General features: G+C 55.2%; 51 protein-coding genes and 3 pseudogenes (2 of these 54 running past the window's edge). 35 read left to right on the top strand and 19 right to left on the bottom strand.

Annotated features, from left to right (window positions below):
- Nucleotides 1–1,532 carry the 3' portion of an efflux RND transporter permease subunit gene (locus tag ACR0EN_RS05905; RefSeq protein WP_480585642.1) on the top strand. 1,612 nt of this gene lie to the left of the window's left edge, so only the last 1,532 of its 3,144 coding nucleotides appear in the window; its start codon lies beyond the left edge, outside the window; it ends in the stop codon at nt 1,530–1,532.
- A 697-nt stretch (nt 1,533–2,229) separates the two neighbouring features.
- On the opposite strand, the gene ACR0EN_RS05900 is transcribed toward ACR0EN_RS05905, so the two are convergent.
- From ACR0EN_RS05900 to ACR0EN_RS05875, 6 genes are all read right to left on the bottom strand, one after another.
- Entirely contained in the window at nt 2,230–3,225 is a 996-nt protein-coding gene (locus tag ACR0EN_RS05900; RefSeq protein WP_170512638.1) for a nuclear transport factor 2 family protein, read from the bottom strand.
- 25 nt (nt 3,226–3,250) lie between these two features.
- Nucleotides 3,251–4,249 carry an ester cyclase gene (locus tag ACR0EN_RS05895; RefSeq protein ID WP_010442721.1) on the bottom strand — a complete coding sequence of 333 codons (999 nt, stop codon included), beginning with the start codon at nt 4,247–4,249 and terminating at the stop codon, nt 3,251–3,253.
- A gap of 76 nt (nt 4,250–4,325) precedes the next feature.
- Nucleotides 4,326–5,207, bottom strand: a complete 882-nt coding sequence (locus ACR0EN_RS05890) for a carbohydrate ABC transporter permease (RefSeq protein ID WP_010442720.1) — start codon at nt 5,205–5,207, stop codon at nt 4,326–4,328.
- A 10-nt stretch (nt 5,208–5,217) separates the two neighbouring features.
- Nucleotides 5,218–6,249, bottom strand: coding sequence for a carbohydrate ABC transporter permease (locus tag ACR0EN_RS05885; RefSeq protein ID WP_010442719.1), 1,032 nt, complete (start codon nt 6,247–6,249; stop codon nt 5,218–5,220).
- Nucleotides 6,250–6,325: 76 nt separating this feature from the next.
- Nucleotides 6,326–7,570 (bottom strand): ABC transporter substrate-binding protein, encoded by a 1,245-nt coding sequence (locus tag ACR0EN_RS05880; protein ID WP_480585639.1) that lies wholly within the window; start codon nt 7,568–7,570, stop codon nt 6,326–6,328.
- Between the two features lie 78 nt (nt 7,571–7,648).
- Nucleotides 7,649–8,698, bottom strand: a complete 1,050-nt coding sequence (locus tag ACR0EN_RS05875; protein WP_170567760.1) for an ABC transporter ATP-binding protein — start codon at nt 8,696–8,698, stop codon at nt 7,649–7,651.
- Nucleotides 8,699–8,778: 80 nt separating this feature from the next.
- Here ACR0EN_RS05875 and ACR0EN_RS05870 point away from each other — a divergent pair, with 80 nt between their 5' ends.
- Nucleotides 8,779–9,708 (top strand): LysR family transcriptional regulator, encoded by a 930-nt coding sequence (locus tag ACR0EN_RS05870; RefSeq protein ID WP_010442716.1) that lies wholly within the window; start codon nt 8,779–8,781, stop codon nt 9,706–9,708.
- A 144-nt stretch (nt 9,709–9,852) separates the two neighbouring features.
- Here the strand turns inward: ACR0EN_RS05870 and ACR0EN_RS05865 are convergent, their stop codons facing one another.
- The gene (locus ACR0EN_RS05865) at nt 9,853–10,641 is read right to left on the bottom strand and encodes a hypothetical protein (protein WP_480585636.1); all 789 of its coding nucleotides are present in this window, start codon (nt 10,639–10,641) and stop codon (nt 9,853–9,855) included.
- A complete protein-coding gene (gene thrC / locus ACR0EN_RS05860) occupies nt 10,638–12,035 on the bottom strand; it encodes a threonine synthase (protein WP_480585703.1) in 1,398 nt (465 codons plus the stop codon). The genes ACR0EN_RS05865 and thrC overlap by 4 nt, the downstream gene beginning before the upstream one ends.
- A gap of 85 nt (nt 12,036–12,120) precedes the next feature.
- On the opposite strand from thrC, the gene ACR0EN_RS05855 reads away from it, so the two are divergent.
- From ACR0EN_RS05855 to ACR0EN_RS05820, 8 genes are all read left to right on the top strand, one after another.
- Complete coding sequence (locus ACR0EN_RS05855; RefSeq protein ID WP_083829029.1) at nt 12,121–12,714, top strand: helix-turn-helix domain-containing protein; 594 nt, start codon at nt 12,121–12,123, stop codon at nt 12,712–12,714.
- Nucleotides 12,715–12,977: 263 nt separating this feature from the next.
- Complete coding sequence (locus tag ACR0EN_RS05850; protein WP_480585634.1) at nt 12,978–14,537, top strand: trimethylamine methyltransferase family protein; 1,560 nt, start codon at nt 12,978–12,980, stop codon at nt 14,535–14,537.
- A 172-nt stretch (nt 14,538–14,709) separates the two neighbouring features.
- Nucleotides 14,710–17,160, top strand: coding sequence for a GcvT family protein (locus tag ACR0EN_RS05845; protein WP_480585631.1), 2,451 nt, complete (start codon nt 14,710–14,712; stop codon nt 17,158–17,160).
- A gap of 14 nt (nt 17,161–17,174) precedes the next feature.
- The gene (locus ACR0EN_RS05840; RefSeq protein ID WP_480585628.1) at nt 17,175–18,173 is read left to right on the top strand and encodes a GlxA family transcriptional regulator; all 999 of its coding nucleotides are present in this window, start codon (nt 17,175–17,177) and stop codon (nt 18,171–18,173) included.
- 259 nt (nt 18,174–18,432) lie between these two features.
- Nucleotides 18,433–19,779, top strand: a complete 1,347-nt coding sequence (dddP, locus tag ACR0EN_RS05835) for a dimethylsulfonioproprionate lyase DddP (protein WP_480585625.1) — start codon at nt 18,433–18,435, stop codon at nt 19,777–19,779.
- 86 nt (nt 19,780–19,865) lie between these two features.
- A complete protein-coding gene (locus tag ACR0EN_RS05830) occupies nt 19,866–21,527 on the top strand; it encodes a BCCT family transporter (RefSeq protein ID WP_480585622.1) in 1,662 nt (553 codons plus the stop codon).
- Nucleotides 21,528–21,555: 28 nt separating this feature from the next.
- Nucleotides 21,556–22,512: an ABC transporter substrate-binding protein gene (locus tag ACR0EN_RS05825; protein WP_120981185.1), complete on the top strand. Its 957-nt coding sequence runs from the start codon at nt 21,556–21,558 to the stop codon at nt 22,510–22,512.
- Nucleotides 22,513–22,813: 301 nt separating this feature from the next.
- Nucleotides 22,814–23,167, top strand: a complete 354-nt coding sequence (locus ACR0EN_RS05820) for a GFA family protein (protein ID WP_120981186.1) — start codon at nt 22,814–22,816, stop codon at nt 23,165–23,167.
- Nucleotides 23,168–23,263: 96 nt separating this feature from the next.
- Here the strand turns inward: ACR0EN_RS05820 and ACR0EN_RS05815 are convergent, their stop codons facing one another.
- Nucleotides 23,264–23,548 (bottom strand): winged helix-turn-helix transcriptional regulator, encoded by a 285-nt coding sequence (locus ACR0EN_RS05815; protein ID WP_259462647.1) that lies wholly within the window; start codon nt 23,546–23,548, stop codon nt 23,264–23,266.
- Between the two features lie 213 nt (nt 23,549–23,761).
- On the opposite strand from ACR0EN_RS05815, the gene ACR0EN_RS05810 reads away from it, so the two are divergent.
- From ACR0EN_RS05810 to ACR0EN_RS05695, 24 genes and pseudogenes are all read left to right on the top strand, one after another.
- Entirely contained in the window at nt 23,762–24,370 is a 609-nt protein-coding gene (locus ACR0EN_RS05810) for an NAD(P)H-dependent oxidoreductase (protein WP_170510850.1), read from the top strand.
- The gene (locus ACR0EN_RS05805; RefSeq protein ID WP_170567742.1) at nt 24,357–25,076 is read left to right on the top strand and encodes a glutathione S-transferase family protein; all 720 of its coding nucleotides are present in this window, start codon (nt 24,357–24,359) and stop codon (nt 25,074–25,076) included. Before ACR0EN_RS05810 ends, ACR0EN_RS05805 begins: the two co-directional genes overlap by 14 nt.
- 3 nt (nt 25,077–25,079) lie before the next feature.
- Nucleotides 25,080–25,733 carry a DsbA family oxidoreductase gene (locus ACR0EN_RS05800; RefSeq protein ID WP_480585619.1) on the top strand — a complete coding sequence of 218 codons (654 nt, stop codon included), beginning with the start codon at nt 25,080–25,082 and terminating at the stop codon, nt 25,731–25,733.
- Between the two features lie 200 nt (nt 25,734–25,933).
- A complete protein-coding gene (locus ACR0EN_RS05795) occupies nt 25,934–27,124 on the top strand; it encodes a low temperature requirement protein A (protein ID WP_120981189.1) in 1,191 nt (396 codons plus the stop codon).
- On the top strand, nt 27,117–28,079 hold the full coding sequence (locus ACR0EN_RS05790) for an ion transporter (protein WP_170567740.1): 963 nt from the start codon (nt 27,117–27,119) through the stop codon (nt 28,077–28,079). The genes ACR0EN_RS05795 and ACR0EN_RS05790 overlap by 8 nt, the downstream gene beginning before the upstream one ends.
- Before the next feature lie 257 nt (nt 28,080–28,336).
- Nucleotides 28,337–29,044, top strand: coding sequence for an IS6 family transposase (locus tag ACR0EN_RS05785; protein WP_029622131.1), 708 nt, complete (start codon nt 28,337–28,339; stop codon nt 29,042–29,044).
- A gap of 55 nt (nt 29,045–29,099) precedes the next feature.
- On the top strand, nt 29,100–29,393 hold the full coding sequence (gene gloA2 / locus ACR0EN_RS05780; protein ID WP_480585616.1) for an SMU1112c/YaeR family gloxylase I-like metalloprotein: 294 nt from the start codon (nt 29,100–29,102) through the stop codon (nt 29,391–29,393).
- A 70-nt stretch (nt 29,394–29,463) separates the two neighbouring features.
- The gene (locus ACR0EN_RS05775) at nt 29,464–30,288 is read left to right on the top strand and encodes a TauD/TfdA dioxygenase family protein (protein WP_480585613.1); all 825 of its coding nucleotides are present in this window, start codon (nt 29,464–29,466) and stop codon (nt 30,286–30,288) included.
- 214 nt (nt 30,289–30,502) lie between these two features.
- Nucleotides 30,503–31,504 (top strand): Gfo/Idh/MocA family protein, encoded by a 1,002-nt coding sequence (locus tag ACR0EN_RS05770; protein ID WP_170612601.1) that lies wholly within the window; start codon nt 30,503–30,505, stop codon nt 31,502–31,504.
- Nucleotides 31,504–33,075, top strand: coding sequence for a CoA-transferase (locus ACR0EN_RS05765; RefSeq protein WP_170424036.1), 1,572 nt, complete (start codon nt 31,504–31,506; stop codon nt 33,073–33,075). The genes ACR0EN_RS05770 and ACR0EN_RS05765 overlap by 1 nt, the downstream gene beginning before the upstream one ends.
- Nucleotides 33,072–33,839 (top strand): enoyl-CoA hydratase/isomerase family protein, encoded by a 768-nt coding sequence (locus ACR0EN_RS05760; RefSeq protein WP_170612599.1) that lies wholly within the window; start codon nt 33,072–33,074, stop codon nt 33,837–33,839. Before ACR0EN_RS05765 ends, ACR0EN_RS05760 begins: the two co-directional genes overlap by 4 nt.
- A 4-nt stretch (nt 33,840–33,843) precedes the next feature.
- Nucleotides 33,844–35,367 (top strand): aldehyde dehydrogenase family protein, encoded by a 1,524-nt coding sequence (locus tag ACR0EN_RS05755; protein ID WP_170612597.1) that lies wholly within the window; start codon nt 33,844–33,846, stop codon nt 35,365–35,367.
- A gap of 56 nt (nt 35,368–35,423) precedes the next feature.
- Nucleotides 35,424–36,674, top strand: a complete 1,251-nt coding sequence (locus ACR0EN_RS05750) for an ABC transporter substrate-binding protein (protein WP_170470399.1) — start codon at nt 35,424–35,426, stop codon at nt 36,672–36,674.
- Between the two features lie 112 nt (nt 36,675–36,786).
- On the top strand, nt 36,787–37,680 hold the full coding sequence (locus ACR0EN_RS05745; RefSeq protein ID WP_170376146.1) for a carbohydrate ABC transporter permease: 894 nt from the start codon (nt 36,787–36,789) through the stop codon (nt 37,678–37,680).
- Nucleotides 37,680–38,561: a carbohydrate ABC transporter permease gene (locus ACR0EN_RS05740; protein WP_068340098.1), complete on the top strand. Its 882-nt coding sequence runs from the start codon at nt 37,680–37,682 to the stop codon at nt 38,559–38,561. Before ACR0EN_RS05745 ends, ACR0EN_RS05740 begins: the two co-directional genes overlap by 1 nt.
- 6 nt (nt 38,562–38,567) lie before the next feature.
- The gene (locus ACR0EN_RS05735) at nt 38,568–39,680 is read left to right on the top strand and encodes a sn-glycerol-3-phosphate ABC transporter ATP-binding protein UgpC (protein ID WP_170818007.1); all 1,113 of its coding nucleotides are present in this window, start codon (nt 38,568–38,570) and stop codon (nt 39,678–39,680) included.
- Nucleotides 39,677–41,167, top strand: a complete 1,491-nt coding sequence (locus ACR0EN_RS05730) for a GMC family oxidoreductase (protein WP_170635340.1) — start codon at nt 39,677–39,679, stop codon at nt 41,165–41,167. Before ACR0EN_RS05735 ends, ACR0EN_RS05730 begins: the two co-directional genes overlap by 4 nt.
- A complete protein-coding gene (locus ACR0EN_RS05725) occupies nt 41,164–41,922 on the top strand; it encodes a 3-ketoacyl-ACP reductase (protein ID WP_170626377.1) in 759 nt (252 codons plus the stop codon). The genes ACR0EN_RS05730 and ACR0EN_RS05725 overlap by 4 nt, the downstream gene beginning before the upstream one ends.
- 16 nt (nt 41,923–41,938) lie before the next feature.
- Complete coding sequence (locus ACR0EN_RS05720; protein WP_170626376.1) at nt 41,939–43,525, top strand: GMC family oxidoreductase N-terminal domain-containing protein; 1,587 nt, start codon at nt 41,939–41,941, stop codon at nt 43,523–43,525.
- 2 nt (nt 43,526–43,527) lie between these two features.
- A complete protein-coding gene (locus ACR0EN_RS05715) occupies nt 43,528–43,836 on the top strand; it encodes a Dabb family protein (protein WP_170424020.1) in 309 nt (102 codons plus the stop codon).
- 4 nt (nt 43,837–43,840) lie between these two features.
- Nucleotides 43,841–45,010, top strand: a complete 1,170-nt coding sequence (locus ACR0EN_RS05710; protein WP_170626375.1) for a dihydrodipicolinate synthase family protein — start codon at nt 43,841–43,843, stop codon at nt 45,008–45,010.
- A 5-nt stretch (nt 45,011–45,015) separates the two neighbouring features.
- Nucleotides 45,016–46,023: a LacI family DNA-binding transcriptional regulator gene (locus tag ACR0EN_RS05705; protein ID WP_170612585.1), complete on the top strand. Its 1,008-nt coding sequence runs from the start codon at nt 45,016–45,018 to the stop codon at nt 46,021–46,023.
- A gap of 83 nt (nt 46,024–46,106) precedes the next feature.
- A pseudogene (locus ACR0EN_RS05700) lies at nt 46,107–46,307 on the top strand (IS6 family transposase); the annotation flags it as partial.
- Between the two features lie 56 nt (nt 46,308–46,363).
- Nucleotides 46,364–47,070: pseudogene (locus tag ACR0EN_RS05695) on the top strand (IS6 family transposase).
- Nucleotides 47,071–47,503: 433 nt separating this feature from the next.
- Here the strand turns inward: ACR0EN_RS05695 and ACR0EN_RS05690 are convergent.
- Nucleotides 47,504–47,695 (bottom strand): hypothetical protein, encoded by a 192-nt coding sequence (locus ACR0EN_RS05690; protein ID WP_480585607.1) that lies wholly within the window; start codon nt 47,693–47,695, stop codon nt 47,504–47,506.
- Between the two features lie 135 nt (nt 47,696–47,830).
- Here ACR0EN_RS05690 and ACR0EN_RS05685 point away from each other — a divergent pair.
- Nucleotides 47,831–48,537: pseudogene (locus tag ACR0EN_RS05685) on the top strand (IS6 family transposase).
- Between the two features lie 88 nt (nt 48,538–48,625).
- On the opposite strand, the gene ACR0EN_RS05680 reads toward ACR0EN_RS05685, so the two are convergent.
- The 9 genes in view from ACR0EN_RS05680 to ACR0EN_RS05640 are tightly spaced (at most 37 nt apart) and all read right to left on the bottom strand, a layout consistent with a single transcriptional unit that may run on beyond the window.
- Nucleotides 48,626–49,780, bottom strand: a complete 1,155-nt coding sequence (locus tag ACR0EN_RS05680) for a Gfo/Idh/MocA family protein (RefSeq protein ID WP_170598749.1) — start codon at nt 49,778–49,780, stop codon at nt 48,626–48,628.
- Nucleotides 49,780–50,835 (bottom strand): sugar phosphate isomerase/epimerase family protein, encoded by a 1,056-nt coding sequence (locus tag ACR0EN_RS05675; protein WP_170819498.1) that lies wholly within the window; start codon nt 50,833–50,835, stop codon nt 49,780–49,782. The genes ACR0EN_RS05680 and ACR0EN_RS05675 overlap by 1 nt, the downstream gene beginning before the upstream one ends.
- Before the next feature lie 27 nt (nt 50,836–50,862).
- Entirely contained in the window at nt 50,863–51,891 is a 1,029-nt protein-coding gene (locus ACR0EN_RS05670; RefSeq protein ID WP_480437991.1) for a LacI family DNA-binding transcriptional regulator, read from the bottom strand.
- Between the two features lie 37 nt (nt 51,892–51,928).
- Nucleotides 51,929–53,551 (bottom strand): dihydroxyacetone kinase subunit DhaK, encoded by a 1,623-nt coding sequence (locus tag ACR0EN_RS05665; protein ID WP_170626548.1) that lies wholly within the window; start codon nt 53,549–53,551, stop codon nt 51,929–51,931.
- A gap of 11 nt (nt 53,552–53,562) precedes the next feature.
- Nucleotides 53,563–54,555, bottom strand: coding sequence for an ABC transporter ATP-binding protein (locus ACR0EN_RS05660; RefSeq protein ID WP_170819497.1), 993 nt, complete (start codon nt 54,553–54,555; stop codon nt 53,563–53,565).
- Complete coding sequence (locus ACR0EN_RS05655; RefSeq protein ID WP_170403464.1) at nt 54,548–55,645, bottom strand: ABC transporter ATP-binding protein; 1,098 nt, start codon at nt 55,643–55,645, stop codon at nt 54,548–54,550. The genes ACR0EN_RS05660 and ACR0EN_RS05655 overlap by 8 nt, the downstream gene beginning before the upstream one ends.
- Nucleotides 55,646–55,647: 2 nt before the next feature.
- Nucleotides 55,648–55,836 (bottom strand): hypothetical protein, encoded by a 189-nt coding sequence (locus ACR0EN_RS05650; RefSeq protein WP_170399676.1) that lies wholly within the window; start codon nt 55,834–55,836, stop codon nt 55,648–55,650.
- A complete protein-coding gene (locus ACR0EN_RS05645; protein WP_170819496.1) occupies nt 55,833–56,771 on the bottom strand; it encodes a carbohydrate ABC transporter permease in 939 nt (312 codons plus the stop codon). The genes ACR0EN_RS05650 and ACR0EN_RS05645 overlap by 4 nt, the downstream gene beginning before the upstream one ends.
- Nucleotides 56,768–57,671, bottom strand: partial view of a carbohydrate ABC transporter permease gene (locus tag ACR0EN_RS05640; RefSeq protein WP_170819495.1) — the 3' portion only. The gene runs 44 nt beyond the window's last position; the window shows 904 of its 948 coding nt (coding positions 45–948); its start codon lies beyond the right edge, outside the window; its stop codon occupies nt 56,768–56,770. The genes ACR0EN_RS05645 and ACR0EN_RS05640 overlap by 4 nt, the downstream gene beginning before the upstream one ends.

Genomic DNA, 57,671 nt, shown 5'->3' with positions numbered 1-57,671 from the left:
TTGCGGCCTTTCCAACGCTGACCGCGCAATTCTTCCCGGGCGTCGATCGCAACCAATTCTATATCGAAGTCGACATGCCGGGTGGAACGTCAATTGCCACCACCGAAGCAACCGCCCGCCAAATCGATGAAATGCTGCTGGCTGACGACGGCGTCAAAAGTGTCTACTGGACCGTCGGAGAGTCCGGCCCGGCATTCTACTACAACATCGTTGGAAACCGCTCACGAGAGCCCGGGTTTGCACAAGCTATGATCACGACCGGCACGGCAGACGACGCCGCCCGCCTTGTTGGAACGTTGCAGAGTCGTCTGGATACCGACTTTCCTGATGCGCAGATCATCGTTCGCAGTCTTGTTCAGGGCCCTCCGGTCGCCGCACCGGTTGAAGTCAAAATTCAGGGGCAGGACATCACGGTTTTGCGTGATCTGGGCGACGAGGTGCGTTCAGTCATGGCCAATCTCGATCTGGTAACCCAGGCGCGCGCCAGCGTGAACGGCGGCAACCCTCAAATCCGGTTCGAGATTGATGAGGTCAAGGCGCGTCTGCTGGGACTGGATGTGGCGGATATAGCTGGTCAGCTAGACACGGCGCTTGTTGGCATTACCGGTGGATCACTGATCGAAGGGACCGAACAGTTGCCGGTGCGTGTTCGACTGGGTGACGAGGTGCGATCAGACCTAAGCGCCATTGTCAGTATGCCCATCCTGCTGCCCAATGCTGCCGCCGTATCCGCCACAAGTGTTTTCCCTGCTGTGCCGTTGTCGGAACTAGCCAGGCCGGTGATCGAACCAGCGGAAAGCGTCATAACCCGAACGGATGGCGTGCGCGAAAACACTATCCAAGCGTTTATCGTCCCCGGTGTTTTACCCGAAGAGGCGTTGCAAGACGTACTAGAAGCGCTTAATGCGTCCGGGTTTGTGTTACCGCAAGGCTATTCGATGTCCTTAGGTGGCGACAGTGATGCCCGATCCAACACCGTGGGCAATCTGCTTGCCTCTGTTGGATTGATTGTCACACTCTCCATTGCGACCATCGTTCTCACCTTTAACTCGTTCCGGCTGACGCTCGTGACATTGATCGTGTGCGTGTTGTCTGCAGGCCTTTCAATACTGTCGCTGGCCGTTATGCAATTCCCGTTCGGAATAACAGCGATTATCGGTGTCATCGGCTCGATCGGGGTTTCGATCAACGCGGCGATAATAATTTTAACCGGGTTGCAACAAGACGTTGACGCAAGCCAAGGCGACCGGGTGGCGATGGCGCGTGTTGTGACTGGTTCAAGTCGGCATATCATCTCGACAACGGTCACAACCTTTGGTGGTTTCCTACCCCTGATCATAGCTGGAGGAGCATTTTGGCCGCCATTCGCCGTTGCAATCGCTGGGGGCGTACTGTTGTCGACTGTCGTATCGTTTTATTTCACTCCGCCAATGTTCGCCCTGGTGCATCGTGGAAAGCTTGACCAACCGCTTGAGGCAAACAACCAGCATTCCCAGCCTCAAGAAGCTATTGTTGCGCTTGTGGCAGAGTGAGGTTCGAGACTACTTCTCCTTGCAAATTGGTATGTTTCAAAGCCGTCGTTGTTCGAAGCGGGGTTCACTTTCTGCTATGGGCCGCACCCCGGACTTTGCAAAGTCTGGTTTCTGCGCATTGCTGTAATTGGGGCATCGCGCAGCATCGGTCAAAGTGGGCTCAATCCCGCCGTTTTCCGCATTCTGCCCGAACGGCGGGTGTAGAGTCTTCGAATGCCCGCTTTGGATGAAAGTCACGGCAACTCTGCGGGCCGAATGGGCAGAAGACTTGTGGGGTGGTTCGCGACAAGCGGTGATGGGTGGTGCGCTCAACCAGAAGGCGGTTCACATAACACCCCCACTGCGATGTTCGTACTGTGTTATCGTGGCGCAGAACATCCGGTGGTCGCAAAGCATGCCATTTGACAGTCCGTCCACTATTGTCGCAATGCGCAATAGAGTGTGATCTCGTGGCACTGCGCCCAATGACGGATTTCAGAAACCAGATCTAAACCCGGCGCAATTCTGAGACGACTCGGGTTTCTTGGAGCGAGAGCATCAATCGGGATGCGGCGTCGAACGTAGATTTTTTGACGTTTTTGCATTTTTGATTTCGCCGGCCCGAAATGTGTTGCCGGTGATACGACTATTACTTTGGAGATATACGAATTTGCAAAGACACCGCAGCACTGGCGACATTCAACATTGTCTTGAACGCTCAATGACACCCTACTTTCGGTTGCAATAGGATCTGTTTCCATATGGCTGTTTCGTCGTAAAGGGTCCACTCACGACGAAGCTTTGGTTTTCCTGTAACCAATTCACCGTATTCGGCGTGGGTTGCTCCCAGGACGAAAACCTCGGCACCTGTCGGCTCACCAAATGCGCCATATCCTTCGTGTATTCCGTGAAGCGTCCAGCGAACGGCGGCACGAGGTGGCATCGCGGGATCATCACGACCAATTATATGGTGTATCTTGAATTCAGCCGTTGGGAAGCTGGCCCGCAATCCCATCCAAAATTGATCTGCACCGTCAAAGCTAACAGCTGCTGCCCCACCTGGATACTCCAACTGCGCGGCACGTTCATATTCTTCGGGGATTGCTTCGAATTCGGCGTGCATCAAACGTTCAAGCAAGTTCGCCAATCGCGTGCCCCAGATATTGCTATTGCCTGTCCCGGAATACGGACCACTGATATCATTCGCTGGAGAGTAGGGCTGGACGCATTTGCTCGGTCCGCCTTCTCGTTCAATCAAACCGCGTGCGTATTCTTTCGGGTTCAGACCCAATTGTCGCACAATTGCGCCTTGATCGCGAATAAGCCATTCGTCGTTGATCTGGTTGTTGATGACGTGGCAATCGGCGATGATCCTGTATTGAAGTTGTTTGTCCGTGGGTGCGCCGTAAACGCCGGGATGCGTATGCGTCGCCGTCGACAAAAGCCTGTGAGATGACAGCATTCCGTCTTCTGGCGTACCACACCAAATCACATCTTCGCCCAGCAACTTGCGGTCTGGAAACTCTGAAAGCGTCGCCATAGTCGCTGCGATCACGTCCTTGTTGCCTACAACAACCGACGCGGGCGAGCGAACGACAATATCTGGGGCGTAATAGTCGTGCAGTTTGGCGATGCGGCGGTCTTCCCACAGTTCTTTCGTGATGCTGATGATATAGTCGGGCAAATCGACAAACTTTGGGTCAAAACCGTTCATGTCTAATGTCCTTGGTATGACGGCATCAAGCGTCTCCAATCGGGAAGGATAGTCGACCCGGAACGCGCACCTTGTTGAATTCACGCAATCGCGCAAAAACGTCCACGCCGAGTTGTTGATAGGCATCCAGAAGGTCAACCATGACCCAGTTTTCCCGAATCTTATTGTTTTCCAGGCGCCAGAAATCCAATGATTTCATGGTGATGCGTTTACCCGTGGGTGCAATACCCATCCACCCATCGTTGGTCACGGTTTGGATCATATTCGGCCACCCGGTCACGGCTGCATAGTTGCCGTCACCGAAGAAGTGATAGGTTATTTCATCTACGTATCGGCCGCGATCCGGCATCCCATTCAGAAATGGGATCTGATGCCAATTGCGGAAACCAGCGATGCCTCGGCCTGTGCCAATTCCGGCCGGGCCGTACCAGTTGACGCGTTCGCTCCAGAAACGCGGCATTTCCATCTTTTCGGGGCCGCCCTGACTCGGGTGTTTTTTCATATGCTTCAGCATTGTAACGATGTGGTCGCAGGATGCGTTCGCCTTCACTTCGTCCCACGGTCCGGGTATGATGCCGTCGTTTGTGGCGGGGCCCGGTATGCAAAACTCTAGGCCCAATGACGGTGCCATCGGCCAAGCCTGGGCTTGCATCATCACTTCCGGAATGTCCCAAAGGGTTTGAATTTCGACAACTTTGTCGTTCACAATCCGATAGAACTCGTGAAAACGCATATGTGTCAGGTGCCCGGTTGGCGGAATGTCCAACCACGGCCCTACAAAGGTGCCAACGTAGTGGCCGCCGCATCCGACCCAATCATCCCCCCGCTCGGTCCGGCCTGCCATTACAATCCAATCTCGACGCTCAAGGTCGGGCATTGCTTCGAAAAGTGGCACATAGCAGGCGTCGAAAAAGTCCGTCGGGCCGCAAAAATCACCAAACGGGTGCGGCATGTGTATGACCGCATCTGCCGTAAAGATATCGGCAATGGCCGAGCGAACGTTACTTAGTTCAAAATTGACCATCGCATTTCGAAGAGGCTCCAAGATCGCCTTGTTTCGCGTGTGTATGTCTGAGACGGGACTAGCGTCGTTCATAGTATTAGCCTTTGACTGCTCCAGCGGTCAGACCGCTTACGATTTGGCGCTGGAAGAATAGGATCAGGACAAACAGCGGTGCTGTTGCGGATACCACGGCGGCAACCGCATACATTACCTTGCCTTCGACTTGAGTGGTCCCCATGAAGCTGTTGATTGCGGGGATTATTGTCTCGTTCTCTTCGCTGAGAAGCATCACGGCGACGGTGAAATCATTATACGCCAGCAGAAAGCTGAACAAACCGGTGGTGATTACACCAGGCCACATTACGGGAACAATCACGTGTCTGAAGGCCTGAAAACGTGTACAACCGTCGACCATGGCACTCTCGTCCATGTCTTTAGGGATGTTCTTGAAAAACGAATGCAACATCCAAAGGGTAAAGGGTTGATTTATTGCCACCAACACTATGATTGTAGTCGGTAATATGCCCCAGACATTCCATTCGAAGAACCACAACAGATAACCCGAAACCAATGTTATATGTGGCATGGCACGAAACACGAGTGCGGCCATGAGAATCCAAAATGCATACCGAAAACCCGAGCGCGCCAGGGCATAGCCTCCAAGCGTGCCGAACGTCAGGGAAATGACGACTGTAAAGAACACGACAATGCTGGTGTTCTTAAAGTTGAACCAAAAATCTTCCGTCACCCACGCGCCGTAATAGCCTTGTCCAGTGAATGTGCTGCCGGTTTGTTCGAGTGTGTTGGTCCCTCGCACGGCGTTCATCCAATCCGCTTTGGACAGGAAATCGGCTTGCACCTTGAAACTTCCCCAGAAGGTCCAAAGGAAGGGGAACGCTGCGATAAGCAGCCATAACCCTACCATCGTGAAGGAGAACAGTTTCAGTGGGGTCATGCGTGTTTCTGCTTTTCTCGCCATGATCTTGTCCTCAGTGAGATTTGCGTGTGAAATCGCGCCAAGTGCGAACGAGTACCGGCATCATCAGGATGACAACCAAGAAGATTGTGATCAAAGACGTTGCCCCGGCCGAACCGTAGAGTGGGTTGCCGCTTTCGCGCAGGTCGTTAAAGATAATCCAGCTCAGTGACCGGGCGTGGGCCTCGGCAGAGAAACTCACGATCGGTTCAAACACCCGCAAATTGTCCATGATCAGCATCAGTGTCACGAAGGTCACGAGTGGCATCAGATGTGGCACCACGACGTAGACCAAGCGTTGCCACTTCGAGGCTCCGTCGATCTGCGCGGCCTCCATTGTGTCCGCGGGAACCGTTTGTAACCCGGCATAAAATGTGATGAAGCTGAAAGGCAAAGTGTGCCAGACACCATATACCATAAGCATGAACCACATGAGACCGGTGGAAGCTTTCAAGCTGAGGTTCGGGTCATTGAAGATGTTTTGAATGGTTGCGCCGATGACACCGTCGCCATCCACCATCCAGAACAGGATCAGCGAGCCGACCAGCGGTGTGACAAGGAAGGGCAAGAGTGAGACAAAGATCGCTGCGCCCTTGAGCTTGCGCGGCAGGGTGTTCACACCCACCGCTACGGCCATACCGAGGATCAGGACCATCGGCGTTACTATGAACGTGTAAGCTAGGGTAAAGGTGAGAGCATTATAAAATGGCAGGTCACCCAGCTCTCGCCAGAACTCGCCCATTGTCTCGGTGTTTGCCCAAGCCTCGCCAATTTCGGCAAAGGCCAAGTGCGAGCGGTTTGTATAGGTACCCAATCCATTGAACTTGCCTAAAGGTGCTTCATCACGAAGTTTCTGTGTCGCCTCAAGATCGACCGAGGTGGACTCCTTGCATCCAAAAGGTCCACAACTTTCCGAAACAACCAGAACCTGTTCGTGTTGAACGAAAAGCGATTGGATAAAGACAGAAACAATTGGCAGAGCGATGAACAAAATCATTGCTGAAAGAGTTGGCAGGATGAACCAGAAGAATGTGCGATGCTTCATGTCAAATGTCCCCGTCGGTGGGTGTTAGGTTGAGGGGGGCTTACAAGTACCCCCCTCGCGCGCTCGATCAGGGGAGTTACTGAAGGAAGCCCGCTTCTTTCGCCGCTGTCCTGTATGCAGCCTCAACATCGGCAAGCGCCTTCTCGGCGCTTTCGTCACCTTTTAGGAAGTCCGACAGCTCGGAACCCAATGCAGCGTGCAGCAATCCGATCTGAGGAAGCATCGGGTACGGTTGCGCCCCGCCTTGAACAGTTGCCGCAACACCAGCTGCCGCTGGGCCAGGCGTAAATCCTTCGAGCAACCAAACAGCGTCGTCGTTGTTGGCCGCGACCATTTCCGGCGTCAACGCGCTTGCCAGTGCAGCGAATGTCGCTTCTGCTTCAGCGTCAGATACATTCGTGGAGATTGTGAAGCCATCCCACCATAGTGTTGCTCCGGGGATGCCACCCGGTTCAACTGAGGGTGCAGCGGATAGAACTGTATTCGACGTAACTTCCGCGCTTGACCCTTCATCGTCGAGGATTGGCGCTCCACGAGACCCCCACATGATACCAAGTGCGGCCTCGCCAGCTTCCCAAAGTCCCTGCGTTTCGTTCGAGGCTTGCGTAAGATGGTCTGGATGCGCGTATTCCACCATCGCTTTCAGTGTTTCCAAGGCAGCAATACCAGCTTCGCTGTTGACAGTTGGTTCGGCGGTGCCGGGTTTGAAGAACTCACCACCGTGCGCAAGAAAGACCAGATTAAAGGACTCGCCTACATTCCAGCCGGTCTTCAGGTTCATGACGATGGGATATTCCATGATTCCGGCATCCCGGATCGCCTTTGCAGCTTCAATCACCTCGTCATAGGTGCTCGGAGCGCTGTCGATCCCCACTTGCGCCAGAATGTCGGAGCGTGAGAACAGGTGCTGCGCATTAGCCATGAAAGCAATGGCCATGACATTGCCGTCAATGGCGATCTTTAGATTGTCGGGAATACTCTGACCGTGGCTTTCGATTAGATCGTTCAGCGGACGGACCAGTCCATCATTCATCAATTGTGTCAGTGTCGAATTAGCTACAATTACGCTGGTGTATTCGGCAGGATCCGGAGTGAGCGCCGCGTTCATGATCTGTCGGGCTTCGGTCGTATGATTGCGCGAAAACTCTGAGGCTGCTTCGGCGCAATTTCCTTCTGCGGTGCCCGCCACAGCGTGAATGGCGGGAAAATCACTCGCAAGTATACGGATGGACTGATCAGACGGGCCGCAATCTGCCGCGTAAGCAGTCGTCCCCATTAGTCCTGCCATTGCTCCAGCAACGAATAGTTTTTTGATGAGCATGTGTTTTCTCCCTTTGATGTTGGGCGCATCTTGTAACTTTGCACCCGGTTTCTCGGCTGTTTCGGAATGTCCCATGTGTCAGCTTCCGATGCGTGCTCCAGATTTCTGATCAAACAGATGGAAGTGTTCAGGGGCGACGTTGATCGAAACGATTTCACCGATCTCGGCGCGGTAAGATTTGTCTGCTTTTACCGAGACGAGCGCGCCGCCGATGCGAACCGAAACCATGGTCGCGTCACCCAGGAGTTCCATCGTGTAGATTGGAGCGTTGATCTGGCCGCCGATTTCGACGACGTTGGCGTCCTCGGCCCGGAAGCCAAGGGTGACCTTGCCATCTGGTGCACTCAATCCCGGCACGTCGACATGTTGTGCGCGGAAAGTTCCACCTGACATATCGCCATCCATCAGGTTCATTGCAGGGTTGCCGATAAAGCTGGCGACGAAAGCGTTGGCGGGGCTGTCGTAGATCTCAACAGGTGTACCCACTTGCTGCACAACACCCTGTTTCATGATCACAACCCGATCCGCCAAGGTCATCGCCTCAATCTGGTCGTGGGTTACATAGATGGTGGTCACCGCCAGTTCGTGGCTCAGGTTTTTGATCTGCGCCCGCGTCGAAACCCGCAGCTTCGCATCCAGATTCGAAAGAGGTTCGTCCATCAGGAAAACGTTTGGTTCACGTACAATTGCCCGAGCCAACGCCACACGCTGCCGCTGTCCACCCGATAGTTCAGCAGGCTTCCGATGTAGGAAGTCATCCAACTCAACCATCGCGCTGGCTCGCCGCACCTTTTCGTCATGGATATTTGGATCGACGCCGCGCACTTTCAGCGGAAAGCGAATGTTCTCATAAACGTTCATGTTCGGGTAAAGCGCGTAACTCTGGAACACCATCGCCACATCGCGATCCTTCGGTTCCATTTCATTAACCCGCAGGCCGTCGATCAAAATGTCGCCTTCGCTGGCGTCTTCGAGTCCTGCAATCATCCGCATGGTTGTGGTTTTGCCGCAGCCCGAAGGGCCCAGAAGGACTAAGAACTCCTTGTCCGCAATCGTAAGGTCGAAATTGTCCACCCCAATGAAGCTGCCCCAACGCTTGCCAATGTTGCGAAGTTGGATTTCCGCCATCTATCCCTCCCGGAATCGCCTTGCATACGATTGAGATAAGGCTAGACGGTCAGCCACTTTCACAATAATGAATTCATTCTATGAGTGATATAAATCAAATTGATCTCAGACTTGTCGACACCACCATACTCCTGGTGTTTCTCGGGGCCATGCGCCACAGGCAGGCCACAGCCGTCGCGCGCGAGATGGGGCTGACCCAACCTGCCGTCAGCCATGCCTTAAAGCGTCTTCGAAAACTCTATGATGACCCGCTGTTTCTAAGGCGCGCGCATGGGCTAGAACCAACTGCTTTAGCGCACGAATTGGAACCGAAAGTTCGCAGAATTGTTCGACTCATTTCACAAACATTAGAAGGTGCCGATGAATTCGAACCGAGTTCTACTTCCACCGACTTGAAGATAGGTGCATTTGACTACGAGCTTACCGGGGTAATTCCGCCGCTGGTTGCGAAGCTGCGCAAGGTGAGTCCGGGCATCAATATCCACGCATTTTCATTATTCAACGACGAAGCTCTTGAGGCCCTGACGCAGGGGCGCATTGATCTCGCGATAGGATATTTCGACTTTCCGGCAAAAAGTGAAAATCACTTTGTTTCAGAAGAGCTCTTTTCAGAAGATTACGTGCTGGTAGGTCGCAATGGTCATCCTCTTTTGGAGGAAGATTTGACATTTGAACGAATAGCCAGGGCGAACCACCTGCTCATTTCACCGCATGGTCCTACTAGAAACTTGGTCGACCAAGCTCTGCAACTTCAAGGGCTTAGAAGGAACATTCAGACGATTGTGCCTTCACTTTTTTCCGCTCTATCGATTGTGGAAAGCTCCGACCTTGTGATGACATTGCCTAAGCGGGCCGCAAACAACAACATTCGGAGGTTCGATATATCCCACCGACCCCTACCGATCGCAGGGGGAATATTCAAACTCCATGCAGTTCGTCATATTCGAGACGCCAATAGTCCTCTACACATCTGGCTAATCAATCAACTGATAGAAGTTGTTTCCGACTAGGCCGTGTTCACAAAAGGGGCTCACATCTACTTTCCGACATGAAACAAGCTGGTATCTGTGATGGAGGTCAACTTGACGCAAGACATAATAGTGTTCGAAGAATAATCGTTCTCAACATGGCCCGGCGCGTTGGTCGATGAAGACTCAGGCGTATCGCAAATCTGCGGCACTAATAGATATGTCGCTGTGCCTAGCTAGTGCCGCAAATTTATCTCGCCTGACCGAAATTAGCTTCTGATACGACCAAAGCGCGAACATCGTTGGATCGATATCACTGTCTCGGTCTCCGGCCATTTCTGAATACTCACTCCAATATTCAGAAAGCAGGTCTGGAGGATAGTAAATTGGTTTTGGGTTCTCAACGTACCTGACTATCAGGTTCTGGACGAGTTCATCGCTCTCCCTAAGCGAAACGATGACGAACCTTTCTTTCAAAGCAGAAAATGTGGGATCACCAGCCGCAAACAATTCGCAGAACGACCCGCTTGAATCAGCCAGAACTGGCTGATCGGATTCCAGGCTAAGAAGGCCTTCGACTGCGGTGAGTTCAGCCTGCCTATGAAAGTTCTGCCGTTTCACATATTCGTTGAATTCAATCCCGCCTCTGTCTGGGTCTCCAGGCATCCCCAAATAGGAAGTCAATGGCGCAAGCGTGTCCTTGCACAATTCGTCGTCCAAGTTGAGAATGCCCAGTTCCTGCAGCCTGGACAGCATAGCTCCCTTGCTGACCTCGGCATTGAATGCGTCAAGTATCTGCTTGCGCAAATACTGCCCTTGGATTTGGGCGTCTATCGACACATAGCGCCACGCCCCGGATTGGTTCAAAAAGCTCGAAAGAAGCGTCTTTCCAATTCCCGACATCCCGATCAGAAGTATGTCACGCGGTTCACTCAGAAGAGATTGAACTTCCGGGGTTACACACGTCAGCTTCATGGTGTTGCGAATTTTCCATCAATCACACTTTGCACCGCTTCAACCGTCGGATCGACGGTTGCGAACTCTTCTTCGCGGGCAAACAAGGCTTCCAGCCGCGCCGGAGTTTCTGGGAGTGTTCCAAGCGCTTCTACAACTGCCGTCGGGAATTTTGCCGGGTGGGCTGTTTCAGCGACAACAATGGGTCCGTTAAGCGTTGCCCTCAGCTGATCCGCCGCGAAGTAGCCGGTTGCCGAATGTGGGCAAATGATCTTGCCGAACTGCTTATGGATCTGGCGCATGGTGTTTAAGGCATCATCTTTGCCGCACTTCATCGCATCGAAGTCTTTGGTCAGTCTTGAATGCTCGGATTGCGAAAGTTCGTAAATAGACTGCTCAGCGAGCTGCTTTTGCATGTCGCGCGTTGCGTTCCCGTCGCGTCCTTTCAGAATCCACAGCATACGCTCAAAGTTGCTGGAAACCTGAATATCCATGCTCGGCGAGATCGTAGGTATTGTCTCTGCCTTCGACATCATACCAGTCTCGAACAGCCGGGGGAGGACATCATTTTCGTTCGATGTGACGATCAACTTCCCAATGGGAGCGCCCATTTGCTTCGCGATATAGCCCGCAAAGACATTTCCAAAATTCCCGCTGGGGACAGCAAAGTTCACGGGTCGGCCGTAATCGTTGTGGATTTTGACCGAAGCGTAAATGTAGTAGGACGTCTGAAGGAGGATCCGGGCCAGGTTGATCGAATTCACAGCCGTATAGCTATATTCTTTGGCAGCTTCGCTTTGATACAGGTTTTTGACTAGGCATTGGCAGTCATCAAAGTCGCCTCGAACGGAAATTGCCTGAACGTTTGCGGCTCCCAGGCAGGTCATCTGCTTGCGTTGAACATCAGAGACGCGGCCCTCCGGAAACAGAATTACTGCATTGGCTCGCGAACGTCCCGCAAAGGCATTTGCGGTGGCTGCGCCAGTATCTCCCGACGTTGCGCAGAGTACGGTCGCGCGCTTGTCAGTGATTGTGAGTTCCCGATCGATCGCTTCCGCCAAAGGGGCGAGGGCGTAATCCTTGAAAGCGAGCGTGGGGCCATGGAAAAGCTCCATGCTCCACATCTGGTCATCCAGGCGAGACAGAGGTGGGCCATCATTGCGTTCGAAACCGGCCAGCGCTTTTCTTATGCCTGTGGTGAAGTCGCACTGTTGCCACTCTGCTCCGCCAAACAGTGCCAGAACATCCGATGCAATCTGGTCGTAGGCCCGCCGGCTCAGCGTGGCCAATTCGCTGGATGTAAGTTCGGGCCAGGCCTCAGGCACGTAAAGACCGCCATCTTCGGCAGTTCCACGGCTTAGCAACTCTCGGAGAGATCGAGCGGGTGCGCTCCCGCGAGTACTTGAGTAGAGCATGGCATTTTCCAAGATTTCTAATATTGTGGATTTAGCAAGACCTCTATCGTTCGTAAACAAAAATCTAATATAGTGGAATTACGGAATGAACACACCTTTACCTACACCTGAAATCGGGAAAATTATGAAGGAAGCCAGGAAATCGCTGGGCCTGACCCTTGAGCGACTCTCTGAGCGTACAGGGGTGTCCCGATCGATGCTATCCGCCATTGAGAGGGGTGCCACCAACCCGACCTTTTCCATAGTCTGGGCCCTTTCTCAGGCACTTGGCGTTGACCTTAGCTTGCTTGAGGGCACGCCTGGTGGCGAGGATCCAATCGAGCATCTTCATCACTATTCCACGCCGATGCAGCGAAGTGCGGACGGTAAATGCGAGATTTATATGCTGAGCCCGCGACGCACTGTTCTTCCCGTAGAGTGGCACAGGCTTCTCATGAAGGTCGGAGCAGAGCTTGATTCAAAGCCCCATGCGCCTGGAACCTTCGAGCACCTGACCTGCCTGTCCGGCTCACTGTCGGTAACGGTCGCTGGACGAACTGTTCGGGCTGAGGCGGGCGATACATTGCGATACCGCAGTGACTGCAATCATCGCATTAACAACGAGGCGGATGGAGAAACGGAGGCCATCCTTCTTGTGGCTCAGCCGACTCAATATCAGGAACCTACAGCGTCAGTCTGAGAGGGCCTATAAAACCTATTGACTGAAATATGGTAACTATCCAATATACCGCATCTCGTGCGGCATATTGGAAAATTAAAAATGAAACAGCGACTGGTACCTCCAAGTAATAGCGGACTTTTCCGTTCGCGGGCCCACGCAGGATTGAGCGACGAATCGCGGTCAGGTTTCTTTGCCTGCCGCCGTAAGCAGCAAATGACTTGAGGCGTAACGCCCAATCCACTCGTTCTCAGGCTTAACTCCGGCAATGAAGGTACTATCGGATGACAACTGAACAACTGGCCCAGAAAGCGCGCGGGCGCCGTGGGCGTCGCCGTGATGGCGGGGTACCAGCCCCGGCAATCGTGCAGCGCCCGTTCGCGCAGCTTAAGCGTTCCTATCCTGCCGTTGAGCTGATTTCGGATGATCAGGTTGAACACATTCACCAGGCATCCCTGAAACTGCTTTCAGAAACCGGCCTGGATGTCTTGCATGACGACGCGCGTGCAGTGATGAAAAAAGCGGGGGCTGATGTCCGGGACGGTGAAGTACGTGTGCGCTTCGATCCCGATCTGATAAACGAAGCCATTGCAAGCGTGCCGTCTGAATTCACGCTCCACGCGCGAAGCGCCCAGCACAACGTGACCATGGGCGGAAACAACATTGTATTCAACATGATGGCAAGCGCGCCGAATTGTTCGGATACGGATCGGGGCCGGCGCGCAGGCAATCAGGAAGATTTTCGCAACTTCCTCCGATTGGCCCAGATGCACAACGTTCTAAACGTGACGGGTGGGTATCCGGTGGAGCCTGTCGATATTCACGCATCTATCCGCCATCTTGACTGTATTCAGGATTACATCACGCTGACCGACAAGGCCTATTGCATCTACTCACTTGGTGAGGAGCGTGTCTCCGATGCAATCGAGATGACGCGGATTGCCCATGGTCTGACGCACGACCAGATGCGTGATCAGGCCTGTATGTTCTCGATCATCAACACGAACTCTCCTCTCCAGCTCGATATTCCGATGATGCAGGGCGTGATGGCGTTGTCCGAGATGGGCCAGCCTGTTGTGATCACACCCTTCACGCTGGCAGGGGCGATGGCGCCCGTTACGATTGCGGGTGCCGTAACGCTGCAAAACGCCGAAGCTCTGGCGGGTGTGGCCTTTACCCAAATGGTGCGGCCAGGTGCGCCGGTGATGTATGGCGGCTTCACGTCCAACGTGGATATGAAGACCGGCTCGCCAGCGTTTGGCACACCGGAATACATGAAGGCGCAGCATATCGGTGGACAGCTGGCGCGACGCTACGGCATTCCGTATCGCTCTTCGAATGTGTGCGCGGCCAACACGGTTGACTCGCAAGCGGCGTATGAGGCGGTCTTCTCGCTTTGGGGTGCGATCAATGGCGGCGCCAACATGCTCATGCACGGGGCAGGGTGGCTCGAAGGAGGGCTGTGCTGCTCGTATGAGAAGGTGATGCTTGACATCGACTTGCTGCAGATGGTCACGGAATTTCTTCAGCCGGTTTCGACTAGCCCGGAAGACCTTGCGCTGGAAGCCATCAATGAGGTTGGGCCAGCGGGTCACTTCTTTGGCACTGAACACACCCAGGCGCGTTATCGCGACGCCTTCTATTCGCCAATCCTGAGTGACTGGCGCAACTTTGAGACCTGGCAGGAGGCCGGATCGCCGATTGCGATCGAGCGTGCCAACGCAGAGTGGAAAAACCGCCTTGCCTCCTACGAAGCCCCAGCCCTGGATCCGGCGATAAAAGACGAGCTTGACGCCTTTGTTGCCAAACGCAAGGCCGAGGGTGGCGCTGCCACGGATTTCTGACATTTGCAGGTTCGGCAGGACGATCGCGATGACCGGGATCGTTCTGCCGACCAGCAATCCACTGCAAAGAAGAGAACCCCTTTTCACCGAGATAGATGCTTTGGGTCAAAACGAGGAGTGTGCACCCAAATGCAGTCAGAGTGAAAGCTGAATTCCTGAGGAAAAACGAAATATGCCTACTATTCAGACCGACGAGTCCACAGGCGGAAAGAAACTGCCGTCGCACGCCAAAGTCGTTGTTATTGGCGGCGGCGTTGTTGGTTGCTCGATCCTGTTCCACCTGGCCAAGTTCGGTTGGAAGGATGCGGTCCTGCTTGAACGTGACGAGCTGACATCCGGCTCATCCTGGCACGCGGCCGGCGGTATCCACACCATCAGCTCGGATCCGAATATCTCGCGCCTGCAATCATACACGATCAATCTTTATAAAGAGATCGAAGAACTGTCCGGGCAATCCGTTGGTCTACATCAAACTGGTGGCTTTTATGCCGCCTCGACCAAGGAATGGTATGATTACCTGAAGGGCGAGCGTTCGAAAGCGCGCTACATGGGGCTGGATCAGGAATTCATCTCGCCCAAAGAGCTGGCCGAGCGTCATCCGCTGATCGATCCGGACCACTATCACGCGGTTCTTTGGGACGCACAGGACGGCCATCTGGACCCGTCCGGCACGACCTACGCTTTTGCCAAGGCGGCCAAGGCGCATGGTGCCCAGTATTTCACCCACTGTGGCGCCACCGATATGACACAGCGCCCAGATGGCAGCTGGGACATTGTCACCCCCAAAGGCACGATCAATGCAGAGCATGTCGTGAACTGCGGCGGTCTGTGGGCGCGTGAGGTGGGTCACATGGCGGGCCTTCATCTGCCGGTTCAGCCGATGGAGCACCACTACCTGATCACCGAGCGCATGGACGAGGTCGTGAACTTCGGTCAGCAGCTACCGCATGGCATCGACTTTGAGGCCAACGTGTACTGCCGCCAGGAAGGGCAGGGCATGTTGCTGGGTACCTATGAGGCCCAGGCAACCCCTTGGAAAGTCGGCGGAACGCCCTGGGATTTCGGTCATGAACTGCTGCCGCCGGATCTGGATCGCGTGGCGGATCGTCTGGAAACCGCGTTCGAGCGTCTTCCGGCAATGGCCTATGCCGGGATCAAGGATGTGATCAACGGTCCGTTCACATTTGGCCCTGATGGCAACCCGCTGATCGGCCCTGTTCCAGGTATGAAAAACTACTGGGTCGCTGTTGGTGTCATGGCGGGCTTCTGCCAGGGCGGCGGCGTGGGCCTGACCCTTGCGGAATGGATGATCGACGGCGAGCCATCCATCGATGTCTGGGCGATGGACGTGGCGCGTTTTGGTGAGTTCGCGACACCCGACTGGGGCACAATCAAGTCGTCGGAAAACTACGAACGCCGGTTCGTGATGACCTTCCCGAACGAAACCCTGCCTAAGGGCCGCAAGCAAAAGACCACCGCGCTTTATGATCGCATGATCGCCAAAGGTGCGGTGATGGATCAGGGTTTCGGCCTCGAAAACGTACTCTGGTTTGCCGATGGCCCGGAAGATGCGCACGAGGTTCCCTCGTTCGAGCGCAACCGATCTCACGATTATGTCGGACGGGAGATCAAGGCCGTGCGCGAGGCCGTAGGTGGCATTGAGATTGCCAACTTTGCCAAGCATGAGTTCAAGGGCGAGGGTGTTCGCGAATACCTGAACCATATCCTTGCCGGGTTTGTTCCCAAGCCCGGACGCCTGGCTCTGACGCCGATGCTGACACCCAAGGGCAAGCTTTACGGCGACCTGACGGTGGCTTGCCTGGCCGAGGATCACTTTATGCTGTTCGGCTCGGGCGCGATGCAAGAGGCACACCGCCGCTGGTTCGAAAAAGACCTGCCTGCGGGCATTTCTTATGCCAACGTTTCAGACGACTGGCACGGCATTGCATTGTCTGGCCCGAAATCGCGAGACCTGCTGGCCCGGATCACGCGGGACGATGTTTCAGCCGAAGCCTTCAAGTTCCGCGACCTGCGCCAGACCTTTGTCGGCGGCGTGCCGGTGATCATTAACCGGATCAGCTTCTCTGGCGAATTGGGCTACGAAATCTATTGCAAACCGCAATACCTGATGCGCCTGGCAGACGCCATCGAAGAGGCCGGCGCCGATCTGGGCTATCGCTGGTACGGCGCGCGTGCGTTGCTGTCGATGCGACTCGAGAAGGGCTGGGGCGTCTGGACGATGGAATACCGTCCCGACTTCGACGCTGTCGAATCCGGCATGGATGTCTTCATCAACTGGAAGAAGGACTTCGTCGGCAAAGAAGCAACGCTGAAAGCCCGCGATGAAGGGGTCTCGCAGAAGTTGGTGACAATGACCATCGACGTCGAGCGGATCGACGTGGCCCATGACGAGGCGATCCTGAAAGATGGTGAACCGGTCGGCTACGTCAGCTCGGGCGGCTATGCGCACCATGTCGGCAAGTCGATGGCGATGGGTTACGTCGCAGCCGAGTTCGCACTGCCGGGAACGACGCTTCAGGTGGAAATTCTGGGCAACTTTTACGACGCGCTGGTTCTGGCAGGACCAATCTACGACGCCAACGGCGCAAACATGCGTTCTTGATCAGGAGAAAAACCATGGGGCGGCCAGAGAAAGACATAGATGTGGTTCTAAGTGAACTTGTTGAGGTGAACCGCTTCGTATTCTTATTGATGCCCGGGTTCTCGGCATTGGAACTGGGATCCGGCATCGACTCTCTGGCCGCCGCCAACGAAGCAATGGGTAAGGCCTTCTTTCAGTGGAAAACAGCCAGCGAAACGGGCGATAGCATAAATTCTTCTTCAGGGCTGACAGTAGCAGTCGATAGTGCCCTGCCTGATGTGCACCGTGGAGATTGCATCGTTGTTTGCTGCGCCTTCAATTCCCAAAACTACTCTAAGTCTGGAAGGACTGCGGCTTGGCTACGGCAAGCCGCAAGACTAGGAGCACGACTATGCGGTCTAGGAGGTGGTGCACTGTTTCTCGCCCGGATCGGCATAGCGATCGAAGGGCGCATTAGCACACACTGGAGAATGAAGCCTGTTTTTGAAGAAGGCTATCTGGATCTGGAGCCTACCTGCACAATTTTTGAAGAGACTTCAAATATCGTATCCTGTGGGGGCGGAGCCGCCACACTGGACCTTTTTTCTGCGCTGATCCGCCAAAAAGCAGGGCCGGAAGCATCCAGTCAGGTTGCTGACCAGCTCCTTTGTGGGTCTATGCGTGACGGAAATTGCCGTCAGAGTATCTCCAGTCTTTATGGTCCGAAACACCGGAACGAAAAGCTATCCAAAGCACTGAGCTATATGCAGGAAACCTGGGAAGAGTCTGTTTCACCGTCGGTAGTCGCTCGCCAGGTCGGAATATCGACACGGCAACTTGAAAGGCTTTTTAGTCGATATCTGGGGATGAGTCCTAAGACCTACATGATGGTTCTGAGGCTCGAGAGGGCGCGGGCATTGCTGCAGCAAACTCAGATGCGCGTGATCGACGTTGCCACGGCCTGCGGGTTCTCAACACAAGGCCTGTTTTCCAAACACTACAAAAGACACTTCGGGATACTGCCTCGTGACGAAAAGATTGTGCTTGCGCACTAGCTTCGGAGAACGGCAATGCAATCGACTCAGACAACACTGATCACAACGAAATTAAACTGTGCCTACGGCGAAGCAGAGCGCAGAATGATCCCTTGTGCCTTCGGTGTTCCGATCAACAACACTGCAAATGATCGCACCCCGGATACGTCAATGGGGGAATTCGCAGATCAAGCTATGAACGCAGCTTGAATGAGAGGCCGCGCACGTCAGGGCGCGGCCTTTTTTGCTTGCCATCAAGCGCCTGAAAGGAAGCCATAGAATGAACACCCATTACAGTCATCGGCGCAAGATTGACCCTAGCCAGGGCGTTCGTCTTGGCGATGGGACGGCAAATGACGGCGACCGGGTCGAGATTGGGCCGACCGCACTTGCACATGCTGAATGGCGCGAGGCGGGGTTGGCGTTGCCCGATCTGACCGAGATGCGCAAGGCCCGGCATCAGCGCCTGACCGACGCTATTGTGGCCCGCGGCTATGGGGGGTTGCTGATGTTCGATCCCCTGAACATCCGCTATGCGACCGACACGACAAACATGCAATTGTGGAACACCCACAACCCGTTCCGAGCCTGCCTGCTATGTGCCGACGGATACATGGTGCTTTGGGACTACAAGAATGCGCCGTTCCTCGCCGAGTATAATCCGCTTGTCCGCGAGAGCCGATCTGGCGCTGACATGTTCTACTTCGCCCGTGGCGACCGGATTGGGCCAGCGGCCGACACCTTCGCTGCCGAGGTGGCGGACCTGCTGGCCACCCATGCGCCGGGCTATACACAGATCGGGATAGACAAGATCCAGCCTGCGGGACTGGACGCGATCCGCCGAGCGGGGCTGGAGTATCGCGACGGCGAGGAAGTCACCGAACGCACACGGGGCATCAAGACCGAGCACGAGTTACGCGCCATGCGCTGCGCCATACATTCCTGCGAGCGTTCGATGGCCGCCATGGAAGAGTTCGCGCGCGCAGAAATTCCAAAGGGCGGGGTGACCGAGGACGATGTCTGGGCCGTGCTCCATGCCGAGAACATCAAGCGTGGCGGCGAATGGATCGAGACACGGCTGCTCACCTCGGGGCCACGCACGAACCCGTGGTTTCAGGAATGTGGACCTCGGGTCATCGCCGAGAACGAGATCCTCGCCTTCGACACTGATCTGATCGGGCCATATGGCATTTGCGCGGACCTCAGCCGTACATGGTGGATCGGTGACGAACTGGCGCCGAAACATATGCGCGAGAGTTACGCCGAGGCCGTCGAGCACATCCGCTACAACACGGCGCTCCTGCGCCCCGGCCTCCACATGGAGGAGCTGACACGCTCATTGCATGTGCTGCAGGACAAGTATCAGGCGCTGAAATATTCCTCTCCGATGCATGGTGTGGGCCTGTGCGACGAATGGCCATTGATCGCCTATCCCGACCGACTGGTGGACGGCGCCTTCGACGCCATTCTCGAACCCGGGCTGACGCTGTGTGTCGAAGCGCTGGTGGGTGAGGTCGGCGGCGACCACATGGTCAAGCTGGAGGATCAGGGAGTTGTAACTGAAAGCGGGTTCGAAACGATTTCGACCTACCCGCTCGATAAGCGCCTGATGGGAGAAACGGCCTAGCTGGCATTCGCAATATCCAAAGGCCGCCAGCAAACCCATGACACGGTCCGCTGACGGTTCAAAATTAGCATACAATGGAGGAAAGTATGAAACCACCTTTAGGCGAATTGGACATTCCAGTTTCAGAGAGCGGCTTTTATGAAGGGTTCTCAAAGAACGTTGCCGTTTCCGCGAAAATCCTGGTGGGTTTGCTCATCGTGTGGGCCGTGGCCTTTCCGGAGAGTGCTGCAGAGACACTAGGAACATTGAATGGCTTCATTCTGGCGAGCTTTAACTCTTGGTACATCTACGCAGTATCGTTTTTCCTCATACTCTGCCTTGTTCTGGCGGCATTGCCGGCTTCTGGCAGGCTTCGGTTGGGTCAGGACGATGAAAGGCCTGAATTTTCGAATTTCTCTTGGTTTTCAATGATGTTCAGCGCCGGGATCGGCATTGGGATGCTGACCTTTGCGACAGCCGAACCGATTTACCATTTTCAAAACAACCCCCACGTGATTATGGGAGACGTGCCCGCTCAGACAGCTGAAACCGTAAGGTCAGCCTATATCTGGTCATTTGCGCATTGGGGGCTATCGGCCTGGGCATGCTATGCAATTGCCGGGCTGGGGTTCGCGTATTTCTCATACCGCAGGGGCCTGCCACTTACGGTGCGCACCGCGCTCATCCCGCTTTTCGGCAAGTCGCTTTCGGGCCCAATTGGTCATGTCATCGATATCGTAGCCGTGGTGGCAACTATCCTGGGCGTTGCCCAGACCCTTGGCTTTGGTGTCGAGCAGTTTGTAGCCGGCCTTAACCGGATTGGTTTCGGTGACTGGTTGCTGGTGACCGATGAGGGAGGAACACAAAAAGCGTCCTTTGCCGCCATCATCTTCGCCCTTGTGGTTATCATGGGTGCATCGACCCTGTCCGCACTTTCCGGTGTCGGCAAAGGGATCAAATGGCTCTCCAATATCAATATGGGGCTGAGCTTTTTCTTGTTGGCGTTCTTCCTGATTTTCGGTGCAACATTCTTCAGTCTGCAGGCCATGTTTGTCGGTATCTGGGATTACCTACTGGCGCTGCCGGGAATCAGCTTTACCGTCTGGTCAGATGATGGAACCGAAACGGGCGCCGCACTTGCCGGCTGGCAAGGCGGCTGGACGGTGTTCTACTGGGCCTGGTGGATCGCAGTGACCCCGTTCGTTGGTCTGTTTCTTGCCAGAGTTTCGCGTGGGCGCACAGTGCGCGAGTTTGTGTTGGGTGCAATGCTTGTCCCGGCAATGATGTGTTTCATCTGGTTCGCCTTTGTTGGCGGTACGGCCATCCACCTTGAACTTACAGGTGAGGCTGGGGGCTCGATTCTGGGCGCAGGAATCTCAGACCAGCTGTTTGCGACACTGGCCGTTATTCTCAACGACAATCTGACATGGGTGTTCTCAGTTATCGTTGTGGTACTTCTTTTGACATATCTTGTGACCACGGCAGACTCCGCTGTTTTGATCGTAAATACAATCAACGCCGCAGGCGATGACGGCCCGAAAGCCAAGCCGCACATCTATTTCTGGGGTGTCGCCCTGGCACTGGTGGTCGGAGCCCTGCTTGTCATTGGGGGTCTGGGAGCCATTCAAACCGCGATGGTTATTGCGGCTTTGCCATTCAGTTTGGCGATGGTTCTGATGGGCTTTGCACTGATTAAGGCGATCTACAACGATAGTCGAAGAATTGCCGAAGGTGTTCCGACCACCGCCCCGGCATCTGCTGCGGAATGAAGCTTGATAGTGATGAAAGGACTTCGAGATGAAAACGCGTAAATCTTTTGCAGCTATCAGTGTGGCGTCCGCGGTAACTGCCGCTTCTACAGTCTCGGCGGCCGACATGGTCATTGGCGTCCCGAACTGGCCATCGGGGGAAGCCACCGCACATATTCTGAAGGTTGCCTTGGAAAGTCGGCTGGACTTGGACGTCGAACTGCAGGATAGCACCAATGCAGCCATGTTTGCGGCTATGGATGCCGGAACCCTGCATGTGCATCCTGAGGTCTGGCTGCCCAGTCTCGACTACCTTCGACGGGAATATGTCGACGGCCGAAAAACGGTTCAGGTAAAGTCCAGTGGCCCCAAGGGGGCGCAAGGAATGTGCGTGACAAAGGGCACGGCGGAACGCACTGGTATCACGGATATCAAGCAGCTTTCCGATCCGGAAATGGCTCAGAAATTTGATAGTAACGGAGACGGAAAAGGTGAAGTCTGGATCGGCGCTGAAGGTTGGACTTCCACTTCCATCGAACAAGTCCGTGCACGTTCCTACGGCTATCACAAGACTATGAGCCTCAGGATCATGGATGAAGCCGACGCCTTGGCAGAACTGGGGGCTGCTGCCGGACAGAACGAGAATGTCGTATTCTATTGTTATCAGCCGCACTACATGTTCGAAGTGCACGAACTTGTCGTTCTGAGCGAGCCAGCGCACGTAAGTTCAAAGTGGATTATCGTGCCGCCCAACTCGATCCCGGGCTGGTTGGAGAAATCGACCGCCAGCGTTGCCTGGGATACTGACGATCTTCATGTCAGTTATGCGACCAGTTTGGAAAGCGCGCAGCCTGATGCCGTCGCAATGCTAAGCAATGTCAAGTTGGAGACCGAGATGCTCTCGGAAATGTCCTTTGCCTTGGCGGTCGAGAAAAAGGACCCCGAAGCATTTGCAAAGCAATGGGTTGAAGACAACTCGGCTGTTGTCGACAGTTGGTTCCCGTAGTGACATACGTTTCCAAGAATGCTTCAGGCGGTAACGAATTCCAAGCTTGGAAGTGAATTCGGCTTAAGTGTCTGATACCCTTAGGCCTTCCGGTCCAGAAGACCGGGAGGCTGGCAATGCCGCTGATCGGCCTTGCTCTGATCAAGGCAATCATCAACGGTAGCCGCCGGAACGCAGTTGGTCTTACCTCTACAGTTCCGGATACGGACCCAATTGTGGCCGAATAAATGTGTGAACAATCCTTGAGTGACTACAGATCGTTTGTGGGCGCTCTTTCCGCACTCAACCGGTGGAGTGAAAGGTGAAAAAATTCGAAGGCAGCTGTCATTGCGGTTCTGTAAAATTCACGTTTTCGATACCCGACATCGATCATGCAATGCGATGCGATTGTTCACTATGTTCCCGCAAAGGCATGGTGATGAGTGCAACGGTTATCCCGCCTGAAGAAATTAAAATCAGAAGTGAGCAGGACGCTCTCTCAACCTACCAATTTGGCACAGAATCGGCGCGGCACTATTTTTGCAATCGCTGTGGAATTCATACATTCGTCGAGACGCGGCTGAACCCTGGCCACTATCGAGTTAACCTGGGATGCATAGATGAGTTGGACGCACTTCGCCTTCCTGAGATAATCTATGACGGAAGAAATCTCTGACGCAACCAAGACGTCTGAAGGGAACTGTACACATCAAAATCGAGTCGTTGCATTTTGACAAACGGCGATCAGAAGAAACAATAACACACACCGATGCTATCGATTCAAACCGTTGGGTAACTCCTCACTCCACTTTCGCAGTTCATCGAGAAATCCAAGCGCCGTTCTGCCAAACTTGGTAATGGAATATTGAACGGAAATAGGGGCAGTATCCATTACTTGCCTCGCAACCAAGCCCTGCTCCTCAAGTTGACGCAATCGCTCGGTGATCATCTTCTTGCTTGCCCCGCCGATCATGCGCGACAGATCGTTGAAACGCACAGGACCATCTTTGAGGTGCCATAAGATAGACCCGGTCCATTTTCCGCCAATGATCCGCATACCTCGTTCTATTGCACATGGCTCCACACAGGCCTCCGAGACCAGTCGGCGCCCTTTGGCATCTTCGTCAATCCGCGCTCGCATCGTCATCCTTTAGCTTAGGCAACTAGGTTACCAAAAGTATACTAGTTGATTTCCAACACCTGTACCATCAAATGCTCTCTGAGCCCGAAGAAAGTCAAGGGTTCAAGATTACACAAATAGGATATGGACATGAGAAAAATCCTGATCGTGAACGGTACTCAGCCCTACGAATTCGCCCCCGGGCAGTTGAACGCCAGCCTAACGGAGCGCGCGCGCGACATGCTTACCGCAATGGGTCACGAGGTACGCGTGGCAACTGTCGCCGACGGCTATGACGCGAATGCTGAGGTTGAGGCGCACATGTGGGCCGATACGGTCATCATGCAGTTTCCGGTGAATTGGATGGGCGTTCCGTGGGTTTTCAAGAAGTACATGGATGAAGTTTACACCGCTGGAATGGATGGGCGGCTAAGTACCGGTGACGGTCGGACGGCAGAAGCACCGAAGGCCAATTATGGGATGGGAGGCGCGCTGAGCGATAAGACTTACATGCTTTCAGTGACGTTCAACGCCCCGAAAGAAGCGTTTAACAATGAGGCCGAACCGTTCTTTGCCGGTGGTAGCGTCGATGATTTGCTGCGCCCGATGCACCTGAACGCAAAGTTCTTTGCGATGCAGCCGCTTCCGACCTTTGCGGCATTTGATGTAATGAAGAACCCAGAAATCGACACCGATTTCGCTCGATTTGACGCGCATCTGAAAACCACGTTTGCCGAGGTTGAACATGTCCCAGCCTGATATCCATCTCTACACCGCCGGTACGATGAACGGTTACAAGCCGGTCATCTTTCTGGAAGAGGCAGGTGTCCCATACGACCTGACTCACATCAACTTTTCCAAACAGGAACAAAAAGCGCCGGATTATCTGGCGCTGAACCCGAACGGAAAGATCCCGACCATCGAAGACCGTTCGGAAGGGCGCGCGATTTTCGAATCCGGCGCGATCCTGTGGTATCTGGCCGAGAAATACGGAAAATTTCTGCCATCGGACCCGGTCAAACGGTCCGAGGTCATGCAATGGATGCTGTTTCAGGTTGGGCACGTAGGACCGATGATGGGACAGGCGATGTATTTCCAGCACATCGCTGCGCCTAATGGCCATGAAGAGCCCTTTTCAATCCGTCGCTACGTGGACGAAAGCCGCCGCTTGATGGAGGTGATGAACTCTCGTCTGGACGGGCGCGAATGGATTGCTGCAGACGAATACACCATAGCTGACATGATGCTGTTCCCATGGGCGCGTGCATATGTCTGGGCAAGGGTAGATGTGTCGGACCTGTCGCATCTGAACGCCTGGTTCGACCGTATTGACGCCCGGCCGGCCGTGCAACGGGCGTTGACCATCCCAAAGGCCAACCCCCAATTCTGGGATACCAACGCAGATGCCAGCGCCTTTGCTAAGGAAAACGCGTCGCGCTTTTCCAGCGATGTAAAAGGAACCTGAACCGTGCAAGCTGCTCTGCCCATTCGCGTCGATATCGTGTCAGACGTTGTTTGCCCTTGGTGTGTGATCGGCTACCACCAACTTGCCAAAGCTGCGCGCGACACCCAGACCGAACTAGATATCCATTGGCATCCATTCGAGCTGAACCCGCAGATGGCCGAGGGTGGCGAGAACTTACGCGAACATCTGGCGGCAAAATACGGGACCACTTTGGAAGGATCGATCAAGGCGCGTGCCCGCCTCAGCGAGATGGGCGCAGCACTTGGGTTCAAGTTCAACTACGCTGATGACATGCGGATGTATAACACCTTCCGAGCGCATCAGTTGATTGACTGGGCAGCGGTACTAGGAAAAGGCCACGAGATGAAGCAGGCACTTTTTGCGGCCTTCTTCACCCGTCGCGAGGACGTCTCGGACATGCAGGTTCTCGCCGACGCGGCCGCAGGCATCGGGCTGAACCGCGTGGATGCGCTAGACATGTTGCAAAGCCAAGATCGGGCCAATCACTTGCGCCAAAAAGAGCAATTCTGGATCAGCCAAGGTGTTCGGGGCGTGCCTGCAATGGTGTTCGATCAACGTCACCTCGTGACCGGTGCGCAGGGCGAGGAAAACTACGCCCGCATCCTGCTGCATCTACGAGACGACAGGGCCGCGTGACACCAGTGAATACCAGGCACTTCCGGCGCAAAAAAAACCACGATCGGACAGGTGTCGCCCGGCCTGCCATCGCTGAACAACCATTGTGGGGGTTGCATGACGTAAGTCTCCGCGACAACCTTCCTCTTAAATTAAAAACTCAGTCGGAGTGGCCGCATGCCGGCCGCTACAGCCCTTCAACTTGGAAGAGTTCCTAATTTATGGCACTGCATGATCACCCCATCTGGCGGAAGCCGCAACATCACCAAGACCTCGACCACGCGCACGACCATGTCCACTGGGCCGAGCTGTTCTACGACCTGATCCACGTCGTGACGATCTTTCTATTGGGCAATTACCTGTCGCATCATCTCGATCTGCATGGGTTTCTTGTGTTCGCCGGAGTCTTCATAACGCTCTGGTACGCTTGGGGCGAACTCAGCATATTCAACTCGATCTACGTCAGTACCGACTTTTGGCATCGGCTGATTATGGCCGTGATGATCTGCACGGTGATGTTCATGGCAGCGGCGATCCCGGCTATTGACGGAAAGGGTTGGGTTTTCTTCGCGTTAGGATTTGCTGCGAACAGGGCCATGATCGCGGCGCTGTACTATCGAGCCCGGCGGGCCAATTCATCAGGCGAGTCGATGTCGACGGCCCAGATCCGCAATTTCTCGGTCTTTGCGGTGATCTTTGCGATTGCAGCCTTTTTGCCTGCTCCTCTTGCTTACTGGGTGTTTGCCGTCGCGATGGTGGCCACGCAGGCAATGTATATGATCCCCGGTGTCACAGTCCTGCGTTTCGAGAGGTTTGTCCCGCGTCTTGGCCATATGGCTGAACGGTTTGCTCTTTTAACGTTGATCGTATTAGGCGAAGGGTTCTTCAAACTGGTCGTCACCCTGTCCGAAAAAGGAATTTACAAAGTATCACCGGACGTACTCGTCAACTTCGTCATCGGTGGCGTTTCGATGTTCGTGATGTGTTGGATCTATTTCGACTTTGTCGGCAATGCCAAACCAAAAGACAAAAAGGTGTCGACGTTGGTCATCTGGTGGCTTGCGCACCTTATTTTGATGCTTTGCGGCGTCATGGTCGGCGTGGCTCTTGCTGCCGAGGTCAAAGTCGGATTTTGGGAGCCATATCCAACCGAATATGCCGCCATAGGCTGTTTCGGTCTTGCCGGTTACATTGCCATGCTTTGGGTGCTTCAAAACGTCATAGAACATCGTTTGGCGTCGGATTTCGGGCGATGGGACGTGCGTGTATTCGGGATAGTGCTGGCAATCATCTGTTTCTTTGTCGTCCCACATGTCCCCTCTTTGTTAGGCAATCTGATCTGGGGGACAGCTTTGCTATCGCAAATCGCGATCCCCCTGACGCGCGCCTGGACGCAGTTTCGACATGAGTGAGGCACTTACAAGTTCAGGCTATCTAAAAAGAAAAGTCTATTGGTGGCTCGAGCGCCCGGACCGGGCGGCCACCGGTCCCTGGTTGCTTGAAATAGCTCTAATTGCCCTAATCACGCTGAACGTGGCCGCCGTTATCCTGGAAACGGTTGACTCCATATATTTCCGTTGGGGCCTGGCTCTGAACCTCTTTGAGGGTCTTTCTCTGTTTGTCTTCGTGGTCGAATACGCGGCAAGGCTGTGGGTCGCCACTGAAAATCCAAGTTACAAAACGCGCGCTGCATGGGCCGTCTCCCCGATCGCCATCATCGATTTACTAGCGATTTTACCTGCGCTGCTCTACTTGATCTTCCCGGTTGACCTGCGTCTGCTGCGTACCTTCCGCATGTTGCGACTGCTTAAACTCACGCGGTATTCCCCCGCGCTCGGCATGCTGCTTGCTGTGTTTGAGGAAGAGGCTGGCGCCTTTTTTGCAGGTTTCTTCATCCTGATGGTGATGCTGATTTTTGCGGCCAGTGGTGCTTGGCTGGCCGAGCACGAAGCGCAACCGGATGCCTTCGGTTCGATCCCCGCAGCGATGTGGTGGGCGATGGCAACGCTGACGACCGTTGGTTATGGCGACGTGACGCCCGTGACAGTTGCCGGTAAGATCTTCGGCGCTGCGATCACCGTGATTGGCATCGGTATGGCTGCGTTGCCTGCAGGGATCATTGCCAGCGGCCTGAACGACCAGTTGCACCGCCGACGGGCCAGCCTGGAACGTGAATTTCGAAAGGCCTTGGAAGACGGCGATATCTGCGAGGCCGATGAGAAAGAGATAAACGCAGTTCGCAAGCAATTGGGTCTCTCGCGCCGAGCTGCCGATCATATCCGAAACCGCGTGCATGCCGAAACAATATCACAGGTCGATCACTGTCCCACATGTGGTCAGCCGACCAAGCAAAAGGCCAAGTCGTGAACGCCAGCATCGGACTGCTTGTCTACGGAGTTCGAGATTTGCGGGGAAAAACTGTCTGTCAGTTCTTTAGCGTGCGCTCTTTCGTTGATCCCAAAAATCGGAGTCAATGAAACTGAAAAGGTCTTGTCAGAAGAACTTTGGTTGAGCGAGTTAGGGTTGTTGCGTAGCTTTTGCCCATGACCAATCTGGCCTCTTTCAAGGGTCTTGTCAGATTAACATTGCTTGAGCGGGGCAGGGCGGTTGCGTAGCTTTTGTCCATGACCAAGCCTGCCTCTTTCAAGTACTTTAAAACCAGCCCAGAGATCATCCGCCTTGCGGTGATGCTGTACGTCCGTTTCCCGCTCTCGCTTCGGAATGTCGAAGATCTGTTGCACGAGCGAGGCATCGACGTGAGCCACGAAACTGTCCGATATTGGTGGAACAGGTTCGGGCCGATGTTTGCTGCTGAGATCAGACGGAAGCGTGTTCAGCAACTGCGCGCGTTCTCCAAATGGAAGTGGCACGTGGACGAAGTTTTCGTGAAGGTAAATGGCAAGCGGCATTGTCTTTGGCGGGCTGTTGATCACGAAGGCGAGGTGCTGGAAGCCGTTGTCACCAAACGCCGAAACAAAGCTGCAGCACTGAAATTCCTCAAGAAGTTAATGAAGCGACACGGCAAAGCGGAAACCGTCGTCACGGATCGCTTTGCCTCATACAGAGCCGCGCTCAGAGAACTGGGTGCGCTCGAAAAACAAAGGACGGGCAGGTGGCTCAACAACCGCGTCGAGAACTCGCACCTGCCTTTCCGACGACGCGAACGCGCGATGCAACGTTTCAGGCGCATGCGAAGTTTACAGAAATTCGCCTCCGTTCATTCCTCCGTCTACAATCACTTCAATCAGGAACGATCGCTCACCAGCCGAGACACCTTCAAGTTGACACGCAGCGCCGCTCTTGCCGAGTGGCGTCAACTTTGTTCCGGATAGGTTCACGGTTCCCGCGGCAAACTGAGACTGGTTCGAATTCGTCTGACAGCACCGTTTGAGGATTGTTGCTGAGAATTTCAGGGCTGAGCGGCAATCTTGGAAGCTGGATTTGGCGTTGCCGGACGGTTCTCAGATTGAACTGTTTTCCTTTCCCAACCCGCCCAAACGCACGTCTCGCCCCGAAGCGCGAGGTCTGCGGCATCTTGCGTTTGTTGTGGATGATATCGAGGCGCTGAAAGACAGTCTGGAACAGAAAGGTGTCCTCGTCGAAGACATCCGTGTCGATGAATATACCGGCCATCGGTTCACTTTCTTCAGCGATCCGGACGATCTTCCATTGGAGTTGTAAGAAGCCAAGCCGATTGCATTGAAGTGATATGTCTCGTCTTCTAGGCTGAGCGAAGCAGGGAGGAGGGCGCATGGAAGTAAAACCTCTCTCGGGTGGATTGGGTGCGGAAATCGTCGGGGCGGACATCCGGTGTGAAGATCAATTCGACGCAATTAAGTCAGCCTTCGCAGAGTATTCCGTTATCGCACTGAGGGGCCAAAGCGTTAGTCCGCAAGAGCATCTGACCTTTGCGAGAAGGTTCGGCCCAATCAACGTGAACCGATTTTTCAAACCGGTTGTCGGCCACCCAGAGATTGCCATGGTGTTGAAAGAGAAGGATCAGAAAGAAGCTGTGGGAGAGGGGTGGCATACTGACCACTCTTATGATCAGGAGCCTGCTATGGGCTCGATCCTGCACGCCCTAGAGGTTCCGCCCCAGGGTGGCGACACGCTGTTTGTGTCGATGGCTGCTGCCTACGAAGCTTTGTCGCCCACGATGCGTGGTTTCTTAGATGGTTTGTGGGCGGTGCAATCCTCTCGCCATGTCTTTGGCGCCAGCATCATGGACACAGAAGCCGCAAAAAGCGGCCGTTTGGGTAACGCCGAAGCTGCCACGCAAGACGCTTTGCACCCCGTGGTCATCACGCACCCTCTCAGCGGTAGGCGAGGGTTGTTCGTCAATCCCGTGTTCGCGACCGAAATCAGAGGCTTGAGCGCGGATGAGTCTGCCGCGGTGCTGGGTATGATTTACGATCACTGCAAGCAGCCTGAATTCCAATGTCGTCTGCGTTGGCAGGAAGGGGATATCGCCATTTGGGATAACAGAGCGACGTGGCACAAGGCGATCAACGACTACCATGGGTTTCGACGTCTTATGCACAGGGTGACCGTGGAAGGGGTCGCTCTGACGCATTGATGCAAGTGGCGCTCGGCGAATTGCTGCGACTCAGTCAGAGTGTCGGCACGCCGTGAATCTCTTCGGTTCCCTATGATCGTTTTGGATGAGGCATCTAACGTCGCGTTTTTAGACATGTTTTCTGAACTTTAAGGCGCGCATAGAGTTTTTTCTTGCCAAATTTGGAACGTTCCACTAATTTTTTTGGAACGTTCCAATTTTTTGGGGAGGTCAGATGAATTGGGTATTTGTCGGAGCGAGCACTATAGCTTCGCAATATATGTTGGACGCGGTGCGTCAGCAGGCAAGCAACGACGTGACCTGGGTCGTCAGCAATTCCCCTGACCGGGTGCAAACATGGGCTAAGGAGCACGGAATTCCCAATGCAACCACAGACCTGAACGCGGCGCTGTCTGACGACGGCGTGAAAGCCGTCTACATTTCCTCCACAAATGAGAAGCACCATGGTCAGGCGATGGCTGCCATCGCGGCTGGTAAGCATGTTCTATGTGAAAAGCCGCTCGGGATGACGCAAGCGGAAGCTGTCGAAATGGTGCGCGCAGCCGAAGCGGCTGGCGTGACTTTTGGTACAAATCACCACCTGCGATGCTCTGGCAGCCATCGTGCCATTCGTGATCTCATTGCAGACGGTCGCGTCGGCGACGTTCTTTCGCTGCGTATACATCACGCGGTACATTTGCCCGGGAACCTACAGGGGTGGCGCATTAACTCAGCAGGTGCCGGCGGCGGCGTGATCCCCGACATCGTCGTTCATGATGCGGATGTCACGCGGTTCCTGCTCAATGAGGACCCGATTTCCGTCGTCGCGCAAATGGCCAGCTCTGGGATGGGGCAGGGGGTCGAAGACTCGTGCATGTCCGTGTGGACGATGCCATCGGGGGCGATGGTCACGACGCACGAAAGCTTTACGCACCCCTTTGCCGGATCAGGCCTGCAAGTGCACGGGACCAAGGGCTCGATTTTTGCGGATGGCGTCATGACGCAGCGCCCTGTTGGGGCAATAAAACTGGTGACTGAAGCCGGAAGCGAAGAGATTCCGTTTTCGGACCACTCTCTCTATGTTCAAGGCGTTTCGGAATTTGTCTCCGCAGCGGCGGGACAAGGCCGTCCTGCTGCCGACGGACCTGACGGAGTGAAATCGCTGTCAATCGCGCTGAGCGTTCGTGAGGCCGCAGCGTCGGGTGAACGTATCAACATAGATTATGGCGGTTTCTGATGACCAAGCTTGTTTCCGTTTCCGAGGCCGTTTCTCGTATCCCAGACAATGCGGTTGTCACCGTGTCGTCGTCCTCTGCGCTCGGGTGCCCTGACCTCGTGCTGAAGGCACTTGGAGAACGGTTTCGCTCTGAAGGGCATCCGCGCAACATTACAACGCTGCACCCTATAGCCGCCGGTGATATGTATGGCGTGAAGGGCATGGATTATCTGGCGCAGGATGGATTGCTAAGCCGCGTTCTTGCCGGATCGTACCCGTCGGGCCCTTCCAGCCTTGAGATGCCGGAAATCTGGAAAATGATCGTCGAGGATCGGGTCGCCGCATATAACGTGCCGTCGGGAATTCTGTTCGACATGCATCGCGAGGCCGCAGCGCATCGGCCTGGTGTTCTGACGCAAGTCGGGCTTGAAACCTTCGTGGACCCTGTCCGCGAAGGGTGCGCGATGAATGCGCGTGGCGCGGCAACGCCCATCGTGAACCGGAGAGAGTTCGACGGTCAGACCTGGCTGCACTTCCCAAACATCAACCCGAACGTTTGCGTTTTGCGCGCAACCACGGCGGATGAGTTTGGCAACCTGACCTATGAGCATGAAGGCGCTTATTTGGGCGGGCTAGAGCAAGCGATCTGCGTCCGCAACCACGGTGGGATCGTGATCGCACAGGTTCAACGTGTGACTGCCGCCGGAAGCCTGCGCCCCCATGAAGTGCGCGTGCCGGGGCATCTGGTCGACCTGATCGTTGAAGACCCGGAGCAGATGCAAACTACTGAAACGTCCTATGATCCAGCGATTTCTGGCCAGATCATGCGCCCTTGGGACAGCTTTTCACTGGCTGAGCATGGCGTCGAAAAGGTCATCGCGCGTCGCGCCGCCCAAGAACTCCGCAGCGGCATGAGCGCCAACTTGGGTTTTGGAATCAGCGCTATGGTCCCGCGTGTTTTGTTGGAAGAGGGGCATCCTCAGGCTGTGACATGGGCGATTGAGCAAGGGGCCGTTGGAGGCGTCCCATTGACCGGATTTGCCTTTGGCTGCGCGTCCAACGCACATGCTTTCGTGCCGTCCCCACAGCAGTTCATTTATTTCCAGGGCGGCGGCTTCGATATGTCGTTCCTCTCGTTCCTCGAGGTTGATGTCGAAGGCAATGTGAACGTCTCCAAACTGGGTAAGAAGCCCTATTTGACAGCAGGGTGCGGCGGTTTTGTCGATATCACCGCGCGGGCCAAAAAGATCGTGTTCTCGGGCTGGTTCGAAGCTGGCGCCAAGATTGATCTGGCGGATGATGGTATCCGTGTGAATGCCCCCGGAAAATTCACCAAGATGGTGGATCAGGTCGAACATGTCACATTCTCGGGCCGCCGTGCCCGGGAAACCGGTCAGGATGTGCTCTATGTAACCGAGCGTTGCGTTATTCGCCTGACGGATCAGGGGCTGGTCGCGACGGAAATCATGCCCGGCATTGAGGTGCAGCGCGATATTGTCGAAGCTTCAGGCGGTCGCGTCAAAGTCGCGGAAAACGCGGTTCAGATGCCCAAGTCGCTATTCGCAGTTGGCTCGATGGGGATGACACTTTGAGCAAACTGCGCATTCATATCGAGGGTGCAACCGCCGTCCTGACTTTGGACAACGAGGCCAAGCTCAATGCGCTAACTGTAGATATACTGCACGCGCTGGAAGCTGGCCTGACAGAGGTCGAGCGTGACGTGTCTATTCGTGCGCTTGTTCTGACGGGCGCGGGTGAAAAAGCGTTCTGTTGTGGGGCCGATATTGGCGCTTGGGGTGGTCTGAGCCCCGCTGAATTCGCGCGCCATTGGGTCCGTGATGGACATCGCATCTTTGACCGCCTGGCGCGGATCGGCAAGCCAACAATTGCTGCGATCAACGGTCATGCGTTCGGCGGTGGGCTAGAGCTGGCCAGTTGCTGCGATCTGCGCCTGATGACCCCGCGGTCCACGCTGGCTTTGCCTGAAGCTCGGGTTGGGATTGTACCCGGCTGGTCCGGGACACAGCGGTTGACCCGGCTGATCCCCGAAGCTGCGGTGAAAGAGATGGCACTCTTTGGGCGCCGTATTGGTGCTGACCGCGCCGTGGCCTTGGGCTATGCGACCGAGGTGACTGACGACGTTCTGGCGCGCGCGCTTGAGATCACCGCCGAACTTAGCGACCTCTCGCCTCGCGCCACCGAAATCTCAAAAAACATGATCCATGCAGCGGTCGGTGAAGACACTCATGCCGTGGTCGAAACCCTTGGTAGCGCAGCGATTGCCGCCTCAGCGGACCGCGAAGAAGGCGTTGCCGCATTCATGGAAAAACGTAACCCCACATTTTCTGGCCTTTGACAATATGAAAGATATCACCATCAACCCTGCCATCCCGTTCGAGTTGCCGCCGTTGTTCGAAGGTCGGCATCTCATCGATGGCAGGTGGCAGAATAGCGCGTCGGGTGAGACGTTCGAACGGCGCTCGCCCTCGCACGGGCACATCGTCAGCCGTTCGGCCTTGGGTGGCGAGGCTGAAGCCGAGGCCGCGATCCAGGCGGCGCGCAAGGTGTTCGACAGCGGTGATTGGAGCCGGGCATCAGGCAAAGAACGGGCCACCGTTTTGCTGAAGGTTGCCGACCTGATTGAGCAGAATGTCAACCGGATCGCGCTGATCGAAACGCTGGAAAGCGGTAAGCCGATCAGCCAATCCAAGGGCGAGGTCGGCGGTGCAGCAGACCTTTGGCGCTATGCGGCCTCATTGGCACGCAGCACACACGGCGACAGCCACAACACTCTTGGCGCAGACATGATGGGTGTCGTGCTGAAGGAACCCATCGGTGTCGTGTCCATCATTACGCCGTGGAACTTCCCCTTCTGGATTCTCAGTCAGAAGCTGCCCTTCGCGTTGGCGGCTGGTTGCACCGTTGTTGTGAAGCCGTCTGAGATGACACCGTCGACAACCTTGATGCTGGGCGAGTTGCTGGTCGAAGCTGGATTGCCCGCCGGTGTATGTAATATCGTTCTGGGCTACGGAGTTCCCGTTGGCAGTGTGATGTCGAGCCATGACAGCGTGGACATGATCAGCTTTACGGGCTCAACGGCTGTGGGCAAGACGATCAGCGCAGTAGCATCGGATACACTCAAGAAAGTCGCGCTTGAGCTTGGGGGCAAGAACCCACAGGTCATCTTTCCCGACGCCGATCTAAATGCAGCCGCTGATGCGGTTGTGTTCGGTGTTTATTTCAATGTGGGCCAGTGCTGCAATTCAAGCAGTCGCATCATCGTGCATGAGGACATTGCCGATGAATTCCGCGAACGTGTCATCGCCCTTTCGCGCAAAGTCAAATTCGGCGATCCTCTGGACCCGACGACGCAGGTTGGGGCTATCGTAACGTCCGCGCACAACTCAAAAATCGACGCGTATGTTAAACAGGCGCAAGCTTCCGGTGCGACTATTGATCTGGGTGGTGAGCCGCTGGAAGTTGAAGGCCTCGGCGCTCAGTTCTATCAGCCGACGGTGATTTCCGACGTCTCGCCCGACATGCCCATTGCCCGCGATGAAATATTCGGGCCTGTTCTGTCTGTTTTGACTTTCAAAACACTAGACGAAGCCATCGCGCTCACCAATGATAGCGCTTACGGTCTGTCGGCAGGGGTCTGGAGCGAAAACGTTCACACCTGCCTAGAGTTTGCCCGCCGAGCAGAAGCGGGAACGGTCTGGACCAATACCTGGATGGACGGGTTCCCCGAGGTCGCTTTCGGTGGGGTCAAACAATCCGGGCAGGGGCGGGAAATCGGACGATATGGGTTCGAGGAATTCTTCGAAGTGAAATCAGTGGTCATGCGCGTCGGCAACAGCCGGGCGCCATGGGTTCCGCACGACTAAGACCGGGCACCAGATTGGTCCCGAGTGAGAATAACGCATTAAGGGAGGAAACAAGAATGCGTAAATTTTTGAAGACAAAATCGCTGTTTGTGGCAGGTCTACTGTGCACGACCAGCCTTGCGCACGCTGAAGACGTGGAAGTTCTGCACTGGTGGACTTCTGGCGGTGAGGCTGCAGCATTGAACGTTCTCAAGGACGACCTGTCCGGACAGGGCATCGGCTGGACCGACATGCCTGTTGCAGGTGGCGGTGGTGAGCAGGCGATGACCGTTCTGCGCGCACGCGTCACCGCAGGCAACGCTCCAACAGCCGTTCAGGCTCTGGGCTTTGACATTCTGGACTGGGCCGATCAGGGCGCGCTGGCCGATCTGAACGAAGTGGCAGCCCAGGAAGGTTGGGATGACGTCGTCCCAGATGCGCTGAAAGCCTTCGCCAAGCATGACGGCAAATGGGTCTCGGCCCCTGTGAACGTGCATTCGACCAACTGGGTCTGGGCTAACAAGGCGGTGCTGGACGCCAACGGCATTGCACAGCCCACCAACTGGGACGAATTCGTCGCCGCAGTTGAGGCGTTGAAAGCTGCTGGTGTCACTCCGATCGCGCATGGTGGTCAGGCATGGCAGGACGCGACCGTGTTCGATGCTATCGCGATGTCGACGCTGGGGCCTGACGGCTACAAAGCGGCCTTCATCGACTTGGACGAGGAAACGCTGGGTGGCGACGCGATGAAAGAAGCGTTCGACCGTATGGCCTTTATCCGCGACAACGTGGATGAGAACTTCTCGGGTCGTGACTGGAACCTGGCGACGGCGATGGTCATCAACGGCGAAGCCGGCTTCCAGATGATGGGTGATTGGGCCAAAGGCGAATTCCTGAACGCGGGCAAAGTGCCGGGTGAAGACTTTTTGTGCTTCCGTTTCCCGGGTACTCAGGATCAGGTCACCTTCAACGCTGATCAGTTCATGATGTTTGATCAGGGCGGTACGGTATCGGCCGAGCAAGCCGCGCTGGCCAGCGCGATCCTTTCGCCATCCTTCCAGATTGCCTTTAACAAGGTGAAGGGCTCTGTCCCGGCTCGTACTGACGTGGATGGCAGCGATCTGGATGCGTGTGGTCAGCAGGGCATGAAAGATTTGGCCGCCGCGGCTTCGTCAGGCAACCTGTTCGGCTCGATGGCACACGGACATGCCGCGCCCGCGTCAGTCAAGAACGCCGTCTATGACGTGGTGACCGCCCACTTTAACGGCGAGTACGGCAGCGAAGATGCCGTGACCGAACTGGTTGACGCCGTTTCGATCGCCAAGTGATCCACAAGTGATCCACAAGTGATCCTCCCGATGGGGCGGCGGTCTGGCCGCCCTGTCACCAAACGGGCGCAAAAGCTCCGATCTAACACGACTCGAACGAGGAGGGCGCGCCATGGCTGCTTCAGCCGACGCGGATTTTAAGACACGCCTTCAGAACTGGATACCCAAGCTGGTCCTGTCACCGTCACTGGCGATGATGCTGGTCTTTGTCTACGGGTTCATTCTGTTTTCGGTCTACCTGTCATTCACCGACAGTCGCATCCTGCCGTCCTTTGGATGGGTCGGATGGGAAAACTACGACAAACTGTGGCGGCTGAGCCATTGGGAAACCTCGTTGATCAATATGGGGATTTTCGCGAGCCTATACATCGTGATCTGCACCTGTATCGGCCTGGGTCTAGCGATCTTCCTTGATCAGAAAATCCGGGGGGAAGGGCTGCTGCGTCCCATCTACCTCTATCCGATGGCTCTGAGCTTCATCGTCACCGGTACAGCCTGGAAGTGGTTCCTTGACCCTGGCATCGGGTTGGAAAACGTGATGCACACATGGGGCTGGACCAGCTTCGAGTTCGACTGGATAAAAAACCGTGATTACGCCATCTACACAGTTGTTCTAGCAGCCGTCTGGCAGACGAGCGGCTTCGTGATGGCAATGTTTCTGGCTGGCCTGCGTGGGATCGACAATGAAATTCTGCGGGCTGCGCAGATGGACGGCGCGTCGAACTGGAACCTCTATCGCCGGATCATTATCCCGCAACTACGACCAGCCTTCTTGTCGGCCTTCGTGATCCTCAGCCACCTGGCGATCAAGACCTTTGACCTTGTCATCGCCCTGACCGGGGGTGGGCCCGGTCGTGCTACCGAACTGCCCGCAACCTTCATGTATTCCTATACGTTTACACGGAACCAGATGGGCATCGGTGCGGCCTCGGCCACGATCATGCTGATGACCATTGCCGCGATCATGATCCCGTATCTTTACGCCGAATTGCGGGAGAAACGCTGATGTCTCAAGCTACACAGGATACCGCAATCCGAACAGGCCGCGTTACGCGCACGTTGATCTATCTGGTGCTGCTTCTGTTCGGTCTGTTCTACCTGCTGCCGCTTTATGTCATGCTGGTGAACTCGGTGAAGCCATTGGAAGAGATCACCGGCGGCGGCATGATGAACCTGCCGCAGGTGTTCACGATTGAGCCGTGGCTCAAGGCGTGGTCTTCGGCGCAGATCGGCGTCGATCCGACAGGGTTGAAACCCTACTTCTGGAACTCGATCAAGATGGTGGTTCCGGCGGTGATCGTCTCGACCATCCTCGGCGCGTTGAACGGCTATGTGCTGACCAAATGGCGCTTCAAGTACGACACCATCTTATTCGGTCTGATGCTGTTCGCCTGTTTCATCCCTTTCCAGATCGTGCTGATCCCGATGGCGCGGATGCTGGGTATCATCGGGCTGGCAGGTACCACGTGGGGTCTTGCGCTGGTACACGTGGTCTATGGGATCGGCTTCACTACGCTGTACTTTCGCAACTACTATGCCGTGTTCCCAACCGAGCTGATCCGTGCGGCGCAGATTGATGGCGCCGGGTTCTTCCAGATTTTCTGGCGCATTCTTCTGCCCAGTTCCGGGCCGATCGCCGTGGTTTCGATCATCTGGCAGTTCACCAACATCTGGAATGACTTTCTGTTCGGCGCGTCCTTTGCCGATGCCAACAGCCAACCGATGACGGTGGCACTGAACAATCTGGTGCAGTCATCAACCGGTGTGAAGGAATACAACGTTCATTTTGCAGGCGCCATTCTGGCGGCCATGCCAACTCTGCTCGTCTACATCGTGGCCGGTCGATACTTCGTCCGCGGCCTGATGGCGGGTTCGGTGAAAGGATAAGACCTCATGGGTTTTCTAGACATAGACAACGCGACCAAATCCTACGGGGCGGTCGAGGTTCTGCACAAAGTCGACATCTCGGTGCAGGAAGGAGAGTTCCTGGTTCTGGTCGGCCCCTCGGGCTGTGGCAAATCCACTCTGCTGAACATGATCGCGGGGCTGGAAGAGATCACCAGCGGCGAAATCCGCATCAAGGATCAGGTGATGAACGGGGTGCACCCGTCCAACCGCAACATTGCCATGGTTTTCCAAAGCTATGCTTTGTATCCTAATATGACGGTCGGGCAGAACATCACTTTCGGTCTTGAGATGCATGGTGTGCCCAAGCCTGAACGCGACAAAGCGATGCAAGAAGTTGCCAAGCTCTTACAGATCGAGCAGTTGCTGGATCGTAAGCCCGGTCAGTTGTCGGGCGGACAGCGCCAGCGGGTTGCAATGGGTCGCGCGTTAGTACGGAACCCTGATGTCTTTCTGTTCGATGAACCGCTCTCGAACCTCGATGCCAAGCTTCGCGTCGACATGCGAACCGAGATCAAGAAGCTGCATCAAAATCTCGGGACCACCATCGTCTATGTGACGCATGACCAGATCGAGGCGATGACGCTTTCAAGCCGGATCGCCGTGATGAACGGCGGTTATGTCCAACAGCTGGGTACGCCGCAGGAAATCTATGACACGCCTGCGAATATCTTCGTTGCAACATTCATGGGTTCGCCTGCGATGAACGTGGTACCGGCCAAGGTTACGGATTTGAATGGCCGCCCTCATGCAGAGGTCGCCGTTCACGATGGATCTATGGCGCAACTTCCATTCAGTCAGGACAATTTGGCCGCATGGGATGGGCGCGAGATCTTGTTGGGAATCCGCCCAGAGACTATCACCGATATGGATGGCGCGGATCGAAAGTCGTCGAACATCGCGCAGATGGCCAACCGTATCGTGGTGACGGAGCCCGCTGGATCGGACACCTTCGTCTCGATGCAATTGGGTGGACGAGATGTGATCGCGCGTATGCGTTCGGATGCCGAAGTGGCACCGGGTCAGGATTTCAACTTTGCAGTGAACATGGAAAAGGCCGTGGCTTTTGATCCCGAAAGCGAGATGCGGATTCTTCCATGAATCGAGCTGACGTCATAATCATTGGGACGGGTATCGGGGGGGCAACGCTGGCTGCGGCGTTGGCTCCGTCCGGTCGTCGCATTCTGATCCTTGAACGAGGAAAGCGGTTGCAGCCCTCACCGCAGGATCGAGACCCGAAAGCGATCTTTGCCAACGAGCACTTTCGCCCCGATGAAACATGGCTAGATGGAGCAGGCAAACCTTTTAACCCCGGAAACTACTACTGCGTTGGTGGAAATTCTAAGTTCTACGGCGCAGCTTTGATACGCTATCGGAAAGAGGATTTTGAGCCGCGTCAGCATATGGGTGGTTACTCGCGCGGCTGGCCCATGCCCTATGAAGAGCTTGAGGCGGATTACACCACCGCGGAACAGCTTTACGACGCACGTGGGACCACCAAAGAGGACCCCACCGAACCGCCGCACAGTAGGGGTTACCCGCACCCACCTGTGCCGGATGAGGTTGATATTGCAGACCTGAGGAACCGGCTAAGCCACGCAGGCCTGACGCCATCCTCAGTGCCGTTGGGCGTGGATATTGAAACCTGGTTGCGGGCTGGGCAAACAACTTGGGATGCGTTTCCCAATACATGCGGCGGCAAAATGGACGCCGAAACCTGTGCCCTCGCCGAGGCATTGAAGCATAGGAATGTCGAGCTTTTAACTGACGCGCGTGTCCGAAAATTGAAGGCTGATGCCGTTGGTCGTGTCACAAGTGTCGAAGTTGATGGTCACGGTACCCTGCATGCGCAGGTCATCGTGCTTGCAGCAGGTGCGGTACAGTCCTCGGCACTGTTGCTGCAGTCCGCGAACGACAATTGTCCAACCGGTCTTGCCAATCGGTCCGATCAGGTCGGACGGAACTTTATGAACCACAATTGTTCGGCGGTGCTGGCCCTTCATCCGCTGCGTCGAAATAGGGCGGTCTATCAGAAAACGTTGATGTTTAACGACTATTACAACAGCGGCGGGCAGGGTGGTTTGCCATTGGGCAATATTCAGATGCTGGGAAAGATCACCGGGCCGATCCTTTCGTCGCAAACCAGCCTGCCGAGGCCAATTGCAGCGCTAATCGCCAATCGCAGCTTTGATTTCTATGCCATGTCCGAAGACCTGCCGAACCCAGACAGCCGGGTGACGGTCGAAGGAGACCAAATCACGCTGGACTGGAAACGCTCGAATTGGGCGGCGCACGAGGCCTTGGTTGCGCGGCTAAAGGCGCATCTGAAGCAGGCGGGGTTTCCTGTGGTACTGTCGCGACCATTTGATCGGCGCACTCCGTCGCATCAATGCGGCACAGCGCGGATGGGTAATGACCCGGCAAGCAGTGTCGTCGACACGTTCTGCCGCAGCCACGACCACAAGAACCTGTTCATCGCCGACGCGTCAGTTCTTCCGACATCTGCGGCAGTGAATCCGGCTCTTACTATAGCCGCACTCGCACTCCGGGCAGGTCGTCACATTATTGAAACGGAGTTTGCCGCATGACCGGAACAGCATTGGTGACCGGAGGACAACAGGGCATTGGACTCGGGGTGGCGCGCGCCTTGATCGCCGCAGGGTACAAGGTCGCAATAGCCTCTCGCTCGGCGCCCTACAAACCGGTCGTTGAGACGACTTTGGCAGAGCTTGGCCCAAGCGCAATTTATGTGCAGCACGACGTGTCCGACATTGATCACGTTCCGGCGCTACTGGATCAGATCGAAGCCGATTTGGGCCCGATCACCGCGTTTATCAACAATGCAGGCGTAGGGGCGCCAGTGCGCGGTGACATGCTGGACCTGAAGCCCGAGAATTGGGATTTCGTGCAGAACATCAACCTGCGTGGCGCGTTTTTTCTGGCGCAAGAGGTGGCCCGGCGCATGTTGGAGCAGACGCAAGATACCTATCGTTCGATCACCTTTGTCACCTCTGTCAGCGCGACAATGGTGTCGATCGAACGCGCCGATTACTGCGTGTCCAAGGCGGCCGCAGCGATGATGGCTCAGTTGTTCGCAGTACGCTTGGCCCCCGAAGGCATCGGTGTCTTTGAGCTACGACCGGGTATCATCGCGACCGAGATGACGGCGGGCGTGCGCGACAAGTATACCGACCGAATCGAGGGCGGTCTTGTTCCCGCGGCACGCTGGGGTGAGCCCGAGGATATTGGGTCAGTTGTCGTCCCACTGGTTCAAGGGCACATGCACTTTGCGAACGGTGCCGCCATCCCGGTGGATGGCGGCTTGTCGATTTCACGTCTGTAAGTCAGGGCACACAAGAATGTCTGAAGGATATGATTTCATTGTCATTGGTGGCGGCTCGGCAGGCTCGGTGATCGCTGCGCGTCTTTCGGAAGAACCATCGACGCGTGTGTTGTTGCTAGAGGCTGGCTCCACCGACCGTCACCCGTTCTTTCACCTGCCAGCCGGGTTCGCGAAGATGACCAAGGGTATCGGCAGCTGGGGCTGGTCCACGGTTCCGCAAAAGCACATGCAGAACAAGGTCTTCAACTACACCCAGGCCAAGGTGATCGGCGGAGGCTCTGCAATTAACGCGCAAATCTACACGCGGGGTGCAGCTCAGGACTACGATGACTGGAGACAGATGGGGTGCGAGGGGTGGAGTTATGCCGACGTGCTGCCCTATTTCAAAAAGTCCGAAGACAACGACACCTACGACGACGAATTTCACGGCAAGGGCGGACCGCTGGGCGTGTCCATGCCCGCAGCCCCTTTGCCAATCTGCGATGCCTACATCAAGGCCGCTGGGGAAGTGGGGATTCCTGAAACACGCGATGTGAATGGGGCCAAACAAGATGGAGCGGGGTACTATCAGCTGACCCAGCGCAATGCGCGACGATCCTCTGCTGCGATGGCGTTTATCGCGCCGAACCGCAGCCGCCCGAACCTGACAGTGCGCACTGGCGCACAGGCCCGCCGCATTATGGTGGACAAGGGCAGGGCGACTGGTGTCGAGATGATGAACGGGGACAAGATCTCCGCCGCGAACGAGGTCATTCTGTCCTCAGGTGCCATCGGTTCGCCGCGCTTGTTGCAACTGTCGGGAATTGGACCGGCGGATCATTTGGACAGCCTTGGCATCGACGCAGTTTTTCATCAGCCGCAGGTGGGCGCGAATTTGCAGGACCATCTGGATTTGTATTCCATCTGCGAAGTGACCGGCCCGCACACCTACGACCGTTTTGCTAAGCTGCACCTTTCAGCTTTTGCAGGCCTGCAATACCTTTTCACCCGCAAGGGACCGGTCGCGTCCAGCCTGTTCGAAACGGGTGGGTTCTGGTACGCAGACCCGGATGCGCGTTCGCCGGACCTTCAGATGCATCTAGGGCTTGGTACCGGCATTGAGGCAGGGGTCGAGGCGATGCCCAACGGTGGGGTTACACTGAACGCCTGTTTTCTGCGACCCAGGTCACGCGGATCCGTCCGATTGCAAAGCTCGGACCCTGCGATGATGCCGCTGATAGATCCCAACTATCTGGCGGATCCCTACGATCGCGAGATGTCCATTCGGGGCCTGAAGCTGGTGCAGAACATCCTCGCTCAGGATGCGTTGAAGCCGTACATCTTGGCAGAACGTTTGCCGGGCCCGGACGTGCGGACCGAGCAGGAGTATTTCGATTATATCTGTGTACACTCCAAAACATCGCACCACTGCGCTGGTACCTGTCGTATGGGCAGCGATGCCGAAGCCGTTCTGGACCCGCGCCTGCGGTTCAATGGGATCGAAGGGCTTCGCGTCGCGGATGCGTCGATTATGCCGACAGTGAATTCATCGAACACCAATGCACCTACAATCATGATCGGGGAAAAAGCTTCCGACATGATCAAACAAGATCAGGGTTTCTAAAAATGATCCGCCATATCGTACTGACCAAATTCCGCGCCGACGTGACCGAGGAGACAATCGGAGCCATCTACAAAGGTCTCGAGGACGTGTCCAAGGCCCTTCCCGGGGCCAGCGGGTTTACCGGGGGCCGCAGTGAGAGCCCCGAGCAGATCGAACGCGGATACATGCATGGGTTCGTGATCGACTTCAACGATTGGGGCGTGCTGGAGGCCTATCAGAACAACGAAACGCACAAAGCGCTGGGCGCGCAACTGGTTGAGAACGCCGTGGGTGGCATCGACGGCATTCTGGTTCTGGATTTGGAGGTTTGAGACAGTGAAATTGATTTTGCCAAATCCTGAGGGGCAGCTGGAACCCTATGCGCTGACCGGAAAGCCGTTAGTACCGCGCAAGCCGCAGGTGCCTCTGACGCGCACGGCCTTTGCGGCGGCTCATGTGGTTTCAGACCCGCTGGCGGAACGTAATCCCTGGGATGGGCGTCCCGCAGTTGATTGGGAAGCGACCCTGCGATTTCGTCAGGGACTCTGGGATCAGGGGCTGGGTCTGGCCGAAGCCATGGATACCGCACAACGGGGTATGGGCGTCGATTGGGAGACCGCGCTGGAGCTGATCCAGCGCACAATGAAGGCTGCGCAGGCGCATACGTTGTCGCCTCGGGTGGCTTGTGGGGCAGGGACTGATCACCTGCCTCTAAGCGCGTTGAACACAGCAGGTGAAATCCTGTCAGCCTACGAGCATCAGGCCGAGGCGATCGAAGCCGCCGGAGGACAATTGATCCTCATGGCGTCACGCGCCTTCCCATCGATCAAGGCAGGTCCGGACACCTACCATGATGTATACCGCGCGCTGATCGATGGGGCTGCGGAGCCTGTAATCCTGCACTGGCTGGGCGATATGTTCGATCCTACATTGACGGGCTATTGGGGTAGCACGGATATCGACGCGGCCAGCGACTTTGTACTGTCCCTGATCAACGAAAATCCCGCCAAGGTTGATGGGATAAAAATATCCTTGTTGGATCAGGCACATGAAGAATACTTTCGCGCACGTTTGCCGGACGGCGTGCGCCTCTACACTGGTGACGATTTCAACTACGCCGAGCTTATTATTGGGGATGGAGCGCATTTTTCCCACGCTCTGCTCGGCATTTTCGCTGCTATCGCCCCCGCCGCCAGCCAGGCGCTTGAGGCGTTGGCAATGGGCGACATGGATCGCTACAACGCGCTGTTCGCACCGACTATTCCCCTCAGTCGAGAGATTTTTAAGGCTCCGACGCGGTTCTACAAAGCCGGGATTGCCTATCTGGCATGGCTGAACGGAGCCCAGTCCCATTTCATCATGCCGGGTGGGTTCCAATCCAGCCGTGACATCTGCCACTACGCGCAAGTGTTCAGATTGGCGGATCAGGCCGGTTTACTCTCAGACCCTGAACTGGCTAAAGCACGGATGGCCACGCTTCTCAGCTTGCATGGAGTTGAACAATAATCTGAATGCGAAGACCCACGATCATAGATGTCGCCAACTCGGCGGGCGTTTCCAAGTCGACGGTAAGCCTTGTGTTGCAGGGCAGTCCGCAGGTGAAGCCGGAGACACGCAAGCTCGTCCATACCGCGATGAAAGAGACCGGGTATGTCTATAACCGATCGGCGGCAAATCTGCGATCCACAGGAGCGGCGCTAATAGGTTTGGTGATAAACGACCTGACCAACCCGTTTTTCACCGAGTTTGCGACTTCGTTGCAGATGGCGCTGGCGTCCCGAGGCTATGCGGTCGTATTGGCGAACACAAACGAAGACCCCGAACTTCAGGATCAGGTGGTGGGAGCGATGCTTGAGCACGGTGTTTCTGCTTTGATCCTATCGCCTGCTTATGGCGATGTCACAAACACCCTCTCCGCGGTAGAGCGAGCTGGCATTCCGTTGATGCAAGTCTTGCGACAGGTTGAAAGCGAAACAGGCAGATTTCCCTTTATCGCCCCTGATTACGCAGAGGGTGGACGCGCGGCAACGCAGTATCTGATCGAAACGGGCGCGCGGAACATCGCCTTTGTCGGTGGTCTGGATGGTGCCGAAGTCACTCAGGAAAGACTGTCCGGCTATATCAGTGCGATGAAAGACAACCACTTGCAGCCTATTGTAAAAACAGGGGAATCCAGCCGATCATTTGGACATGAAGCAACGGTCAACCTCTTCAAAGAGCATCCTGCGTGCGATGCCGCAGTCTGTTTCAATGATCTTGTTGCTTTTGGGATGATTAATGCCTGCCATGAAACTCGAGTAAAGATTGGCACGGAGTTTCAGATTGTCGGTTTCGACGACATCAAGGAAGCATCAGAATGCTGGCCAGCTTTGTCTACCGTACACTGCGGCGTCTCTGAGTTTGGAAAACAAGTTGCGGACACTGTTTTGCTGTGGTTGCAGGATGGTGCCACGCCAGCACAACACACGCGGACTTCAACGCGCTTGGTATTGAGGCAAACTACGAAAGACACGGTGTAGCAAAAGACTATACCAGCCTTTGTCGAGAGGTCTTGTAAGAAGAGCTTTGGTTGAGCGGGACATAGCGGTCGCGTGCTTTTGCCATGACTAGACCTGCCTCTATCAAATTCTTTGAAATTAGTCCCGAGATCATCCGCATTGCAGTGACGCTGTACTTCCGTTTGCCGCTCTCGTTTCGGAATGTCGAAGACTTGCTGCACGAGCGAGGCATCGACGTGAGCAACGAAACTGTCCGATACTGGTGGAACAGTTTCGGCCCGATGTTTGCATCAGAGATCCGAAGGGTCTTGTCAGAAGAACTTTGCTTGAGCGGGGCAGGGTGGTTGCATAGCATTTAGGAATGACCAAACCTGCCTCCTTCAAATACTTCAAAACCAGCCTCGAAATCATCCGCCTGGCGGTGATGCTGTACATCCGATTTCCACTCTCGCTTCGGAATGTCGAAGATCTGCTGCGCGAGCGAGGTATCGATGTCAGCCACGAAACTGTCCGATATTGGTGGAACAGGTTTGGCCCGATGTTCGCCGCTGAGATCAGACGGAAGCGTGTGCAGCAACTCCGAACCTTTTCAAAATGGAAGTGGCACGTGGACGAGGTCTTTGTGAAAGTGAATGGCAAACGGCATTATCTTTGGCGCGCTGTGGATGACGAAGGCGAGGTGCTGGAAGCAGTTGTAACGAAGCGCCGTAACAAAGCTGCAGCACTGAAATTTCTCAAGAAATTGATGAAGCGGCACGTCTGCGCCGAAGAGATCGTCACAGATCGCTTCGCTTCCTACAAGGCTGCCCTTAGAGATTTGGGTGCTCTCGAAAAACAACAGACGGGCAGGTGGCTAAACAACCGCGTCGAGAATTCGCACCTGCCGTTTCGACGACGCGAACGCGCGATGCAGCGTTTCAAGCGCATGCGAAGTCTACAGAAATTCGCCTCCGTCCATTCCTCCGTGTACAACCACTTCAACGAGAAAGAGCGCTAGCCAGCCGAGACTCCTTCAAGCAGACACGCACCGCCGCTCTTAGCGAGTGGCGTCAACTTTGTTCCGGATAGGTTCGCGGTTTTCGCGGCAAACTGAGACTGGTTCGAATTCGTCTGACAGCACCGCCACTCATACCTGTCTCACTTCAGTTGTGTTTTTTGACCCGGAATTGTTCCGCAATTCCCGCGAGTTGACGCATGCGCTTTCAATCAGAGTCGGAGCAGTTCGTACACTCGGATCACGATTCAGGCCCCAGTCTCAGTGCCGCATTTTGGTGGGATCGCTTTGGGCAGGATTTCCCTGATATCCGGCAATTCAAAGGGAATTTTTGTGAAACGGGTCTGAGTTCAGTAATTTCACCTGTCAGAACTGAATGTCTTACAGGGGGTTAATGTTGCAAATTCCCTAAAAGGTGGAGCAGGTAATTTTCTCGTGCGAACGGGGAATTGTTCCGCCGGATCAGGGAGGGCGAAGTCTGTATCAGGGACGCAGGATCTGGAGATGTCAGAAGCCGAACAGGCGTTCCTGTTCGGACCAATCAAGTGGGTGGGTCACGCTGACCAGACGCTTGAGTGTAAGTTCGGGCGGCTGGGTGCCGTTGAGAAGCGCGGCCTGAATCTTCGGTGAGAGAAACGCGAGCTGAGCACGGGCAAGGATGAAAGCGCCGGGGACGCTTTCACGCCGCGCAACTTCCATCAGTTGAACTCCAGCTTTCAGATCACGGGTGCAGCCATGGCGCGGATCAACATGGACCGGAGGTGGGGATCGGGTTGGGGTCTTGTCAGAAGAACGTGTCTTGAGCGGGGCAGGGGTGTTGCATAGCTTTTGCCCATGACCAGACCTGCCTCTTTCAAATACTTCAAAACCAGTCCCGATAACATCCGTCTTGCGGTAACGCTGTACATCCGCTTCCCGCTCTCGCTCGGAATGTCGAAGACTTGTTGCACGAGCGAGGCATCGACGTGAGCCACGAAACCGACTGCTACTGTTGGAACAGGTTCGGTCCGATGTTTGCCTCTGAGATCCGAAGAAAGCGTGTTCAGCAATTGAGAGCATACTCCAGATGGAAGTGGCACGCGGACGAGGTTTTCGTGAAGGTGAATGGTAAGCGGCATTATCTTTGGCGGGCTGTTGATCACGAAGACGAGGTGCTGGAAGCCGTTGTCACGAAGCGCCGAAACAAAGCTGCAGCACTGAAATTCCTCAGGAAAATGATGAAGCGGCACGGTTGCGCCGAATAGATCGTCACAGATCGCTTCGCTTCCTACAAGGCTGCGCTCAGAGAAATGGGCGCGCTTGAAAAGCAACAGACGGGCGGGTGGCTCAACAACCGTATCGAGAATTCGCACCTGCCGTTTCGACGACGCGAACGCGCGATGCAGCGTTTCAGGCGGATGCGAAGTTTGCAGAAGCTCGGCGCCGTCCATTCCTCTGTCTACAACCACTTCAACCAGGAAAGATCGCTAGCCAGTCGAGACACCTTCAAGCTGACCCGCGCGGCCGCTCTTAGCGAGTGGCGTCAACTTTGTTCCGGATAGTTTCGCGGTTTCCGCCGCAAACTGAGACTGGTTCGAATTCGTTTGACAGCACCCTCTAAGATGTCCGCTCTTTTCCCACAGCCAGACTTTACTCTAACTTGACCCAAGCCGCATTCCTTGAAGAGCTTTGCACGCATGCGGCTACAAACTTTACACCATTGAGTCCATCATGGACCGTTGGATAGACAACCGAAGTATCAGGTGAAATCCCGCCTCGGAAAGCTTGGATTGCCTCAGCAGCCTCTCCATAGATATTGGCGAAACCTTCAAGATATCCCTCTGGATGGCCCGGAGGGACCCTACTCAACCGATTGGCAGCATCGCCCGCTCCAGCTCCATTTCGGGTGATCAGCCGCTTGGGTTCATTGTATGGCGTGAACCAAAGGTAGTTGGGATCTTCCTGAGACCACTCCAACCCACCTTTCTCACCATAGACGCGCAAACGAAGTGCGTTTTCATTGCCGGGAGCCACCTGAGAAGACCACAGCATACCCCGCGCTCCGCCTTCGAAGCGAAGCAACACGTGCGCGTTGTCATCGACTTTTCGCCCCGGCACAAAGGCCTGCAAGTCCGCCGCCAAGCTTTCCGCCGTCAGCCCGGTTACAAAACAAGCAAGGTTGTAAGCGTGAGTTCCGATGTCACCGGTTGATCCACCCGCGCCCGAGCGTTCGGGATCGGTTCGCCACTCAGCCTGTTTGAAATCCTGCTGCTCGGTCAGCCAGTCCTGAGGGTATTCGACCTGAACCACGCGGATCTTGCCAATATCTCCGTTAGCGACCATTTCACGCGCCTGCCGAACCAACGGATAGCCCGTGTAATTGTGGGTCAAAATGAATAGGGCATTCGCGCTTTCTGCTGCTTTGACCAGTTTTTTTGCATCGGCAAGAGTCGAGGTGAGTGGCTTGTCACAAATGACATGAATACCGCGCTTCAGGAACTCACGCGCGGCTGCATAGTGAACGTGATTTGGCGTGACGATTGAGACCGCCTCGATTCCAGATTTCAACCGAGCTTCCCTGATTGCCATTTGTTTGAAGTCTTCATAGACCCGTTCGAGCCCCAATGCCTGCCCACTTTCCATGGATTTCTCTGGCGTCGAAGACAAAGCACCGGCGACCAGCTCGAACTTGTCGTCCAGTCGTGCAGCTATGCGATGAACACCCCCTATGAAGGCGTCGTTTCCGCCGCCAACCATGCCAAGCCGAATGCGGCCCGAGGTTTCTTCACTCCGTCCTGTGACCATCACTCAATCCCCAGCATTTTACGATTGGCGGCTTCGTCGGCGCCACTATCAGCGAAATCATCAAAGGCTTTCTCGGTCACACGGATGATGTGATCTGATACAAACTGAGCGCCTTCACGCGCGCCATCCTCGGGGTGTTTGAGACAGCATTCCCATTCGACCACAGCCCAGCCATCAAAGTCATTCGCGGCCATTTTTGAGAAGACCGCACCGAAATCCACTTGGCCATCACCAAGCGACCGGAACCGCCCAGCCCGATCAACCCAGCTTTGATACCCGGAATAAACACCTTGCCGCCCGGTTGGGTTGAACTCGGCATCTTTGACATGGAACATCCGGATCCGATCTTTATAGATGTCGATATTGTCCAGATAGTCGAGGCATTGCAGCACGTAGTGCGACGGGTCGTATAGCATGCAGGCCCGTGGGTGATTTCCCGTCCGTTCCAGAAACATCTCGTACGTCACACCATCGTGGAGGTCCTCTCCGGGGTGGATTTCGTAGCATACATCAACGCCGCAGTCTTCGGCGTGATCAAGGATTGGCACCCAACGACGCGCAAGCTCATCAAACGCCGTTTCAATCAAGCCGGCGGGGCGCTGCGGCCAAGGATAGACATAAGGCCATGCCAACGCGCCCGAGAATGTCGCATGTGCAGAAATACCCAAGTTTTTCGAAGCTGATAGCGCTTTCTTGACCTGGTCTACTGCCCATTCTTGCCGGGCTTTCGGGTTCCCTCTGACGCTTTCGGCCGCAAAGCCGTCAAATGCACTGTCATAGGCCGGGTGAACGGCCACAAGCTGGCCCTGAAGGTGCGTTGAAAGTTCAGTAACTTCGACACCATTGTCCCTGGCTTTTCCTTTGAAGTCATCGCAGTAACCGGTGCTGGACGCGGCCTGTTCCAGGTCGAACAGCCGGCCGTCCCAACTGGGCACCTGAACGCCTTTGTATCCACAGTCAGCTGCCCATTTAGTGATCGCGTCCCACGAATTGAACGGCGCTTCGTCCCCCGCAAATTGCGCAAGAAACAAAGCTGGACCTTTGATCGTCTTCATAAAATCTCCTCCCCAAAACCTGAGCCTCTATGGCGGTAAATTTTCCTTCAGATAGATGTCGATGCGGATACGTTCCTGCGCTTTGTTGAACGGAACCTTATCCGAAGTCGCACGCAGCAGGCGGACGGCTGAACGTACAATGTGCCCAGTGTCTTGCGAGATCAGAGCGTCAAATGTACCGAGCGTGAGCGCCTCACGACTGAGCGGTGTAAGCTCATGAGCTATGATCACCAGATCTTCGCTGAGCTTGTTTTCTGAAAGGAATTGAATCAGGCCTGCGTTACCCGCTGCTGACGAGTATATTCCGACCAGATCTGGATAGGTTTCAAATATTTCGGGCATCATCCTGTAAATCAGATCCGGGTCATCTCGGCCCTCGACTGATGCTACGACTTCGAGGTGCGGAAATTCCTCAGCCACAACAAGGTCAAAGCCTTGACGTCGTTCGAGGTGGTCACGTGCCAAACGGGATCCTGTAAGTACCAAGACCTTGCCGTCACGATGCACAAATCGCCCCATTAGCTGAGCGGCGGTTCGTCCTGCCGAAACGTTATCAATACCGACAAAGTGGTCTCGTTCAGAACTCGGCAAGTCAGACACCAGGGCAACAACCGGAACGCCTTTGTCCCTGAGCCTTTTAACAGCATCCCGGACAGAAGGCGTTTCGGGCCCGAAAACGGCGACTCCGTCTACATCCAAACTGTCTACAGCATCCAGAATGTTGACGATATCTTGGGGCTCAAACGGAGCAACCTTCTTTATTGCAATGCGAGTCCGTTCGATAAATTGGTCGCGTGATTGTTCTGCGATCTGACTGCTGATTGCCTCCACAAACTCGTTGTCCGTGTCCGGCAGAACAAAGAGGAAGTTGTAAACTCGGTTACGCGCAAGGTTGGCCGCGGCCGTGTCGCGCACATACCCCAGCTCATCAATCGCCTTTTGTACTTTCTGTACGGTCACCGCCCGCACGCCGGGGCGTCTGTTCAAGACCCGGTCAACAGTCGCTAGGCTAACACCCGCAACGCGCGCGATGTCATTAACGGTTGGCTTTTTCACCAATTCTAGTTTTTGTTTTTGGTCTTCCACGTGTTCTTCAGCCCTCAATCTCCCGCGCTAAGCCTTCAAACAACAAAGCAACAGCCTCAGCGCCGGGATCGTTATGTCCAACAAGGTTTTCTTCGGGAACATAGGCTGCGCGGCCTGCCTTAGCACGTCGAATATTTGCGGTGTTGTTCGCGCCTTTGCGGGCAGCCTCGGCCGCATGCGTCAGACCAGATGGCAGCGCGGCAAGTGCCGGTGCTAGGGCGTCAATCATTGTCCTGTCACCGACCTTGGCACCCCCAACCTGGCTGACGCGATTCAGTCCTTCGACGAGAGATTTCGGTACCGATGCTCCGCTCGCACAGGCATCTCCAGCTGCGTTGAAGAAGATTGCGAGTATCACGCCGGAAGAACCACCCATTGTCTGACTTAACTCATTGCCCAACGCCGGAAACAGTTGTGTCAGATCAGCAAGCGGCATGCGGTCAAGGCTACCTTGCAATGCTCTTGCGGCAGTCGCCAATGTGCTTCCTGTATCGCCATCTCCAGATTTCGCGTCCAGTTCGTTGAGGTTCTTCTCTGCGTTGATGAGCAGTTCAGACAACCGGGTGATCGTTTCCCTTGTGGTGGGATTGTTAGAAGGAATTGGATCGATAGGGGTCAGGCCATCAGGCAATGGTGCCACTTTGATCGGGCCGATGGAATCGACCCCGGGCCATGCGGCCAGATCAACGGGTGTTTCAAGGGCTGACAAATCGTCCTGATCCACAGGCAGAATGGAAACCGAAAACCCGTGCATATCCAGCGACGTCATCATGGGTGCCGGGCCAATGATATGGTGGGCAAAACCAGTTTCGGACAACGCATGCGTAAGGACAGCCATTTCTAGCGGAGTTGTAGAACCCAGGTTGTTGACCAACGCCACGCAATCCCCGGACCCCACCCTTTGCTTCAGCTTCTCCACCACTGTGGACATAGCCGATACAGCATTTGAGAACTCGACTTGCTGTACACCGGGCTCGCCATGAATACCCAAGCCAAGCTCTGCTTTCCCGGGGGCGATCCGGTCTTCTTTTGGAGATCCCGGAACGGTACAGGTGTCCAAGCTCATACCGATGCTGACAACCTTCGCAATGGTGCTTCTTGCAGCATTTGTAACGGTGTCTAGGTCAGCACCGTCTTCAGCAAGCGCTCCGGCGATTTTGTGAACGAACAACGTACCCGCCACGCCACGTGGTTGCGGAAGGTCGGGCAGGGCGATGTCATCGTCGACAACGACCATCTCTACCTTGCGGCCCAATGCACGGGCGCGTTCAGCTGCCAGTCCAAAGTTCAACCGATCACCGGTGTAATTTTTGACGATAAGCAGGCACCCAGCCTCACCCGTGACCGCAAGAATGCCCGCCAGAACCGCCTCGACTGACGGGGATGCAAACACTTCCCCGCACACCGCGGCTGTCAGCATACCGGCGCCAACAAAACCTGCATGGGCGGGTTCGTGACCAGACCCCCCGCCAGAAACCAGGGCGACCTTCGACTTGTCCCAATCCGACCTGTAAACAACCTTGATGTGCGGGTAACCGTCCAACCGGGTCAGTTGCCCTCCGGAAGACGCCAGAAGACCGTCTATGGCCTCTGTAACCAAAGTTTCTTTTGTGTTGAGGAACTGGGCCATGCTTTTGCTCCTTAATTCACGCGCGCGCCGGACGCGTCAAAATACAACGGGTTGTGTGGGCGGATTTTTATAAGTTTTCCAGATGGATAATCCTGATGTACATCAATCAAGGTCACAACCGGGTGACCGTTCAGGTCCAGGTGTAGCCGCGTTTGATCCCCCAGATGCTCTGCGCGTATTACCCGCGCTTCGCTGCCTTCTCCTTCGATGATGTTTTCCGGGCGAAGACCTATTTGCGGACCTTTGTGATTGCCTCCGAACAGCTCGGAAGGCAGAATGTTGATCCGCGGCAGTCCCAACCGGCTGGCGACATAAACGCTACCGGGGTTTTCATAGATGTCCCGGGGTGTTCCGTACTGAACCAGCCTGCCGTTTTCCAAAACGCCGATATGCGTCGCCATTGTCATGGCTTCGACTTGATCATGGGTCACGTATAGCAAGGTCGATCCCAGATCCGCCTGAATTCTTTTTAATTCGACCCGCAAATCCGCCCGAAGCTTGGCGTCCAAAGAGCTGAGGGGTTCATCCATCAAAAATATCTGGGGGTCTCGCACCAGCGCTCGTCCAATTGAAACGCGCTGCATTTCACCGCCAGACAGTTCAGTCGCTTTGTTGTTCAACTTGTGCGGAATCTGGAGGATGTCCGCAACTTCGTTAACCTTCTTCTTGATCTCATCCTCTGGCGTCTTCAGGATCGGCGACCTCAGAGGAAAAGACAGGTTCTCCCGCACTGTCATATGCGGGTACAGTGAGTATTGCTGGAAAACCATAGCCACATCGCGCTGGGCTGGCGTTTCTATTCCAACATCCCGTCCAGCAATGCGAACGGTTCCAGAATCCAGTTTCTCAAGTCCGGATATCAATCTCAGCGTCGTTGTCTTTCCCGCGCCCGTTGGACCCAATAGCACCACAAAGGCGCCGTTGGGGATCGTCATTGAGATATCATCCACCGCCTTTAGATTGCCGAATGACTTCGAGATATTCTCTAAAACGACTTCAGCCATTACTTAGTACCTCGTCGTTCAGAGCGGACCTCAACGCGCGTCCGGTGGCCTTTTCAAACAGTGTTACTGCGGGTGAGCGGAACTCTAACCCCACCGTCTCGCCGGGATTTACGACTTCGCGCGCATCAATCCGGGCTTTCAGCTCTCCGTTCGGGCTTTGCAGCGTCACGATCTGGGTGGTTCCCAAATATTCTGTCGCCAGAACCTTGGCTCTGTAGGCGCTCGCATCCGATAGAAAAACATGCTCAGGGCGAACCCCAAAAACTAAGTCACCTTCCGCCCCCTCCATCAGTTTGGGCACGGCTTCGTCATGGCCATTTAGTCGAACCATTTCCGAGTCAGGCGCGACCTTTCCTTGAAACGGCAGGAAGTTCATGGAAGGGGACCCGATAAAATCTGCAACGAACATTGTGGCTGGTTTGTCGTAGATTTCCTGAGGTGTGCCGAATTGCTCAATCACAGCGTTGTTCATCACTACGATCTTGTCGCCCATTTGCATGGCTTCCAACTGGTCGTGTGTCACGTAAACAGTGGTTGCGCCCATTCGGTCATGAAGCGCGCGTAACTCTTCGGCCATGTGTTCTCGAAACTCGGCATCTAAGGCACCCAACGGTTCGTCCATCATGAATGCCTTGGGTTCGCGAACGATCGCGCGGCCCAGCGCCACGCGCTGCCGGTCGCCACCTGACAGTCCACCTACCGGGCTATCGAGGATGTCGTTGATCCCCAGAATTCCCGCGACTTCTTCTACTTTGGCTTTTACAGCAGCACGCGGCATGCCCTGCGATATCAGGGGGTAGCTGATATTTTTGCGCACGTTCATGTGGGGATACAGCGCAAACATCTGGAACACGAATGCAATGTCTCGCTCTGATGGGGGTCGCTGGCTGATTTCTTCGCCGTCGAGATAGATCTCACCCGATGTTGGAAGCTCCAAGCCTGCGATCATCCTCAGCGTCGTTGTTTTGCCGCAGCCCGATGGACCAAGCAGCATGAAGAATTCACCATCTTCAATCGTGAACGAGCTTTCCCGCACAGCGGTGAAATCGCCGAACATCTTCTTTACGTTTTTGACAACGATCTGGGCCATTTCTACTCCGGAAAATGGCTGACGATGATGAACATGACAGTTCCGATCAGCGTAACGATGAAGGAATAAGTGAACGCCCAAAGGACGAACGGTTGCATCAGCATAAATACGCCGACCGCGATGAGGATGGTCGCGACCATCTCCCATGGGCCTCGGCGAAAACGCATTAATCCTGATAGAAACTCGCTCATTTGCGCACCGCTCCGAATGTGATCCCGCGCAGCAGGTGTTTGCGCATCAGGATGGTGAAAATCATGACCGGAATCAGGAAGATCGTGGCACCAGCCGCCACGGCAGGCCAATCCAAACCGCCAATACCGATGATGGTCGGGATGAAGGGCGGTGCAGTCTGCGCGTTTGCGGATGTCAGCAGTACGGCAAACGCGTATTCATTCCAGGCGAAGATCAGGCAGAAGATCGCAGTTGACGCGATGCCCGTGGCGGCTTGGGGCAGCACCACTTTGTAGAATGCCTGAAACCTCGTGTAGCCATCTATGAGGGCGGCCTCTTCGTACTCTCTTGGGATTTCGTCGATGAAACCCTTCAGCAACCAGACCGCCAGGGAAATATTCACACCCGTGTACAGCAGGATCATTCCCAGATGCGTGTCGCTTAACCCGAGGTTTCTGAACATCAGGAAGATCGGAATTGCGACCGCGACCGGGGGCATCATCCTTGTACTCAGGATGAAGAACAGAAGGTCGTCCTTAAGCGGGACTTTAAACCTGCTGAACGCATAAGCGGCTAGCGTGCCAAGGAAGATACTCAAGAACGTTGAGCCAAATCCGATGATAACCGAATTCATAAAACGCTCACCGAACTTTGATGGCCCGACAATCACCATGTCGTATTCGCGCACGATCTCATCGGCCCAGTTCTGTGGCGGGTTGGCTTCCAGAAATTCCTGCGTCTGCCGCGTGCGCGTGGTGAATAGATTGACGTAGCCTTCAAGCGTTGGGTCAAAGACAACCTTGGGCGGGTAGCTGATCGCATCGGCGGGCGATTTGAAGCCGGTCAGCAAAATCCAAACCAGCGGGATCATCGTGATCAGCGCGTAAGTAATAACGAGGAAGCCTGCGATCCACTTGGACCGGTTCGAAGGTTCAGTGACGGAAAAACTGCTCATCTCTGTTTCACCTTGTTCAGGGCTTTGACGTAGATCGACGCAAGGCCGAATACGGTGACGAATAGGATGATCGCGTAGGCCGAGGCATAACCCGTGCGCCATTTCTCAAAGGCTTCGCGCTTCAAATTGATGGAGGTCAGCTCCGTAACAGACCCTGGCCCGCCGCCTGTCAGTTGCACCACCAGATCGAACATCTTGAAGTTCTCGATCCCTCTAAACAGCACCGCCAACATGAGGAATGGCAGGACCATCGGGATGGTAATCGTAAAGAACTGGCGCAGCTTGCTGGCCCTGTCGATCTCAGCTGCCTCGTAGATGTAATCGGGAATACTGCGCAGCCCGGCCAGACAGATGAGCATCACGAAGGGGGTCCACATCCAGGTGTCGACAATCACGATGGACCAGGGCGCCAGCGTTACGGACCCGAGCATCTCAAAGCTCGACGGGTCTTTGCCGGTAAACCACGATACGATGTAGTTAAACAGGCCGATCTGAGGCTGATAGAGAAACTTCCAGAAGTTTCCGACAACGGCCGGGGACAGCATCATCGGCAGCACGATGATCGTGGTCCAAAGATCATTGCCCTTGAATTTCTTGTTGATCAACCACGCCAGAGTAAATCCGATCAGGACTTGAAAAAAAATCGTCCAGAACAGGAAATGTGCGGTGGCCTGCATGTTCAGCCATGTGTCCGAGTCTGTCAGGATGCGCTCGTAATTCCTGAACCCGACATCTTTGACTTCACGGCCGATCCGGTTGGCCTTGTAGTTGGTAAAGCTCAGTTGGATGGTCCAGATCAAAGGGAAGATATTGATCGCCAGCAGTAGAAATATCGTTGGGGAGATGAATACCCAGGCGATCGCGCGGTCGGATAACCCCCGAATTTTTCGCGCAACTCGC

Source organism: Ruegeria sp. AB7 (assembly GCF_056542625.1).
Note: the sequence above shows the minus strand (reverse complement) of the source record. Positions and strands in the feature narration are given on the sequence as shown.

Coding starts and splice junctions, on each gene's coding strand:
- ACR0EN_RS05880 (WP_480585639.1), bottom strand. CDS start 7,570: ATGCTCATCAAAAAACTATTCGTTGCTGGAGCAATGGCAGGACTAATG.
- ACR0EN_RS05845 (WP_480585631.1), top strand. CDS start 14,710: ATGCCTACTATTCAGACCGACGAGTCCACAGGCGGAAAGAAACTGCCG.
- ACR0EN_RS05895 (WP_010442721.1), bottom strand. CDS start 4,249: ATGGTCAATTTTGAACTAAGTAACGTTCGCTCGGCCATTGCCGATATC.
- ACR0EN_RS05680 (WP_170598749.1), bottom strand. CDS start 49,780: ATGGTCACAGGACGGAGTGAAGAAACCTCGGGCCGCATTCGGCTTGGC.
- ACR0EN_RS05795 (WP_120981189.1), top strand. CDS start 25,934: ATGGCACTGCATGATCACCCCATCTGGCGGAAGCCGCAACATCACCAA.
- ACR0EN_RS05900 (WP_170512638.1), bottom strand. CDS start 3,225: ATGAACGGTTTTGACCCAAAGTTTGTCGATTTGCCCGACTATATCATC.
- ACR0EN_RS05730 (WP_170635340.1), top strand. CDS start 39,677: ATGAATCGAGCTGACGTCATAATCATTGGGACGGGTATCGGGGGGGCA.
- ACR0EN_RS05770 (WP_170612601.1), top strand. CDS start 30,503: ATGAATTGGGTATTTGTCGGAGCGAGCACTATAGCTTCGCAATATATG.
- ACR0EN_RS05690 (WP_480585607.1), bottom strand. CDS start 47,695: ATGGAAGTTGCGCGGCGTGAAAGCGTCCCCGGCGCTTTCATCCTTGCC.
- ACR0EN_RS05655 (WP_170403464.1), bottom strand. CDS start 55,645: ATGGCCCAGATCGTTGTCAAAAACGTAAAGAAGATGTTCGGCGATTTC.
- ACR0EN_RS05750 (WP_170470399.1), top strand. CDS start 35,424: ATGCGTAAATTTTTGAAGACAAAATCGCTGTTTGTGGCAGGTCTACTG.
- ACR0EN_RS05725 (WP_170626377.1), top strand. CDS start 41,164: ATGACCGGAACAGCATTGGTGACCGGAGGACAACAGGGCATTGGACTC.
- ACR0EN_RS05775 (WP_480585613.1), top strand. CDS start 29,464: ATGGAAGTAAAACCTCTCTCGGGTGGATTGGGTGCGGAAATCGTCGGG.
- ACR0EN_RS05855 (WP_083829029.1), top strand. CDS start 12,121: ATGAACACACCTTTACCTACACCTGAAATCGGGAAAATTATGAAGGAA.
- ACR0EN_RS05805 (WP_170567742.1), top strand. CDS start 24,357: ATGTCCCAGCCTGATATCCATCTCTACACCGCCGGTACGATGAACGGT.
- ACR0EN_RS05790 (WP_170567740.1), top strand. CDS start 27,117: ATGAGTGAGGCACTTACAAGTTCAGGCTATCTAAAAAGAAAAGTCTAT.
- thrC (WP_480585703.1), bottom strand. CDS start 12,035: ATGCTCTACTCAAGTACTCGCGGGAGCGCACCCGCTCGATCTCTCCGA.
- ACR0EN_RS05720 (WP_170626376.1), top strand. CDS start 41,939: ATGTCTGAAGGATATGATTTCATTGTCATTGGTGGCGGCTCGGCAGGC.
- ACR0EN_RS05810 (WP_170510850.1), top strand. CDS start 23,762: ATGAGAAAAATCCTGATCGTGAACGGTACTCAGCCCTACGAATTCGCC.
- ACR0EN_RS05870 (WP_010442716.1), top strand. CDS start 8,779: ATGAGTGATATAAATCAAATTGATCTCAGACTTGTCGACACCACCATA.
- ACR0EN_RS05890 (WP_010442720.1), bottom strand. CDS start 5,207: ATGGCGAGAAAAGCAGAAACACGCATGACCCCACTGAAACTGTTCTCC.
- ACR0EN_RS05675 (WP_170819498.1), bottom strand. CDS start 50,835: ATGAAGACGATCAAAGGTCCAGCTTTGTTTCTTGCGCAATTTGCGGGG.
- dddP (WP_480585625.1), top strand. CDS start 18,433: ATGAACACCCATTACAGTCATCGGCGCAAGATTGACCCTAGCCAGGGC.
- ACR0EN_RS05885 (WP_010442719.1), bottom strand. CDS start 6,249: ATGAAGCATCGCACATTCTTCTGGTTCATCCTGCCAACTCTTTCAGCA.
- ACR0EN_RS05740 (WP_068340098.1), top strand. CDS start 37,680: ATGTCTCAAGCTACACAGGATACCGCAATCCGAACAGGCCGCGTTACG.
- ACR0EN_RS05765 (WP_170424036.1), top strand. CDS start 31,504: ATGACCAAGCTTGTTTCCGTTTCCGAGGCCGTTTCTCGTATCCCAGAC.
- ACR0EN_RS05745 (WP_170376146.1), top strand. CDS start 36,787: ATGGCTGCTTCAGCCGACGCGGATTTTAAGACACGCCTTCAGAACTGG.
- ACR0EN_RS05865 (WP_480585636.1), bottom strand. CDS start 10,641: ATGAAGCTGACGTGTGTAACCCCGGAAGTTCAATCTCTTCTGAGTGAA.
- ACR0EN_RS05840 (WP_480585628.1), top strand. CDS start 17,175: ATGGGGCGGCCAGAGAAAGACATAGATGTGGTTCTAAGTGAACTTGTT.
- ACR0EN_RS05815 (WP_259462647.1), bottom strand. CDS start 23,548: ATGCGGATCATTGGCGGAAAATGGACCGGGTCTATCTTATGGCACCTC.
- ACR0EN_RS05705 (WP_170612585.1), top strand. CDS start 45,016: ATGCGAAGACCCACGATCATAGATGTCGCCAACTCGGCGGGCGTTTCC.
- ACR0EN_RS05665 (WP_170626548.1), bottom strand. CDS start 53,551: ATGGCCCAGTTCCTCAACACAAAAGAAACTTTGGTTACAGAGGCCATA.
- ACR0EN_RS05830 (WP_480585622.1), top strand. CDS start 19,866: ATGAAACCACCTTTAGGCGAATTGGACATTCCAGTTTCAGAGAGCGGC.
- ACR0EN_RS05825 (WP_120981185.1), top strand. CDS start 21,556: ATGAAAACGCGTAAATCTTTTGCAGCTATCAGTGTGGCGTCCGCGGTA.
- ACR0EN_RS05645 (WP_170819496.1), bottom strand. CDS start 56,771: ATGAGCAGTTTTTCCGTCACTGAACCTTCGAACCGGTCCAAGTGGATC.
- ACR0EN_RS05755 (WP_170612597.1), top strand. CDS start 33,844: ATGAAAGATATCACCATCAACCCTGCCATCCCGTTCGAGTTGCCGCCG.
- ACR0EN_RS05785 (WP_029622131.1), top strand. CDS start 28,337: ATGACCAAGCCTGCCTCTTTCAAGTACTTTAAAACCAGCCCAGAGATC.
- ACR0EN_RS05715 (WP_170424020.1), top strand. CDS start 43,528: ATGATCCGCCATATCGTACTGACCAAATTCCGCGCCGACGTGACCGAG.
- ACR0EN_RS05735 (WP_170818007.1), top strand. CDS start 38,568: ATGGGTTTTCTAGACATAGACAACGCGACCAAATCCTACGGGGCGGTC.
- ACR0EN_RS05850 (WP_480585634.1), top strand. CDS start 12,978: ATGACAACTGAACAACTGGCCCAGAAAGCGCGCGGGCGCCGTGGGCGT.
- ACR0EN_RS05650 (WP_170399676.1), bottom strand. CDS start 55,836: ATGAGCGAGTTTCTATCAGGATTAATGCGTTTTCGCCGAGGCCCATGG.
- ACR0EN_RS05875 (WP_170567760.1), bottom strand. CDS start 8,698: ATGGCGGAAATCCAACTTCGCAACATTGGCAAGCGTTGGGGCAGCTTC.
- ACR0EN_RS05660 (WP_170819497.1), bottom strand. CDS start 54,555: ATGGCTGAAGTCGTTTTAGAGAATATCTCGAAGTCATTCGGCAATCTA.